52 protein-coding genes (2 of these 52 only partly in view) are annotated in these 57,671 nt (G+C 29.4%); 23 read left to right on the forward strand and 29 right to left on the reverse strand.

All coding sequences use genetic code 11. The features are described from left to right. Positions 1 to 1,134, reverse strand: partial view of a class II fumarate hydratase gene (gene fumC / locus ACNG5D_RS07520; RefSeq protein ID WP_418182883.1) — the 5' portion only. It extends 264 nt beyond the left edge of the window; the window shows 1,134 of its 1,398 coding nt (coding positions 1–1,134); its start codon is at positions 1,132 to 1,134; the stop codon falls past the left edge of the window. A gap of 177 nt (positions 1,135 to 1,311) precedes the next feature. Between fumC and ACNG5D_RS07525 the strand changes: the two genes are divergently transcribed. Both ACNG5D_RS07525 and ACNG5D_RS07530 read left to right on the forward strand, forming a co-directional pair. Further along, on the forward strand, positions 1,312 to 1,953 hold the full coding sequence (locus ACNG5D_RS07525) for a peroxiredoxin (RefSeq protein ID WP_418182884.1): 642 nt from the start codon (positions 1,312 to 1,314) through the stop codon (positions 1,951 to 1,953). 95 nt (positions 1,954 to 2,048) lie between these two features. Then, on the forward strand, positions 2,049 to 2,222 hold the full coding sequence (locus tag ACNG5D_RS07530) for a hypothetical protein (protein WP_418182885.1): 174 nt from the start codon (positions 2,049 to 2,051) through the stop codon (positions 2,220 to 2,222). 67 nt (positions 2,223 to 2,289) lie between these two features. On the opposite strand, the gene ACNG5D_RS07535 is transcribed toward ACNG5D_RS07530, so the two are convergent. The 3 genes from ACNG5D_RS07535 to prfB all read right to left on the reverse strand — a co-directional run bounded on the left by ACNG5D_RS07535 (position 2,290) and on the right by prfB (position 6,273). Then, on the reverse strand, positions 2,290 to 4,719 hold the full coding sequence (locus tag ACNG5D_RS07535) for a TonB-dependent receptor (RefSeq protein ID WP_418182886.1): 2,430 nt from the start codon (positions 4,717 to 4,719) through the stop codon (positions 2,290 to 2,292). A 90-nt stretch (positions 4,720 to 4,809) separates the two neighbouring features. After that, a complete protein-coding gene (arsC, locus tag ACNG5D_RS07540) occupies positions 4,810 to 5,151 on the reverse strand; it encodes an arsenate reductase (glutaredoxin) (protein WP_418182887.1) in 342 nt (113 codons plus the stop codon). Positions 5,152 to 5,162: 11 nt separating this feature from the next. Continuing rightward, a protein-coding gene (prfB, locus tag ACNG5D_RS07545; RefSeq protein ID WP_418182888.1) for a peptide chain release factor 2 occupies positions 5,163 to 6,273 on the reverse strand; the annotation gives its coding sequence in 2 pieces (ribosomal slippage) (positions 5,163 to 6,209 and positions 6,211 to 6,273; 1,110 coding nt in all). Positions 6,274 to 6,372: 99 nt separating this feature from the next. Here prfB and ACNG5D_RS07550 point away from each other — a divergent pair. Next, entirely contained in the window at positions 6,373 to 7,395 is a 1,023-nt protein-coding gene (locus ACNG5D_RS07550) for a threonine aldolase family protein (RefSeq protein WP_418182889.1), read from the forward strand. 140 nt (positions 7,396 to 7,535) lie between these two features. On the opposite strand, the gene ACNG5D_RS07555 is transcribed toward ACNG5D_RS07550, so the two are convergent. Both ACNG5D_RS07555 and ACNG5D_RS07560 read right to left on the reverse strand, forming a co-directional pair. Further along, positions 7,536 to 8,762: a hypothetical protein gene (locus ACNG5D_RS07555; RefSeq protein WP_418182890.1), complete on the reverse strand. Its 1,227-nt coding sequence runs from the start codon at positions 8,760 to 8,762 to the stop codon at positions 7,536 to 7,538. Positions 8,763 to 9,040: 278 nt separating this feature from the next. After that, positions 9,041 to 9,364: a YbaB/EbfC family nucleoid-associated protein gene (locus ACNG5D_RS07560; RefSeq protein WP_418182891.1), complete on the reverse strand. Its 324-nt coding sequence runs from the start codon at positions 9,362 to 9,364 to the stop codon at positions 9,041 to 9,043. Between the two features lie 71 nt (positions 9,365 to 9,435). Between ACNG5D_RS07560 and ACNG5D_RS07565 the strand changes: the two genes are divergently transcribed. The 3 genes from ACNG5D_RS07565 (at position 9,436) to ACNG5D_RS07575 (ending at position 14,134) form a co-directional block, all read left to right on the forward strand. After that, the gene (locus ACNG5D_RS07565) at positions 9,436 to 11,511 is read left to right on the forward strand and encodes a S9 family peptidase (protein WP_418183069.1); all 2,076 of its coding nucleotides are present in this window, start codon (positions 9,436 to 9,438) and stop codon (positions 11,509 to 11,511) included. A gap of 74 nt (positions 11,512 to 11,585) precedes the next feature. After that, complete coding sequence (locus ACNG5D_RS07570) at positions 11,586 to 12,626, forward strand: PLP-dependent cysteine synthase family protein (RefSeq protein ID WP_418182892.1); 1,041 nt, start codon at positions 11,586 to 11,588, stop codon at positions 12,624 to 12,626. A 248-nt stretch (positions 12,627 to 12,874) separates the two neighbouring features. Continuing rightward, positions 12,875 to 14,134: an aminotransferase class I/II-fold pyridoxal phosphate-dependent enzyme gene (locus tag ACNG5D_RS07575; protein WP_418182893.1), complete on the forward strand. Its 1,260-nt coding sequence runs from the start codon at positions 12,875 to 12,877 to the stop codon at positions 14,132 to 14,134. 62 nt (positions 14,135 to 14,196) lie between these two features. Here ACNG5D_RS07575 and ACNG5D_RS07580 read toward each other — a convergent pair whose 3' ends face one another. Next, positions 14,197 to 15,318 (reverse strand): GTP cyclohydrolase, encoded by a 1,122-nt coding sequence (locus ACNG5D_RS07580; RefSeq protein ID WP_418182894.1) that lies wholly within the window; start codon positions 15,316 to 15,318, stop codon positions 14,197 to 14,199. A 28-nt stretch (positions 15,319 to 15,346) separates the two neighbouring features. Then, positions 15,347 to 16,357 (reverse strand): transporter, encoded by a 1,011-nt coding sequence (locus ACNG5D_RS07585; RefSeq protein ID WP_418182895.1) that lies wholly within the window; start codon positions 16,355 to 16,357, stop codon positions 15,347 to 15,349. Positions 16,358 to 16,502: 145 nt separating this feature from the next. Between ACNG5D_RS07585 and ACNG5D_RS07590 the strand changes: the two genes are divergently transcribed. From ACNG5D_RS07590 to ACNG5D_RS07605, 4 genes are all read left to right on the forward strand, one after another. After that, positions 16,503 to 16,766: a DUF4834 family protein gene (locus ACNG5D_RS07590; protein ID WP_418182896.1), complete on the forward strand. Its 264-nt coding sequence runs from the start codon at positions 16,503 to 16,505 to the stop codon at positions 16,764 to 16,766. Positions 16,767 to 16,869: 103 nt separating this feature from the next. Next, a complete protein-coding gene (locus ACNG5D_RS07595) occupies positions 16,870 to 19,305 on the forward strand; it encodes a YfhO family protein (RefSeq protein ID WP_418182897.1) in 2,436 nt (811 codons plus the stop codon). Further along, positions 19,298 to 20,575, forward strand: coding sequence for a glycosyltransferase (locus ACNG5D_RS07600; RefSeq protein ID WP_418182898.1), 1,278 nt, complete (start codon positions 19,298 to 19,300; stop codon positions 20,573 to 20,575). The genes ACNG5D_RS07595 and ACNG5D_RS07600 overlap by 8 nt, the downstream gene beginning before the upstream one ends. Beyond that, positions 20,576 to 22,030 carry a lipopolysaccharide biosynthesis protein gene (locus ACNG5D_RS07605; RefSeq protein ID WP_418182899.1) on the forward strand — a complete coding sequence of 485 codons (1,455 nt, stop codon included), beginning with the start codon at positions 20,576 to 20,578 and terminating at the stop codon, positions 22,028 to 22,030. A 122-nt stretch (positions 22,031 to 22,152) separates the two neighbouring features. Here the strand turns inward: ACNG5D_RS07605 and ACNG5D_RS07610 are convergent, their stop codons facing one another. Further along, positions 22,153 to 23,292, reverse strand: a complete 1,140-nt coding sequence (locus ACNG5D_RS07610) for a hypothetical protein (RefSeq protein ID WP_418182900.1) — start codon at positions 23,290 to 23,292, stop codon at positions 22,153 to 22,155. A 187-nt stretch (positions 23,293 to 23,479) separates the two neighbouring features. Then, a complete protein-coding gene (locus ACNG5D_RS07615) occupies positions 23,480 to 24,100 on the reverse strand; it encodes a hypothetical protein (protein ID WP_418182901.1) in 621 nt (206 codons plus the stop codon). 291 nt (positions 24,101 to 24,391) lie between these two features. On the opposite strand from ACNG5D_RS07615, the gene ACNG5D_RS07620 reads away from it, so the two are divergent. Together ACNG5D_RS07620 and ACNG5D_RS07625 are read left to right on the forward strand one after the other, a co-directional pair. Continuing rightward, positions 24,392 to 25,492, forward strand: a complete 1,101-nt coding sequence (locus tag ACNG5D_RS07620; protein WP_418182902.1) for a DUF3667 domain-containing protein — start codon at positions 24,392 to 24,394, stop codon at positions 25,490 to 25,492. Between the two features lie 114 nt (positions 25,493 to 25,606). After that, a complete protein-coding gene (locus ACNG5D_RS07625; RefSeq protein ID WP_418182903.1) occupies positions 25,607 to 26,194 on the forward strand; it encodes a porin family protein in 588 nt (195 codons plus the stop codon). Positions 26,195 to 26,259: 65 nt separating this feature from the next. Here the strand turns inward: ACNG5D_RS07625 and uvrA are convergent, their stop codons facing one another. Further along, entirely contained in the window at positions 26,260 to 29,043 is a 2,784-nt protein-coding gene (gene uvrA, locus ACNG5D_RS07630) for an excinuclease ABC subunit UvrA (RefSeq protein WP_418182904.1), read from the reverse strand. A gap of 235 nt (positions 29,044 to 29,278) precedes the next feature. Between uvrA and ACNG5D_RS07635 the strand changes: the two genes are divergently transcribed. Next, on the forward strand, positions 29,279 to 29,863 hold the full coding sequence (locus ACNG5D_RS07635) for an RNA polymerase sigma factor (RefSeq protein ID WP_418182905.1): 585 nt from the start codon (positions 29,279 to 29,281) through the stop codon (positions 29,861 to 29,863). A gap of 241 nt (positions 29,864 to 30,104) precedes the next feature. Here ACNG5D_RS07635 and ACNG5D_RS07640 read toward each other — a convergent pair whose 3' ends face one another. Next, the gene (locus ACNG5D_RS07640; protein ID WP_418182906.1) at positions 30,105 to 30,764 is read right to left on the reverse strand and encodes an endonuclease III domain-containing protein; all 660 of its coding nucleotides are present in this window, start codon (positions 30,762 to 30,764) and stop codon (positions 30,105 to 30,107) included. Between the two features lie 35 nt (positions 30,765 to 30,799). Here ACNG5D_RS07640 and bcp point away from each other — a divergent pair, with 35 nt between their 5' ends. Continuing rightward, a complete protein-coding gene (gene bcp / locus ACNG5D_RS07645) occupies positions 30,800 to 31,252 on the forward strand; it encodes a thioredoxin-dependent thiol peroxidase (RefSeq protein WP_418182907.1) in 453 nt (150 codons plus the stop codon). A 67-nt stretch (positions 31,253 to 31,319) separates the two neighbouring features. Here bcp and ACNG5D_RS07650 read toward each other — a convergent pair whose 3' ends face one another. Continuing rightward, positions 31,320 to 32,795: a TonB-dependent receptor gene (locus ACNG5D_RS07650; protein WP_418182908.1), complete on the reverse strand. Its 1,476-nt coding sequence runs from the start codon at positions 32,793 to 32,795 to the stop codon at positions 31,320 to 31,322. A gap of 94 nt (positions 32,796 to 32,889) precedes the next feature. On the opposite strand from ACNG5D_RS07650, the gene ACNG5D_RS07655 reads away from it, so the two are divergent. Continuing rightward, positions 32,890 to 33,651, forward strand: coding sequence for an MBL fold metallo-hydrolase (locus tag ACNG5D_RS07655; protein ID WP_418182909.1), 762 nt, complete (start codon positions 32,890 to 32,892; stop codon positions 33,649 to 33,651). A gap of 10 nt (positions 33,652 to 33,661) precedes the next feature. Then, complete coding sequence (locus ACNG5D_RS07660) at positions 33,662 to 34,162, forward strand: hydrolase (protein WP_418182910.1); 501 nt, start codon at positions 33,662 to 33,664, stop codon at positions 34,160 to 34,162. Here the strand turns inward: ACNG5D_RS07660 and ACNG5D_RS07665 are convergent. Then, on the reverse strand, positions 34,159 to 34,542 hold the full coding sequence (locus ACNG5D_RS07665; RefSeq protein ID WP_418182911.1) for a hypothetical protein: 384 nt from the start codon (positions 34,540 to 34,542) through the stop codon (positions 34,159 to 34,161). The genes ACNG5D_RS07660 and ACNG5D_RS07665 overlap by 4 nt on opposite strands. Positions 34,543 to 34,582: 40 nt before the next feature. Next, a complete protein-coding gene (locus ACNG5D_RS07670; RefSeq protein ID WP_418182912.1) occupies positions 34,583 to 34,957 on the reverse strand; it encodes a helix-turn-helix domain-containing protein in 375 nt (124 codons plus the stop codon). Between the two features lie 289 nt (positions 34,958 to 35,246). Here ACNG5D_RS07670 and ACNG5D_RS07675 point away from each other — a divergent pair, with 289 nt between their 5' ends. From ACNG5D_RS07675 to ACNG5D_RS07705, 7 genes are all read left to right on the forward strand, one after another. Beyond that, positions 35,247 to 36,392: a M14 family zinc carboxypeptidase gene (locus tag ACNG5D_RS07675; protein ID WP_418182913.1), complete on the forward strand. Its 1,146-nt coding sequence runs from the start codon at positions 35,247 to 35,249 to the stop codon at positions 36,390 to 36,392. A 70-nt stretch (positions 36,393 to 36,462) separates the two neighbouring features. Beyond that, positions 36,463 to 36,942, forward strand: coding sequence for an Lrp/AsnC family transcriptional regulator (locus ACNG5D_RS07680; RefSeq protein WP_300338133.1), 480 nt, complete (start codon positions 36,463 to 36,465; stop codon positions 36,940 to 36,942). Between the two features lie 197 nt (positions 36,943 to 37,139). Further along, positions 37,140 to 38,573 (forward strand): MBOAT family O-acyltransferase, encoded by a 1,434-nt coding sequence (locus tag ACNG5D_RS07685; protein WP_418182914.1) that lies wholly within the window; start codon positions 37,140 to 37,142, stop codon positions 38,571 to 38,573. Between the two features lie 2 nt (positions 38,574 to 38,575). After that, positions 38,576 to 39,529, forward strand: a complete 954-nt coding sequence (locus tag ACNG5D_RS07690) for a hypothetical protein (RefSeq protein ID WP_418182915.1) — start codon at positions 38,576 to 38,578, stop codon at positions 39,527 to 39,529. A 266-nt stretch (positions 39,530 to 39,795) separates the two neighbouring features. After that, positions 39,796 to 40,893, forward strand: coding sequence for a hypothetical protein (locus tag ACNG5D_RS07695; RefSeq protein WP_418182916.1), 1,098 nt, complete (start codon positions 39,796 to 39,798; stop codon positions 40,891 to 40,893). Between the two features lie 6 nt (positions 40,894 to 40,899). After that, positions 40,900 to 42,408 (forward strand): AMP-binding protein, encoded by a 1,509-nt coding sequence (locus ACNG5D_RS07700; protein WP_418182917.1) that lies wholly within the window; start codon positions 40,900 to 40,902, stop codon positions 42,406 to 42,408. After that, complete coding sequence (locus tag ACNG5D_RS07705) at positions 42,401 to 42,649, forward strand: acyl carrier protein (RefSeq protein ID WP_418182918.1); 249 nt, start codon at positions 42,401 to 42,403, stop codon at positions 42,647 to 42,649. The genes ACNG5D_RS07700 and ACNG5D_RS07705 overlap by 8 nt, the downstream gene beginning before the upstream one ends. A gap of 21 nt (positions 42,650 to 42,670) precedes the next feature. Here ACNG5D_RS07705 and ACNG5D_RS07710 read toward each other — a convergent pair whose 3' ends face one another. The 14 genes from ACNG5D_RS07710 to ACNG5D_RS07775 form a co-directional block, all read right to left on the reverse strand. Next, complete coding sequence (locus tag ACNG5D_RS07710) at positions 42,671 to 43,453, reverse strand: formyl transferase (RefSeq protein ID WP_418182919.1); 783 nt, start codon at positions 43,451 to 43,453, stop codon at positions 42,671 to 42,673. A 72-nt stretch (positions 43,454 to 43,525) separates the two neighbouring features. Then, complete coding sequence (locus ACNG5D_RS07715; RefSeq protein ID WP_418182920.1) at positions 43,526 to 44,767, reverse strand: GNAT family N-acetyltransferase; 1,242 nt, start codon at positions 44,765 to 44,767, stop codon at positions 43,526 to 43,528. Between the two features lie 5 nt (positions 44,768 to 44,772). Further along, on the reverse strand, positions 44,773 to 45,504 hold the full coding sequence (locus tag ACNG5D_RS07720; protein WP_418182921.1) for a class I SAM-dependent methyltransferase: 732 nt from the start codon (positions 45,502 to 45,504) through the stop codon (positions 44,773 to 44,775). Between the two features lie 30 nt (positions 45,505 to 45,534). Continuing rightward, complete coding sequence (locus ACNG5D_RS07725; RefSeq protein ID WP_418182922.1) at positions 45,535 to 46,569, reverse strand: peptidoglycan bridge formation glycyltransferase FemA/FemB family protein; 1,035 nt, start codon at positions 46,567 to 46,569, stop codon at positions 45,535 to 45,537. A 45-nt stretch (positions 46,570 to 46,614) separates the two neighbouring features. After that, positions 46,615 to 47,631 (reverse strand): ATP-grasp domain-containing protein, encoded by a 1,017-nt coding sequence (locus ACNG5D_RS07730; protein ID WP_418182923.1) that lies wholly within the window; start codon positions 47,629 to 47,631, stop codon positions 46,615 to 46,617. 23 nt (positions 47,632 to 47,654) lie between these two features. Continuing rightward, on the reverse strand, positions 47,655 to 48,962 hold the full coding sequence (locus tag ACNG5D_RS07735) for a phenylacetate--CoA ligase family protein (protein WP_418182924.1): 1,308 nt from the start codon (positions 48,960 to 48,962) through the stop codon (positions 47,655 to 47,657). An 18-nt stretch (positions 48,963 to 48,980) separates the two neighbouring features. Further along, complete coding sequence (locus tag ACNG5D_RS07740) at positions 48,981 to 49,592, reverse strand: sugar transferase (RefSeq protein ID WP_418182925.1); 612 nt, start codon at positions 49,590 to 49,592, stop codon at positions 48,981 to 48,983. 163 nt (positions 49,593 to 49,755) lie between these two features. Beyond that, positions 49,756 to 50,913 carry a glycosyltransferase family 4 protein gene (locus ACNG5D_RS07745; protein WP_418182926.1) on the reverse strand — a complete coding sequence of 386 codons (1,158 nt, stop codon included), beginning with the start codon at positions 50,911 to 50,913 and terminating at the stop codon, positions 49,756 to 49,758. Beyond that, positions 50,913 to 51,908: a GNAT family N-acetyltransferase gene (locus ACNG5D_RS07750; RefSeq protein ID WP_418182927.1), complete on the reverse strand. Its 996-nt coding sequence runs from the start codon at positions 51,906 to 51,908 to the stop codon at positions 50,913 to 50,915. The genes ACNG5D_RS07745 and ACNG5D_RS07750 overlap by 1 nt, the downstream gene beginning before the upstream one ends. Before the next feature lie 15 nt (positions 51,909 to 51,923). Continuing rightward, positions 51,924 to 52,919 (reverse strand): polysaccharide deacetylase family protein, encoded by a 996-nt coding sequence (locus ACNG5D_RS07755; RefSeq protein ID WP_418182928.1) that lies wholly within the window; start codon positions 52,917 to 52,919, stop codon positions 51,924 to 51,926. Positions 52,920 to 53,020: 101 nt separating this feature from the next. Then, entirely contained in the window at positions 53,021 to 54,931 is a 1,911-nt protein-coding gene (gene asnB / locus ACNG5D_RS07760) for an asparagine synthase (glutamine-hydrolyzing) (RefSeq protein WP_418182929.1), read from the reverse strand. Beyond that, the gene (locus tag ACNG5D_RS07765) at positions 54,918 to 56,087 is read right to left on the reverse strand and encodes a glycosyltransferase family 1 protein (RefSeq protein WP_418182930.1); all 1,170 of its coding nucleotides are present in this window, start codon (positions 56,085 to 56,087) and stop codon (positions 54,918 to 54,920) included. Before ACNG5D_RS07765 ends, asnB begins: the two co-directional genes overlap by 14 nt. Before the next feature lie 2 nt (positions 56,088 to 56,089). Then, on the reverse strand, positions 56,090 to 57,160 hold the full coding sequence (locus tag ACNG5D_RS07770; RefSeq protein ID WP_418182931.1) for a glycosyltransferase: 1,071 nt from the start codon (positions 57,158 to 57,160) through the stop codon (positions 56,090 to 56,092). 35 nt (positions 57,161 to 57,195) lie between these two features. Then, positions 57,196 to 57,671 carry the 3' portion of a serine O-acetyltransferase gene (locus ACNG5D_RS07775; RefSeq protein ID WP_418182932.1) on the reverse strand. 100 nt of this gene lie beyond the right edge of the window, so the window shows 476 of its 576 coding nt (coding positions 101–576); its start codon lies beyond the right edge, outside the window; it ends in the stop codon at positions 57,196 to 57,198.

Consider the following 57,671-nt stretch of genomic DNA (forward strand, 5'->3'; position numbering starts at 1 on the left):
ACCAATTAATTGAGCCGATTGTAACACATTTGCTGCCATGATAGGTTTAAATACATTAAGCTCGTAATGGCCTTGTAAACCACCAACAGAAACAGCAACATCGTTACCTATTACTTGAGCACAAACCATTGTTAAAGCTTCGCATTGTGTAGGGTTTACTTTTCCTGGCATAATAGAACTTCCTGGCTCGTTAGCAGGAATAACAATTTCTCCAATGCCAGAACGTGGCCCAGATGCCATCATTCTAATATCGTTTGCTATTTTATTTAATGATACGGCTAATTGTTTTAAAGCACCATGAGTTTCTACTAAGGCATCATGAGCAGCTAAAGCTTCAAATTTGTTGGGTGCTGTTACAAAAGGTAACCCAGTAAATTCTGCTATATATTCGGCTACTCTTTTACTATATCCTTTTGGAGTGTTTAATCCGGTTCCTACAGCTGTTCCGCCAAGAGCTAATTCACTTAAATGTGCTAAGGTGTTTTCTAAAGCTTTTAAACCGTAATCTAGTTGCGCTACATAGCCAGATAATTCTTGGCCTAACGTTAATGGCGTTGCATCCATTAAATGTGTTCTACCAATTTTTACAACATTTTTAAAGGCTTCAGATTTTTTCTTTAAAGTGTCTCGTAATTGTTTAACCCCAGGAATAGTGGTTTCTACTATTTTCTTGTAGGCTGCAATATGCATACCCGTAGGAAATGTATCGTTAGAAGATTGAGATTTATTTACATCATCATTTGGTTGAATGGTTTTTTCGCCTTCGCCTATAACTTTTCCTGCTATTTGGTGTGCTCTGTTAGCAATAACTTCGTTTACATTCATGTTACTTTGCGTTCCAGAACCTGTTTGCCATATTACCAATGGAAATTGGTTGTCGTGTTTATTTTTTAAAATTTCATCACATACCTGAGCTATTAAATCTCTTTTTTCAATAGCTAAAACGCCTAATTCGCAATTGGTATAAGCAGCAGCTTTTTTTAAGTAGGCAAAACCATAAACAATTTCTAAAGGCATAGAACCAGAAGGCCCAATTTTAAAGTTGTTTCTTGAACGTTCGGTTTGTGCTCCCCAAAGTTTATCAGCAGGCACTTTTACCTCGCCCATAGTGTCTTTTTCTATTCTGTAACTCATTTTTAAATACTTTAATTATAAGTTGCTAAGATAATTCTTTTAAGGTGTTTTTAGATATGATTTTTGTTAGTTTTTACAAGTACTTTTTAACATTAATATAACTAATATTCTTACTTTAAAAAAGTTAAATCTATTAATTTAGTAGGATTAAATTTTTATGATATAAAACAACATATTATGGCAACAATTAGATTAGGAGATGTAGCTCCAAATTTTATAGCAAAAACTTCAGAAGGTGAAATTAATTTTCATGATTGGTTAGGAGATAGCTGGGGAATATTATTTTCTCATCCGGCCGATTACACTCCGGTTTGTACAACAGAGTTAGGTACAGTAGCAAAATATACAGACGAGTTTAATAAACGTAATGTTAAAGTTGTAGCTTTAAGTGTTGATGGCTTAGAATCACATCATGGTTGGATAAAAGATATTAATGAAACACAAAACACAACGGTTAATTTTCCTATTATAGCTGATGAAGATAGAAAAGTTTCTGAACTTTATGATATGATTCATCCTAATGCAGATAGTAAACTTACTGTACGATCGGTTTTTGTTATTGATAACGATAAGAAAGTAAAACTTATAATAACTTATCCAGCATCAACAGGTAGAAATTTTGATGAGTTATTACGTGTTATAGACTCTTTGCAGCTAACGACTTACCATAAAGTAGCCACACCAGCTAATTGGGAGCATGGTGATGATGTTGTTATTAGTCCAGCAATTTCAACCGAAGATGCAAAAGGCATTTTTACAAAAGGAGTAAATGAAATTAAGCCGTATTTACGCATGACACCACAACCAAATGTAGATTAGTGGAAAACTATGTTAATAAATTTTAGCTTGATATTGTATAAGAAATCACTTTGCTGTATCTTTGCGAAGTATATATAAAAAAGACAATTACAATTATGTTTGATTTTGACCAGTATTTAGGTTTTTTAGCGTTTTTAACTATCTTAACCATAGGTTTTTGGTTAATGATTTTTTTATTAACTTTTGTTATTCCTTATTGGATAGGAGGTTCTTTAATTGAAAGATTAAAAGAAATTAGAGACGAAAGAAAAGCTAAACGTCAAGCTTAAAAAAAATATAGAAAAAAAAGGGAAACTAAATTTAGTTTCCCTTTTTTTTGTTCAATATTTAGGTGGTTTACATTTCCATGCCGCCACCATTATCAAAATCGCCTTGACGCTCGCGTTTTTTCTGTTGGTTAAACCTGTAAGTAAAAGCTAAGTTATAAGTACGCCCTCCTCGAAACTGAATTTCTTGATATGCGGTAAATGTTTCGGCAGTAATATCATTACTAAAAAAAGCAGAATTAAAAAGGTCTCTTACATTAAAAGCAATTGACGCTTTGTCTTTAAACAAATCTTTGCTAAAGGCTAAGTTTGTTGAAAACACACCTTTTCTATCGTTTTGTGCATCTAAACTTGGACCTCTGTAATTAATATTTGTTTGCCAATCTATATTATAAGGTAATGTGTATTTATTTGTTAAGCGCGCCCTCCATGTTAGTGTGTTTGCACTTAAATCTATATCATTATAGCTCCCATCTCTTTCAAATTTGTAAATATTAAAGTCGCTATTAATTCGCCACTTTTTAGATGCGCTATAGTTTACGTTAAACTCAAAACCATAACGATTTTCTGTACCTAAATTTACTGGGCCTCTTTCTATAACTGGAAAAGACTCGCCATCAACAATAACAGTTTCATCTGTATTTCTACTTACAAAAGTCATAATATCGGTAGCGTTTGAATAGTAAACTGAAGAAGCTATAGTTAGTTTGTTTATTTTGTTTAAATACCCAACCTCAAAAGTACTAGCAAATGTTGGGTTTAAATCTGGATTTCCTTGAAAAACATTAGTAATACTAGAGCGCGAAGGGAAGGGGTTAAGCATAAATCCTCTAGGGCGTCTTATCCTTCTATTATAGCCCAAACTAAAGCTTTGGTTGTCGTTAATTTCGTAATTTAAATTAACTGTAGGGAACAAGCCATTAATTATTTTTTTATTGAAATCGCCAGTTGTAGGTTGGTCTATAGTTATTCTTGTATTTTCAAATCGCAACCCTAAAAGGTATGAGAATTTATTAATTTTACTACCAAATTGCGAGTAAATAGCGGTATTGTATTGTTTAAAATTAAATAAATTAGTTAAGTTATTGTTAATTACAAAGTTTCCTGAAGCTGGGTCTAATAAAGATACTTCAAAATCGGTTGATCGTGTTGAAAAATCGCCTCGATACCCTAATTCTATTTGGCTTTTTTCTCCAACAGGAACAATGTAATCTGTTTGTAGTAAGATATTATTTTGATCTTCTAGTGTTGTAACAATTTCAGAGTCTATATTATCTATAGTAATTAACGAATTGATGTCTTCATTAGATTTTTCATATTGAAAATCGAATGTTAAAACGTGGTCGGTTGCATTAAAGTTTTTAGTGAAATTTAAAGCATACTGCAAGGTTTTATCATCTTCTTTTTCAGGATCTAATCTTTCGCTTTCACTTGTAGTGTTGTTAATCTTATTGAACTGGACGAGTTTGTTAACCGAGTTGTTTTGTGAACTATTATTGCTATAAACTACCGATGTTGTTAACGATGCCGAATCATTTATATACCATTCAACACCTGTATTAGTGGTTATGCCTTTTTGTGTGTCTGTCCATCTTCTTTTTTCGTCTAAATTTGGTGTGTTTTCATCAAAATATGTAACATCATTAAACCATCTACCAATGGTTTCTCTATATCTATATGATGTGGTGTTAAATATATTTACATTGCCTGTTCTATAATTAATATTCCCAGATATACCAGCGGCATCAGGATGACCAGCATTTGCTGTAAAAGAACCGTTTAGTCCTTGTAGTTTACTTCTGCGTAAAATAATATTTAGTATTCCAGCTGTACCTTCGGCTTCATACCTAGCAGATGGCGAGGTAATAACTTCTACTTTCTCTATAGCGTCTGCTGGTAATTGTTTTAATGCTTCCGTAGAGTTTAAGCCAACTAACCCTGAAGGCTTTCCGTTAATTAAAATTCTTACATTGTCGTTTCCTCTTAGAGCAACATTGCCTTCAGCATCAACCGAAACAGATGGTACATTATCGAGAACATCACTAACATTGCCACCACTAACGGTAAGGTCTTTACCTACATTGTATATTTTTTTATCTAGTTTTATTTCAACCGTAGTTTTTTCTGCTACAATTTCAACAGCTTCTAAGGCTTCGGCATTAATTTCTAGTGAAAAAATTCCTAAGTTTTCTGACTTAGAAATGGCTTTGTTAGATATAGTAATGGTTTTAAATGAAATGTATTCAATTGTAATATCGAAAACACCTGTTGGTACTGGGATATTAAAGTTTCCTTTAATATCTGTTATTCCACCAGTTATTACCTTGTTTTCTTTTTTATTTAAAAATGCTATTGTAGCATATTCTAAAGGAAGATTTGTTTCTTTATCTATAACTTGCCCAGAGATTTTAACTTCTTTGTTTTCTGTTTTTTGAGCAAATGTGAAATTAGTAAATAAAAATGCGACTACTAATAACAGTAGAGAATAACTTTTAACCATAAATAAACTTTAATAAATTTGACAGCAAATTTAGCTTAAGGTTTAATGGTAATAGGTTAAAGTTATGTTAATGAAAACTTAATTAATTGGCTATATTATATCTAAAATAAGTTCTGGAGGTCTTCCTATTACGGCTTTATTTCCGTTAATAACTATGGGGCGCTCAATTAATTTGGGGTACTTAGCCATTGCAGCAATAATATCAGAATCACTTAAAGTTTTGTTTTTAAAGTTTTCTTTCCAAACAGCCTCATTTTTTCTTACCAATTCTACAGGTTTTATGTTTAACAGTTTTATAATATCTGTTAGTGTTTTAGTAGATGGATTGTTTTCAAGGTATTTAATAATTTCAAAATTTTTACCAGATTTTTCTAAAATTTCTAGTCCGCAACGCGATTTACTACATCGATTATTATGGTATATTTTTATCATAATTGGTTTGTTTATAGTTGATTGTCGTCTTCTACTTGTTGTCCCATGGCCATTAAATACGATTTTAAAAAGGCATCTATGTTTCCATCCATAACAGCATCTACATTACCGGTTTCATGTGCTGTTCTAACATCTTTAACTAATTTGTATGGGTGCATAACGTAGTTTCTAATTTGGCTACCCCATTCAATTTTCATTTTACTAGCTTCAATGTCTTCGCGTTGTGATAATTGTTTTTGAAGTTCTATTTCGTATAATTGCGATTTAAGCATTTGCATAGCTCTAGCTCTGTTATCGTGCTGCGAACGTGTTTCAGAACATGAAATTTGTATACCAGTTGGTTTATGTGTTAATTGTACTTTGGTTTCAACTTTGTTTACATTTTGCCCACCAGCTCCGCTTGATCTGGCTGTTGTTATTTCAATATCTGCAGGGTTTATTTCTATTTCAATGGTGTCATCAACAAGTGGATATACATAAACCGAAGCAAAACTAGTATGTCGTTTAGCATTACTATCAAAAGGTGAAATACGAACTAGCCTGTGTACTCCATTTTCGCCTTTTAACCAACCAAAGGCAAAATCGCCTTCAATTTCTAAAGTTACTGTTTTTATACCAGCAACATCTCCCTCTTGAAAGTTTAACTCTTTTACTTTAAAACCACTTTTTTCGGCATACATAAGGTACATACGCATAAGCATACTAGCCCAATCGCAACTTTCTGTGCCGCCAGCTCCGGCTGTTATTTGTAAAACAGCGCTTAAGCTATCACCTTCTTCAGAAAGCATGTTTCTAAATTCTATATCTTCCAATAAAGTTGCAGCTTTATTGTATCTATTTTCTACGTCTTTTAATGTCGCTTCCTCTTCTTTATAAAACTCATAAATAACTTCTAAGTCTTCAATAAAAGTTTTAAGATTGTTATAATCTTGTACCCACTTTTTTTTAACTCTAAGCGATTTCATAACAGTTTCGGCAGCTTTTGGATCGTTCCAAAAATTAGGGTCGAAGGTTTGTTCTTCTTCGTTTTGTATTTCTATAAGCTTGGTATCTATGTCAAAGATAGTGCCTTAGTTTGTCAAGGCGGGTGTTAAGATCTTTAATTTGATCTGATGTAATCATAGTATAGTTTAATTATTTTAAACAAAAATAGGATTTAATAATGCAGTTAAAAATATTTATTAATATAATTTTATAGCTTTACTCATTAATTTTTTTGAAATGATAATAGATTTGCGAAGCGATACTGTAACAAAACCATCAAAAGCAATGTTGCAATCAATGTTGCAAGCCAAGGTTGGCGATGATGTTTTTAGAGAAGATGAAACAATTAATGTTTTAGAAAGCAAAATAGCTAAAATGTTTGGTAAAGAGAATGCTTTGTTTTTTCCTAGTGGAACCATGGCTAACCAAACAGCAATAAAGCTTCATACAAATCCTGGAGATCAGATTATTTGCGATAAATATGCCCATATTTATAATTATGAATCTGGCGGAGCTTCATTTAATAGTGGCGTTTCATGTAAGTTAATAGATGGTAATAGAGGGATGTTTACAGCAAAGCAAGTAGAAGAAGCTATTAATCCTGATGCTTATTATTATAGTAAAACAACTTTAGTGGAAATTGAAAACACCACTAACAAAGGAGGAGGTGCTTGTTGGAATTTTGATGAGATTATAAAGATTAGAAAAGTTTGCGATGACAATAATTTAGGTCTTCATCTAGATGGAGCCCGTTTATGGAATGCTATTGTTAAAAATAATGAAACCACTAAACAATACGGACAGGTATTTGATACTATATCGGTATGTTTAAGTAAAGGTTTAGGGTGTCCCGTAGGCTCAGTTTTAGTTGGCGATTCTGAAATTATGAGAGAAGCTATTAGAATTAGAAAAATTTTTGGAGGTAATATGCGCCAAGCGGGGTATTTAGCAGCTGCGGGTTTATTTGCTTTAGAAAACAATTTAGATAGACTTAAAGAAGATCATAAAAAAGCTATTGAAATAGGAGAGCTCCTTACTAAGCTATCTGTTGTTAAAGTTGTAGAGCCAATAGAAACTAATATTGTAATTTTTGAGCTTCATGATGATGTAAATGAAAAACTATTTGTAAAACAGTTGGCTGATAAAAATATAAGTATTATTAGTATGGGAAATAGAAAATTACGAATGGTTACTCATTTAGATTATACAAGTTCTATGCATAATAAGCTAATAGATTTTTTGAGTATTCTATGTCTATGATGTAAGAATAAAAAATATGTGCTTAAAGAGAAAAGCATGTATAAAAAAAACATCATCTAAAACTATATAATTTTAGATGATGTTTGATACTTTTTTAATCAATAAATAACTGTAACGGTTATTTAGGATTAGTTATATTATTAATGTCTCCACCAGTATCTTTTACAGCTATAGTGTGAAGAAGGAACGTATTCACATAATTCACCACCATTACTACTTTCTCCACTAACTACATTAAATACACCTCTATAATATCCAGGTCCAATATTAACATCGCAATCTGTTTTTATTTTAGTGTAGTAACATCCATTAATATATATGTAAATATATTTACCAAATGTACCATCATGGTTAGCTCCAGAAAGGTTAATAACTTCACCAGGTTTTACACATCTATTACTGTAAATCCATTTTCCATAACAAGAATTTTCTCTTCTTTGTAAGATGTCAATCTTTTTAGAACGCCACCAATCAAATTTTAAATCTAACTTTGTTACTTTACCTTCACAGTCACTACATTCTTCTTCTTTTTCTGGTACATCTACCATGTAAAATATGGCTTGCTTTCCTTCAGGTATAAGGATTACTGCTACTTTTTCACCACAACCAGGAACAAAACCTTCCCCATTGTCATTCGCTAACTGTAGAATTTCTCTTGCTTTTTCACGGTTGTAAGTTGCATTTGTAACCCAAGTTCCAATTGGGTTAGTTATGTATGTACATAGTGCACAGTTTGTATCGTCAATCAATTCCCATATAGCCCATTGTACATGACCGAATGTATAGGTACCACCTGTTGGGCTTTCTTGACCGATAAAATTTTGATTCATTATCCAGTTTACTTTATCAAAGTTTTCTGGGTTTTCAAATTTACCTTGAGGTAAGTCTTCGTAGCTTGAATAAACATCAAAATCTAAAGGTCCTTCAACACCTAAATCTAAATCAACATCAACACACCATCCTTTTAGGCCAGTAGCAGCTAGGTCAGTATTTAAAATATCAAAATCAAAATATGCATCATCTCCTGGGTTAGCAGTTGTTTTAATACTAATTGTTTCTGGTAAGCTTAATTCTAAAGCCTCTAAATCAGGAGTACACCCGCCAGAGTTAGAATCTGAACCTCCATTGTGATGGCCATAAGTGTTGCTTGATAATGAAAACGTTAAGTCTTCAACAGGCATTTCACCTTCAAGATCATTGTTTAAAACGAATGTTTCGTCTTCTTCACCATCAGAAACCAAGATTTGGTCTTCCATAGATAATTCTTCTTCAACGATTGAAGATGCTCCCTCGTTTAGTGTCTCGTTTTGACATGAAGCAAATACAACAAGTATTGCTAGTAATAAAAGTTTGGTAATGTGTTTCATAATATAAAATAGTTTTTTACAATTTACTATTACAAATATATTTGATGAGTTTATTCATGTCAGTTTTTTTAGACTAAATACCAAACTATTAGATTTATGAAATATTAATTACATTTAGTCGGTTTTATTTACATTTCATAAGAAAAGTTTATGTTTTATTATGATATTATTAATCAGTTAGTTATATGTTTTATTGCTTTTTGCTTTTTTTTAGCAGAATAAAGACAAATACCTTCTATATTAAAAGGTATAATTAATCAAGTATTTTGCTAAATAATTTATTTAAATAAGTCCATTCCTGGTATATTTGGCATGCCTTCTTTAGCTACAGCCGATAATTCTGCCTCATTGACTTTTGATGCTTTTTCAATGGCTTTATTTATTGTAAGAATTAAATAATCTTCAAGTTGTTCTTTATCTTCAAGTAAATCATCATCAATTTCAATAGATTTAATAACTCTGTTTGCGGTTAAAGTAATTTTTAATTTGTTATCGTTACTAGATTCATCAACCAAAACCGTATCTAAACGCTTTTTAGTTTCTTCAACCTTTTTTTGGGTTTCTTTTAATTTACCCATCATATTCATCATATCTCCAAACATAATTTTAAAATTTAATATTTAAGTACAAAGCTATTTAAATTTTCTATTTTTGAAGGCTTTAATTTTTAAGAATAAATACATCATCATTGAAAAAAGTAATAAAGTTCCCTGTAGCTAAAAAAATACCTCAAAAATTAACAATTCATAATCATACTAGGATTGATAATTACTATTGGTTAAGAGATAAAGAAAGCCCAGATGTTATAGATTATTTAAATGCCGAAAATGCATACACTAAGCAAGTTATGCAACACACCGAAGGCTTACAAAAGATTTTGTTTGAAGAAATGAAAAGCAGAATAAAAGAAGACGACACTTCTGTGCCCTACAAATTAAACGGTTATTGGTATATTACTAAATATCTAGAAGGGAAAGATTACCCTGTTTATGTACGTAAAAAAGATACTTTGTTGGCTAACGAAGAGGTAATGTTTGATTGTAATGAAATGGCAAAAAATCATGCCTATTTTAACTTAGGTGGTATTTCAATTAGCCCAGATAACACCATGGCAGCATTCTCGGTAGATACGGTTAGTAGACGCCAATACGCAATTCAAATTAAGAATTTAATAACTGGTGAAGTTTATTCAGATAAAATTTTAAATACAACAGGAAGTGCGACTTGGGCTAATGATAATAAAACTTTATTTTATTCTATGAAAGATGAAGTTACTCTTCGCTCTCATAAAATATTTAAACATAAACTGTTTACAACGAGTGAAGCTGATATAGAAGTTTATCATGAAAAAGATGAAACCTTTAATACGTTTGTATATAAAACTAAATCAAAAAAGTATATTGTAATTGGCGCTTCTAGTACATTATCTTCTGAATACCGTATTTTAAATGCAAATTCTCCCGATGGTAATTTTAAGGTATTTCAAAATAGAGTTAAAGATTTAGAATATAATATAGCGCACTATAATGACAGTTTTTATATTATTTCAAATATTAACAATGCGACAAACTTTAAAGTATCAAAAGTGAATGAAAATGATACAGCTACAGAGTTTTGGAAAGATGTTATCCCGCATAGAGAATCTGTTTTAATTGAAGATATTGAAATTTTTAAAGATTATTTGGTTGTTAATGAGAGGGAGAATGGGCTTAATAAGTTGCGAATTATTAGTTGGAAAGGCGATGAAGATTATTATTTGCCATTTAGCTCTAAAACCTATACAGCCTTTATTGGCAATAACCCAGATTTTGAAAGTAATATATTAAGGTATGGTTATAATGCATTAAATACTCCAGGATCTGTAATAGACTATAATTTTAAAACTAAACAAAGTGAAATTAAAAAGGAGCAGGAAGTTCTTGGCGGTAAGTTTAAAAAAGAAAATTACGAATCTAAGCGTATTTGGGCAACTGCAAAAGATGGTGTTAAAATACCCATATCATTAGTTTATAAAAAAGGCGTTAAATTAAATGGTACCAACCCTTTATTACAATACGCTTATGGTTCTTACGGCTCAACCATAGACCCATCATTTTCTAGCATACGTTTAAGTTTGTTAGATAGAGGATTTATTTATGCCATTTCACATGTAAGAGGAGGCGAGTATTTAGGTCGTAAATGGTACGAAAGTGGTAAGTTACTAACTAAAAAAAATACATTTACAGATTTTATAGACTGTTCAAAGCACTTAATAAAAGAAAAGTACACCTCAAATAAACATTTGTACGCTTATGGTGGGTCTGCAGGTGGTTTATTAATGGGAGCAATTATTAATATAAACCCCGAGTTATATAACGGTATTTTAGCAGCTGTACCTTTTGTAGATGTAGTTACTACAATGCTTGATGAGTCTATACCATTAACAACGGGAGAATATGATGAATGGGGTAACCCCAACAATATAGAGTATTATAATTATATGGAATCGTACTCACCTTATGATAATGTTGAAGCAAAAAAATACCCAAACATGCTTGTTACTACAGGATTACACGATTCGCAAGTGCAGTATTGGGAACCAGCAAAGTGGGTAGCAAAGTTAAGAGATTTAAAAACAGACTCGAATAAATTATTATTACATGTAGATATGGATTCTGGTCATGGCGGAGCATCTGGGCGTTTTGAAAGTTTGAAAGAAGTCGCTTTAGAATATGCATTTCTACTAGATTTAGAAGGAATTTATGGATAATAAAAAAAAAAGTTTTATTTTTGTCCGGTTTAAATTGTGAATACATATTAATTTGCAATTTATAAAAAGCTTATATGAAACACAGAAATCAAGTATTTGATAATGTATTAGATTTAGTAGGCAATACTCCGCTTGTTAAACTTAATAGAATAGCTTCCAAGTTTAAAGGAAACTTCTTTGCAAAAGTAGAATCCTTTAACCCAGGGCACTCATCCAAAGATAGAATAGCATTATATATTATAGAAGAAGCCGAAAAAAAAGGCATACTTAAACCAGGAGACACCATAATAGAAACAACCTCAGGAAACACAGGTTTTAGTATTGCTATGGTTAGTATTATTAAGGGGTACGATTGTGTTTTGGCTGTAAGTTCTAAATCATCACCAGATAAAATAGATATGCTAAAAACCATGGGGGCAAAAGTTTATGTTTGTCCAGCCCATGTAAGTGCTGATGATCCTAGATCATATTACGAAGTAGCTAAGAGATTGCATAACGAAATTAAAGGTTCGGTTTACATAAATCAATACTTTAATCAACTAAATATAGATGCGCACTATAATTCTACAGGCCCAGAAATTTGGAAACAAACAGAAGGTAAAATAACACATTTATTAGCATGTAGCGGAACAGGAGGGACTATTTCTGGAACAGCAAAATTTTTAAAAGAACAAAATCCTAATATAAAAGTAATAGGAGTTGATGCTTATGGTTCGGTAATTAAAAAATATCATGAAACAAGAGAGTTTGATGAAAAAGAAATTTACCCTTATAGAATTGAAGGCTTAGGTAAAAATTTAATTCCTACCGCTACAGATTTTGATGTTATAGACGAGTTTGTTAAAGTAACCGACGAAGACAGCGCGCATACCGCAAGGTTGATAGCTAAAACAGAAGGTATGTTTGTAGGTTATACATCAGGAGCTGCTACACAAGCATTATTGCAATTAGGTGAAGAAGGCCGATTTAAAAAAGACGACTTAGTAGTTGTTATATATCCGGATCACGGTGCAAGATATATGAGTAAAGTGTATAGCGATAAATGGATGAATGATCAAGGCTTTTTTGATAGTGTAAATGAAGCTGCTGCACAAAACATTCAATACATAAAGTAGTTAATTATTAAATTATATGAGAGATGAAGTTTTACTGTTTAAGTAAAAGTTCATCTCTTTTTATTTTTTGTTAATAATTGAGCATTAAAAATTATGTTCAAACCATTAAAATATTTAATTTTGCAGTTACTAACTAAGAACTAAAGACTTCTTTAAATTTAAGTATTAATTATTTAAATTCCTGTAAAAAAAAAGTAATTGTCAAGTTATAGTTATGTCTTAATTTTAATAGCAATAAGATTTACTAAATGAAAGATTTATTCGAAAAAATTTATAAAGACAAAGGACCATTAGGTAAATGGGCGTCTCAAGCGGAAGGTTACTTTGTGTTTCCTAAATTGGAAGGAGAAATTTCTAACCGTATGAAATTTCAAGGAAAAGATGTAATTACCTGGAGTATTAATGATTATTTAGGATTAGCAAATCACCCTGAGGTACGTAAAGTTGATGCCGAGGCGGCAGCACAGTATGGATCTGCATATCCAATGGGAGCTAGAATGATGTCAGGTCATACAGATTTACATGAAAAATTACAGAATGAATTAGCCTCTTTTGTTAGTAAAGAAGCCGCTTATTTATTAAATTTTGGGTATCAAGGTATGGTTTCTACCATCGATGCTTTGGTATCAAAAGACGATATAATTGTTTATGATGTAGATGCGCACGCCTGTATTATTGATGGTGTTCGACTTCATATGGGAAAACGTTTTACATATAAACACAATGATGTTGAAAGTTTAGAAAAAAACTTAGAACGTGCTACTAAAATGGCTGAGCAAACAGGCGGAGGTATTTTAGTAATTTCTGAAGGTGTTTTCGGTATGCGAGGTGAGCAGGGACGTTTAAAGGAAATAGTTGCTTTAAAAAAGAAATTCAATTTTAGATTATTTGTTGATGATGCTCACGGCTTCGGAACTTTAGGAGCAACAGGAGCAGGAGCAGGAGAAGAGCAAGGTGTTCAAGATGATATAGATGTGTATTTTGCAACATTTGCAAAATCTATGGCTAGTACAGGAGCTTTTATTGCTGGAGATCAAGAAATAATAGATTACTTAAAATACAATTTGCGTTCCCAAATGTTTGCAAAATCTTTGCAAATGCAACTAGTGGTAGGTGCACTTAAGCGTTTAGAAATGCTTAAAACAATGCCTGAGTTAAAAAAGAATTTATGGACAATTGTTGATGCATTACAATCGGGTTTAAAGGCTCGTGGTTTTGATATTGGTACAACACAAAGTTGTGTAACACCTGTATATTTAAAAGGTAGTATTCCTGAAGCTATGGCTTTAGTAAAAGATTTACGTGAAAATTACGGAATATTTTGTTCTATAGTAGTTTATCCTGTGATACCTAAAGGATTAATTTTATTAAGAATGATTCCTACAGCTACACATACATTACAAGATGTTGAAGAAACCTTAGATGCATTTGATGCTATACGAGATCGATTAGATAATGGAACCTACAAGCGTTTATCAGCTGCTTTAATGGCTGCGATGGGCGAGTAAACATATTCCTCCTTATAAAATAAAAAAAGCTCCAATTCAAATTCTTGAATTGGAGCTTTTTTTTATGCTATACTTTTCCTGAATGTCTTTCTACGTTTATAAACTTCAGGGTTAAAGTGTTTCCATATTTTTTTTATGGCTTCGTTGTCTTCTAATTCGGGGGTTCTATAGCAATTTTTAATACCTTTTTCTTTAAATGTTTCGTAATATTCGTTAAAAATTACAGCATGCACACCTTTGTTTTGGTAGTCAGGATGAATTCCTATTAAGTAAAAAATAGCATCTTTACTATTTTTTTTAGCTTTCATGATGTGTCTAAAACCAAATGGAAATAATTTACCATTCATTTTTTGTAAAGCAGAAGCAAAACCAGGCATTACAATAGCAAAACCAACCATATTATCATCTTTATCAACGACAAATTTTATATATTCAGGATTTATAAAACTTATAAATTTCTTTTTAAAATACGCTTTTTGGATATCGTTAATTGCAACGAATGATGATAAAGAAGCATAACTTTTGTTAAATAAATCGAACATCTTATCAGCATAAGGCATAACTTGTTCTGTTTTTGTAAGCTTTAAAGGGGTGAGCTGATATCTTTTTTTTATAAGTTCTTGTGCTTTTTTAAAAAACTCTGGCTTTACATTTTCGAAAGGGAATCTGCTTTCAGCATAAGATTTTTCTATTTCATATCCAGCAGATTCATAATGTTTAGCATAATAAGGGAAGTTGTACCAGGTAACCATTGGGGCTAAAGAGTTAAATCCTTCGGTTAAAACGCCAACTTTATCTAGGTTAGAGAATCCTACGGGGCCTTCAGTATATTCTAAATGATGAGTTTTTCCTATGTTTTCTACTTCATTGAGTAAGGTTTTTGAAACTTCTAAATCGTCAATAAAATCAAACCAACCAAAACGCATTTTTTTTTGATTTTGGTTTTTAATTTCTAGCCAGTTTATTATAGCTGCAATTCTTCCTACAAGCTCTCCGTTTTTATAAGCTAAAAACAACCTAGCATCAGCATCGTTAAAAACAGGGTTTTCTTTACGGTTAAAAGTCTTCATTTCTTGACTTATAATTGGAGGAACCCAGTATTCTGAATCTTTATAAAGTGTAAATGGAAATTTTACAAAGGCCTTTAAGTCTTTGTTGTTTTTTACTTCTTTTATTTTAATCATATTTTATAATAATGATATTGATGGCTTTTTATTCATCAAAATCTATATCTTTCTTTTTGCGTTTATTTACTTTTTCGGCTGTGTTTTTGTTCTTTTTTCTGTTTTTTCCTGCTCTGTTTGCTCTTCTATTTCCTTCTTCTAGGGCAGATGTACCGTTGTCAATCTCTTTGTCTTTATGAAAATCTAAACGGTATGAAGCTCCAAAATTCACACTAAAAACAGATGGCGTGTCTTTTGTGTTAAAAGTTAAAGCGGTATCTAACTGAAAATTTTTACCCATTAAATATGCGCCTCCAAATCTAAAAAGATTATCGGCATAAAAATCACTTTGTATACCTTGTGTTTCGCCAAAAATAACCCATTTTGGACTAAAAGAATGGGTTAAAGTTAATATATATTGAAAATCTGATTGGTCTGTGCCTATTCTATCCTTTATTAGGTTCATAACAAAAACCCAGCCTCCTGCAAAATTATTTTGAGTAGCTATCATAACTTTTGGGCTAAACCCCTCAATTCCAGAATAAGTATACGGGTTAGGTTTGGTGTCGTAATTGGCACCTAAGTATACTGAAATTGCAGGTATTAAGGACTTCCATTTAAACTGTCTGTTAGCCTTCCAACTATATAGGTTTGGTTTATCTTCTTCGGCGTTTTTGTATGGGTCATAAACTAAATATTTGGCACCAATAGCTAAAAATTTAAAATTAGCTCTATCTTCTTCAGGTGAAAAATTAGTTGGGTACGATTTGGTGTCGTTTTGGTATGTACCTTCAATATTTAGTTCTAGTTCTTCAAACAGTAGTCCATATCGTGCTGCAAAATCAATTCCAAATCCAGATATTTCATATGCTGTTGTTGGAGTTCGTTTCTCTTTAATGCTGTAAGGACCTATTTCAAATTGTGCAACATTTGTTCCAACAGAAAAGGCACTTCTAGATACACCTGGTCGGTTAGAATTAATAACATCTGTGTATTGGCAAAACGCTTGTGTAGTAACCAAACTTAGTAGTAGAAATATTGTAGGTTTAAAAGGGCTCATAATCTTTGGTTTATTATTTTTTTTATTGAAAAATATTAAAGACTTTTTCAAATATAGATATTTTATACTTTTTTTATCATTCTTGAACGTTTTTTAAGCAGATAGAATTGTATTTTTGTTTTGTATCATTAATAAAAATTAAAAAATGGGTTTATTAAAAACCATACTTATAATTGCCTTAGTGTATTATGGAATTAAGGTGCTTTCAAGAATATTCGCTCCTTTTTTAGTGAAATTTGCGGCTAAAAAGGCCGAAGAGCAATTTGGCGGGCAATTTGGTCAGTTTCAAAAACAACAAAGGCACGAGGCTAAAAAAAAGGAAGGGGAAACTATTATTGATAAAATTCCTGAAACCAAATCGTCTAACAAAACTGTTGGTGAGTATGTCGATTACGAGGAGATAGAGTAGTCGTTAGTTTCTGCATCCTTAATTATTTAATGGTTTGTTTTAAGTTTGCGAAAACAACCACATTAAAATTATTTTTTTTAGAATTATTTCTTAAAACTTTTTTATGCAAATTTCAATTAAAAAATTACTCCCTCATTTATTAGTTTTGTTGGGTTTTGTTGTAATTTCTCTTGCTTATTTTAGTCCTGTTTTAAAAGGAAAAACTATATATCAAAACGATATTGTTCAGTATATAGGCATGAGTAAGCAGCAAAAAGATTTTAAGGCTCAAACAGGAACAGAAACCTATTGGACTAATAGTGCTTTTGGAGGTATGCCTACTTATCAATTAGGGGCTAGATACCCACATAACTACATTAAAAAATTAGATTTGGCTTTGCGTTTTTTGCCAAGGCCTGCAGATTATTTATTCCTTTATTTAATAAGCTTTTATATATTTTTATTAATACTAAAAGTAGACTTTAAACTAGCTGTTTTAGGAGCATTGGCTTTTGGGTTTTCAACATATTTAATAATAATTTTAGGTGTTGGCCATAATAGCAAGGCTCATGCTATTGCTTATATGCCTTTAGTTTTAAGTGGGGTTTTGCTGGTTTTTCAAAAACGATATGTTTTAGGGTTTTTACTTACTACAATAGCCATGGGATTGGAGTTAGTAGCTAATCATTTTCAAATGACATATTATCTTATGTTTTTGGTTATTATTTTAGGTGTGGCTTATTTTATTGATGCATATAAAAAGAAATTGTTTTCTCATTACTTTAAATCTATAGGTGTTTTAATTGCTGCTGTAGTTCTGTCTGTAGCGTTAAATGCTACTAATTTTTTAGCAACTCAAGAGTATGTAAAAGAAAGTAAACGAGGTAAAAGTGAGCTTACAATAAATCCTGATGGTTCAGAAAAAGAGTTGACTAATGGTTTAGATAAAGATTATATTACTCAGTTTAGTTATGGTATAGTAGAAACCTTTAACTTATTTATTCCTGGGTTTACAGGTGGCGGTAATGCGGAAAACGTTGGGAAAAACTCTGCTACTTATGAAGCATATAGAAAATTAGGAGCAACTACAACTCAAGCAGCGCAAGAAGCTAAGCGTGCCCCATTGTATTGGGGAGATCAGCCTATTGTAGAAGCGCCAGCTTATATTGGCGCGGTAATTATCTTTTTGTTTGTTTTTGCGTTGTTTTTGGTTAAAGGCCGATTAAAATGGTGGCTTGTTGGTGGGGCAATTTTTTCTTTGTTGCTTTCGTATGGAAAAAATCAACCGTTTGCTTTTATAACAGATTTTTTTATTGATTATATTCCGTTGTACAATAAATTTAGAGCAGTAAGCTCTATTCAAGTAATTTTAGAATTGTGTATTCCGGCTTTAGCAATTTTCGGATTAGTTAAGTTGTTTAATGATTTTGAAAAGAAAGAAGATAAAATAAAGGCTTTGAAATTCGCTGTCGTTATAACTGGAGGTGCAGCCTTAGTGTTCTTGTTATTTAAAACCTCGTTGTTTGATTTTGTTGGAGGTAACGATGGGTTTTATCGTCAAAATTACGGTCAAGATTTTGTTGATGCCTTAAAAGCAGATAGAAAATCACTATTTACAAAGGATTCAATTAGAACTCTAGCATTAATTTTATTGTCTGCTGGAGTAATATATATGTTTTTAAAAGATAAGCTAAAGGAAGCTTGGGTTGTTACAGCGTTTGCGGTTTTAATACTTTTTGATTTGGTTGGTGTAGATAGACGTTATGTGAATAATGACGATTTTGTTTCTGGAGTTAAAATGAGTAAACCCTTTAAAGCTACAGATGTAGATAATTTTATTTTAAAAGATAAATCGCATTACCGAGTTTTCGATTTGGTTTCTGGCCCGTCAAAACCATCGTATTTTCATAACTCATTAAATGGGTATAACGCAGCAGAATTAAGACGTTATAGAGAGGTTTTTGATTTTTATTTAGCACAAAATAATATAAACGTGCTAAATATGTTAAATACCAAATATATAGTAGCGCAAGACGAAAAAGGTAATGCGTTTCCGTACGAAAATGATGCAGCTAATGGAAATGCATGGTTTGTAAAAACTTTAAAAAAGGTTGAATCTGCAAATTCAGAAATTAAATTACTTGATAGTTTAGATACTAAGAATGAAGCTATTTATTCACCGCATTTAGCACTTAAAGAAGTTCAAGGTATTAATCAAAAATATGTTGTAGATTCATTGTCAACTATCAGGTTGTTAGAGTTTAATTCCAACTACTTAAAGTATAAGTCTAATAATAAAAATAATGGTTTTGCTGTTTTTTCGGAGATATATTACCCTAAAGGATGGAAAACTTTTATAGATGGAGAAGAAGCAAAACATGTTAGAGTAAATTACATTTTAAGAGGGATGGTAATTCCTGCCGGAGAACATGTAATAGAGTTTAGGTTTAACCCTGATGTTGTAAAAACAGGAAGTAAAATTACACTTGCAAGCTCTATATTATTCATGTTGCTGTTTTTAGGAGGGTTGTTTTTTGAGTTTAGAAAAGCAAATGAATAAAAAAAGAGTGCTTATTATATCTTATTATTGGCCACCAGCAGGTGGTCCTGGGGTGCAACGCTGGTTAAAGTTTGTAAAATATTTACCAGAGTTTAATGTAGCGCCTGTTGTTTTTGTTCCAGAAAACCCTAGTTACCCTATAGTTGATGAGAGTTTTTTGCTTGAATCATTAGGTGAGGTTGAAGTGGTTAAACAACCTATAAACGAGCCTTATAAATGGGCTTCTTGGTTTTCAAAATCATCAAAAACAATTAGCAAAGGTATAATAGCAGATAACAACAAACAGTCTTTGCTAGAGCGACTCATGTTGTTTATTCGTGGTAATTTTTTTATTCCAGATGCTAGGATAGGTTGGGTAAAGCCGTCTGTTTCTTTTTTACTTAAGTATATTAATGAAAAAAAAATTGAAACTATTATTACAACTGGACCACCCCATAGTGTGCATCTTATAGGTTTGCAACTTAAAAAAAGGCTAGATTTAAAATGGATTGCAGATTTTAGAGATCCTTGGACAACAATTGGCTACCACAAGCAATTAAAGCTTACTTCTAAAGCAAAAAACAAACATAAAGCCTTAGAAAATCAGGTTTTGAATAATTCAGATCAAATTATTGTAACTAGCTTTACTACTAAAGAAGAATTTTTAAATATAACAAGCAAGCCTATAGCAGTTATTACTAACGGGTATGATGATGAAGAGTGTGTTGATTTTAAAATGGATACTAAATTTACATTGTCGCATATAGGGTCTTTGTTGTCTAAAAGGAATCCTGAAATTTTATGGCAGGTTTTAAGCGATTTAATTACTAGCGAGGTAGGTTTTTCTGATTATTTTCAGTTGAATTTTGTGGGCTCTGTTAGTGATAATGTGTTGGAGAGTGTTAAAAATTATGGTTTAAGTGATTATATTAACAATGTTGGTTATGTTACACATAAAGAAGCTATTATGTTTCAGAAAAAATCACAAGTGTTGTTGCTAATAGAGATTGATTCCGATGAAACAAAATGCATAATTCCAGGTAAATTGTTCGAGTATATGGTTTCTAATAGACCAATTATTTCTATAGGGCCTAGTCATTCAGATGTAGAAAAAATTATAAAGGAAACTAATACAGGTAATTATTTTAGTTATAATGATTTCGACTCGTTAAAAAGAATTATCTTAGAGCATTATGCTGCTTTTCTAAATAAAACATTGCAATCGCACCCAATTGGTTTACAAAAGTACCATAGAAGAGCGCTTACTAAATCTTTAGTTAATTTAATTTAAATGGGAGTCGTTGTATCACAGTCCTTTAAAAACATTATTTCTACTTATTTAGGTTTTTTTATAGGGGCAATAAACACGCTTTTTTTATATACCGAATTTCTTACCGATCAGTATTATGGTATGGTTGGCTACATGTTGTCTTTAGCTTACGTAATTATGCCTTTAATGGCTTTTGGAGTGCATAATACTTTAGTTAAATTTTATTCTACATTTAAAACTAGAGTCTATTTAAGTAGTTTTTTAACGCTCATGTTGGTATTGCCATTTGTAATTATAGTTCCTATAATATTAATTACTTATATAGGTTTTGATGTTATTGTTGGTTTTCTTTCTAACAAAAATGAGATTATAAAACACTATTTATGGCATACTGTTATAATTGCTATAGCTTTGGCTTATTTCGAAGTGTTTTTTGCATGGGTAAAAGTACAAATGCAAACTGTTTTTGGTAATTTTATGAAGGAAGTTTTTCATAGAGTTGGTGCTATGGTTTTATTGTTTTTATTGCATTTTAGCATGATTAATTTAGAGCAGTTTATGGCTGGTCTAGTTATTGTTTATGTATTAAGAATGTTGGTTATGAAAATTTATGCGTTTAGCATAAGGTTTCCTGTTATTACATTTAAGCGTGTGCCTAACCTACATGGTGTGCTTAAATACTCGTTTCTAATTATCATTGCAGGTTCTGTAGCTACTATACTTTTAGATGTTGATAAGGTTATGTTGGGGTATTATATTGATATTAAAGAAATAGCTTATTACAATGTAGCTATATTTATAGCAACAGTTATTGCCGTACCTCAACGTGCTATGCATCAAATATTACTGCCTTTATCTGCAAAGTATTTAAACGAAAAAGATTTTATTGCTTTAGAAGATTTGTATAAGCGTAGTTCCTTAAACCTATTTGTAGTTGGTGGTTTTATTTTTTTGTTAATTGTTCTTAACATCAATCAGCTTTACCACATTATACCTAATGAATTTAGTCATGGATTATTGGTGGTTTTTATGATAAGCTTCACTAAGTTATATGATAATGCTCTTGGTAGTAATAACGCCATATTGTTTAATAGTGATTACTATCGAATAGTATTAGTTTTAGGCGTTTTTTTAGTTGTAATTATGATATTGCTAAATATAGTATTTATACCTGTTTTAGGTATAAATGGTGCTGGTGTTGCAACATTTTTAGCTGTGTTTCTTTATAACTCTATTAAATTGTTTTTTGTTTATAAAAAATTTAAAATGTTTCCTTTTACTATAGCTACTTTAAAAATAGGGGTGTTTTTAACAGCGATTGTGTTGTTGTTTTATTTCTGGGAGTTTCCGTTTCATCCCGTAATGAATATTGGTTTGAAATCTATTTTAATTACTCTAGTGTATGTATTTGTGGTGTATAAATATAATTTTTCTGAAGATATTTCTTTGCTTATTAAAAAGTATTTAAAGGTCTAAATATTAAATAGAGTAGGACTTAGTTTTTTTGTGAAATAGAAATTTATAAAAACGAAAAACCCCACGATGTTGCTTTGAGGCATACATATCGTAGGGCTTTCCAAACTAACCAACCAAAATTGTTATGATCGTCTTCTTGTAGATGTCGATCGTGTATTTTTGCTAGAATTACTTCTTTTTGTTGCTACTCTTGGTGTTCTAGTTTGTTTAGACCTTGAAACATTTGATGTTCTAGGCTTGTTAACTGTACGTTGAGCAACTTGAGTGTTTCTAGTTTTATTATTGTTTCTATTATATGTACGAGTGTTTATGCTTTTTGGTTTTTGTGTTGTTCTAGTTTTTTGCACACGTGTTATCGATTTAGTTCTTACACTCGTTTTATTGTTGTTTCTATTAATATTTTCGTAAGTCTTTCTGTTATTAGTGTTGTCTCTTCTAGCTACATCTCTTTTTACAGAAGGAATAGTCCTTCTTGTGTTGTTTATAGAGTTATTTTTTTGTCTTGAAGTATTTGTATTGGCAACATTTCTTCTATAATTAGTGTTTCTGTTTATTTTTGTAACATTTCTTTTGCTTCTATTAACTGTGGCATAGCTTCTGTTTCTAATAATTTTATTACCTCTTCTGCTAGCAATAGCGGTTCTTGGTCTGTAATTGTTATAAAAAGGTCTGTTGTAGGTATAGCGTACAGGTCTGTAATACTGTCTATAAGGTCTGTTGTAAACTACACAGTAATCTCTAGCAGGAATGCTATAATATCTATGCCATGGTCTGTAAATATAGCCTCTGTTATATATGTTTATAAACCCTGTGTAATGAGAGTATACGTTGTTTCTGTAGTATACATTTAATCCACCAATTCGGTTTATATAACCAAAGTTATTGTAGTGAATGTTTACATTTCCAGCCTGACTAATACGTCCGTAATAATCATAATAAATAGGTACGTTTTCAATTTGAATAATAGCTCCAAACTCATCATATTGCACATAAGCATTGTAATTATACCCTGTATTAAAGCTAATGTTTACATGTCTTGTATTAACATTTACACCAAAACTAGAGTGATTTCTAATAAGGTTAAAATCGAATTGTCCATCTCTAAATACAGAAAACTCAACTCCATCTACATTAAATATAAAAGAATTACTATAACCTCCATAATAAGTTGTTGCTGCGCTTACTTTAGTTGTTGTGGTGGTTGCGTTAGCGGTAAGCCCTGTTAGGATTAAACCAGCTAATAAGAATATAAACTTTTTCATAATTGTAAATTTTAAGGGTTGCTGTTTTAGTAATTACAAACAGCGTGCCAAAACAAAAAAATAATGTATTTGTATGTTTAAGTTGCTTTGTTTGTTGTAATTAAGATGTGTTATAAGCAAAAACCTTAAAACAATTAAAGTCTTAAGGTTTTTGTTTGAACCAATCTAATCTCAAATAAAAAATAATTTAATTTTTTTTGTGTCTTTTTATTTTTTTTGCTCTTTTATTGTGTTTATAATAGTAGTCGTCGTTTAGGTTAATATTGTTTAATTGGTTAACATGTCCACGAGTGTAAATAATCTCTCCATATTTATTAAACTTAACTTTTAAACCACCAACTTTATGCAGGTTAGAGTTTTTACCTCTGTTGTATTTCATAAATACAGAACCAGCTCTAGTAATTCTTCCATGTCTATCATAATTTAAAAACACATTTCCAATTCGTCTTATTTTACCATTTCGATCTCTAGAAATTGAAACACTTGTATTTGCGTATCGATTTGAGGTGTATTGTATGTTTGAGTTTGGACCTCTGTGGTTAATATTTATACTACTTCGTCTTGAATTTTTTTTATAAAATGCATCGTTGTAATAATAGTTATTAGCATTGGTGTTAAAATCGAAGCTACCATCCGAGAAAATGAAAAACTCAATACCACGCTCGTTAAACACTATAGGTTGTTCTAAGTAATAGTGTTTTGTGGTTTTGTTAATCGTTATTTTTCGTTTTTTCTTATTTAGTTCTGTTGCTGATGCAGTCGTTAATCCTATTAACAAACTTGCACATACTAGTAATACTTTCTTCATAATTACATAGGATTTTAATTAAACATTCCGAAATTTTTTCAAATTATTTATAAATGTGTTTGTCAGTTTTCGGGTTTACTGATGTTTAGTTTTTTTCAATTTATATGCCAAAAAATAGCAATTTAGTAAGCGTTAACTAAATATTAACAATGCGTTTTGTTGTAACTTGTTGTTTTTTAAGTTTTTGTGTTTGTTTTTTTAGATGAAGAATTGCTTTCTAGTTTTTTAAACAATATCGAATATTGGTAGTCTTTTTAAAATTATTACTTTTATAAAAACTAAACTTTTTAAATGAAGCATAAAAAAGAAACTTGTAAAAATTGCGAAAAGACGTTTAAGGATAGTTTTAAGTTTTGTCCGTATTGCGGACAGCAGGTAAAAGACGAACTTACAGTTAAAGTTTTGTTTTATAATACAATAAGTAACTATTTTTCGTTTGATGCGCGTTTTTTTAAAAGTTTTTTTCCTTTAATGCTTAGACCAGGTTATTTAGCAAGTAAATTTATTGAGGGTAAGCGGTTATTGTATTTGCACCCAGCGCAGATGTACTTGTTTGTAGCGGTAATATTTTTCTTTTTGTTTTCTTTTATTCAGCGCAATCAAGTTCAATCTTTAGATGAAAAATTAGCCGAAACTTTAAAAAAAGAAAGTGTTGTTGATAAGATAGAAGATGGTTATGTAAGAGACTCAATAAAAGCAATTGAATTAGTAGAGCAAAAAGCTAAAGATTCTATAGCTAGGATTGAAATTAAAAAAGCTTTAGAAAAAAATAAGTTTATACATGGTTTTTCTGATGCTAAAATAGATTCGTTAGTTAATGCAGAAGATTTTAGAAAAAATGATATAGCAAGTTTTGATTTTAATACAAAAGCCTTAGATTCTTTAATAGCTTTAAATGCACCAAATGCTAAGCTTTATACGGCTATGGGAATGGATGATAATGCGGGTTGGTTAACAAAAAAAATGTACAAACAAGCTTTAAGGTTTTATAAATCAAGAAAGGGTGGGAGTATTTTACAAACGTTTTATGATACAATTCCGGTTGCGATGTTTTTTTTATTGCCAATATTTGCACTTATATTAAAAATTCTATATAGGAAACATGGTTTGTATGCGCACCACTTGGTGTTTAGTTTTTATTATTTTTCTTTTTTATTTACTGTTTTTAGTTTAATTATAGGTGTTAATTTTATTATTGATATTCCAGATTGGATTGATTGGTTAATAGTGTTCTCGACGTTTATGTATTTGTATTTGGCGTTATTACGTTTTTACAATCAAGGCATAATTAAAACGTTTATTAAAGCTAACATAGCATCGTTTTTGTTTTTAATGTTTGTGGCGCCTTTAACAGTTGTTATTTTAGGTATGTTTGCGTTTTTGTTTTATTAGAGGCTCTTTTTTATCCTATTTTTTTATAATGCTTTTTGGTTTGTATTTGTAACTATTTGGTTTTTAGTTGTTTGTTTTGTAAATTAACTACTTAATCAACTAAATTTTAACATTATGAAAAAAATTAATTTATCCATTACTCTCGGTTTTATTTTTATTTTATTTTCCTCTTGTGGTGGTTTAAGAGGAGGTTATTATGGCGGATGCGAAAGTTATAGTTATTCGTATAGCGAATCTGCAATTGCGACAAATGTAGCGTCTAAGTCATCAAGCTCTAAAAGTTCGACTAATTCTGCAACAATGTTGGCTGAATTTAAAAACAATACAACTAAATCTGGTTTTTTTATTGGTTATTATTTTACCGATATTGAATTAGGTGATAAATTTGAATTACAGCCAGAAATTGATTTTGTTTCAATAAAAGATTTAAATCAATTGCAGGTTCCGGTATTAGTGAAATATGAAGTTATTGATAATATTAATGTTTTAGCAGGGCCAAATGTGGGCTATCTTTTAGATGCTCCAGAAGGCATAAAATCGATAAATTTTGGTGTTGATGTTGGTGCAGCTTATACACTTACCGATAATTTTAATATAAATGCAAGATATGGATTTGGCTTGTCAAATTTACTAGATAATCCAGCTGGAGATGCTACTTCAAAATTAAGTGGTTTTCAAATAGGAATAGGCTATCAGTTTTAAACTGCTTTATATAAAATGAAAAAACGAAAGTCTAAGCTTTTGTTTTTTCATTTTTATCTTATCAACTATAATTTTTCTTTTAAATATCTTCCTGTTTCAGATGTTTTTACTTTTGTAATTTCTTCTGGAGTACCGCTAGCTACAAGATTTCCTCCGTTTTCTCCACCTGTAGGGCCAAGGTCTATAATGTAATCGGCACATTTTATTAAGTCTATATTGTGCTCAACTACAATAATAGAGTGTCCTTTTGAGATTAATGCATTAAACGATTTTAAAAGTTTTTGTATGTCGTGAAAATGCAAGCCAGTTGTAGGTTCGTCAAAAATAAAAAGAGCTTTTTCTTTGTTGTTTCCTTTGCCTAGAAACGATGCTAGTTTTATACGTTGAGCTTCGCCACCCGAAAGGGTAGAAGAGCTTTGTCCTAATGTAACATACCCTAAACCAACATCTTGTAGTGGTTGTAGTTTGTTTTTAATTTTTGTTTGCTCGGTAGCTTCAAAAAAAGCAATAGCATCATCAATAGTTAAATTAAGAATATCGTCTATGTTTTTATTAGCAAATGTAACTTCTAGCACTTCTTTTTTAAAGCGTTTGCCTTTACAGGTTTCGCATTCTAAATGCACATCGGCCATAAATTGCATTTCAATTGTTACTTGACCTTCACCTTTGCAAGTTTCACATCGACCGCCATCTACGTTAAAAGAAAAATGCTTCGCTTGGTAGTTACGTATGGCGCTTAGTTTTTGTTTAGAGAATAAGGCGCGAATATCATCGTAAGCCTTTATATATGTAACAGGGTTTGATCTTGATGATCGGCCTATTGGGTTTTGGTCTACAAATTCTATGTGGCTTATATTATTAAAATTGCCTTCAAGAGCTGTAAATTGCCCTGGTTTGTCGCCAAAATCGGTTAGTTTTTTTTGTAGAGCAGGGAAAAGTATTTTTTTTACAAGCGTACTTTTTCCGCTTCCAGATACTCCTGTAATTACAGTTAGCACGCCTAAAGGAAAGCTAACATCGATATTTTTTAAGTTGTTTTCTCTAGCTCCTTTAATATCTACATGGTATTTTGTGGTTCTTCTTGTTTTTGGAACTTCAATTTTTAAATCATCATTTAGGTATTTGGCTGTTAAGGATTCTGAGTTTAAAATATTAGAATAAGTGCCTTTGGCAACTACATGCCCGCCAAATGTGCCTGCTTCTGGGCCAATATCGATAATACTATCGGCGGCTTTCATGATATCTTCGTCGTGTTCAACTACAATAACTGTGTTTCCTAAATCGCGTAGAGATTTTAAAACCGATATTAGTTTTTCTGTGTCTTTTGGGTGTAAGCCAATACTAGGCTCGTCTAAAATATACATAGAGCCAACTAAACTACTTCCTAAAGATGTTGCTAGGTTTATACGTTGACTTTCTCCACCAGATAAGGTGTTCGATTTTCTGTTTAGTGTTAAGTAATCTAAACCTACGTTTGCAAGAAAAGATAGTCTGTTGTTTATTTCTTTTAGTAATCTATTAGCAACTTTATTGTCGTAGTCGTTTAGTTTTAATTGATTAAAGAATTTTGCTAGTTTGTTTAGAGGCATTTCAACTAAATCGGTTATAGTTAAGCCGTTTATTTTTACATAATTAGCTTCTTTGCGTAAGCGTTTGCCTTGACAAGCTTTGCATTTTGTTTTTCCTCGGTACCGAGATAGCATAACTCGGTTCTGGATTTTGTAAGCTTTAGATTCTAGCTCTGCAAAAAAAGAATTTAAGCCTTCAAAGTATTTATTTCCTGTCCAAACAAGTTGTTTTTGTTCGTTAGTCAATTCAAAATATGGTTTATGAATAGGAAAATTAAACTTATGAGAGTTGTTAACTAGTTGATCTTTATACCAGCTCATGCTTTCTCCGCGCCAAGGAAAAATAGCATTTTCGTAAACCGAAAGCCCAGTATTAGGAATAACTAAATCTTCGTCTATACCAATAATATCTCCATAACCTTCGCATTTAGGGCAAGCTCCGTAAGGATTGTTAAAACTAAATAAATGAATATTTGGCTCAAGAAAATTAATGTTATCTAACTCAAATTTATTGCTAAACGGGTGTTGTTTATTATTTTTTAATGTTTCAATTATACAAGTGCCTTTGCCTTCAAAAAAGGCTGTTTGTGTAGCATCGGCTAATCGGTTATAAAAATCTTCTTCGTTTTTTGTAATTACTCTATCCACAACCAGTAAAAGTAAATCGCTTTTAGAAATTGTTTTAGCTTCATCAATTCTTAAAACAGTATTATTAACTTTTATTCTGGCGTAACCTTGTTGTTGTAAGGCTTTAAGCTTGTCTTCAATAGATCGCCCTTCTTCTATGTGTATAGGAGAAAGCAATAATAGTTTTTCGCCTTCTTCAAATGTTTTTATATAGTTTAAAACATCTGTTACGGTATCTTTTTTCACCTCTAATCCAGAAATAGGCGAGTATGTTTTTCCTATTCTTGCAAACAATAATTTTAAATAGTCGTAAATTTCAGTAGTTGTACCTACTGTTGAGCGCGGATTGGTAGAGTTTACTTTTTGTTCAATCGCAATAGCAGGAGCAATGCCTTTAATGTACTCTACTTTTGGTTTGTTTAATCGTCCTAAAAACTGTCTGGCGTAACTCGATAAACTTTCTACATAACGTCGTTGTCCTTCTGCGTAAAGAGTATCGAAAGCTAAACTGGACTTGCCAGAGCCCGATAATCCTGTTATAACGACTAATTTATTTCTAGGGATAACAACATCTATATTTTTTAAGTTATGCAATTTCGCACCCTTAATAATAATGTTTTCTTTGGGGTTTGCTTCTAAAATAGGGGTGTTCATAGGTGTTTTAAAGAGATATTTCCACAAAGATAGCATAAGTGAGCGAGCATAAAAAATTACCTTTTATCGAATAATTTGTTAAAAAAAGATGTGTTTTTTTGTTTTTTAGGAATGATTGTTGTTATATTTGAACTTATAATAACTTCAAACACACGCATCTATAGCATAAAATTACTTTTAAACTTAATAACCCCAAGCAACGAAGTGTATACTTCGTGCATTAAAAGTAAACATTATGCAACGAGAACTAATAACAGATGCAATTCTAGTTAGTAATTACATTAAGGGAGACGAAAGTGCTCTAGAAATTTTAATTAAAAGACACAAACAAAGGGTTTATAGCTTTATATATTCGAAAGTATATGATAAGGATGTTGCCGAAGATATTTTTCAAGACACATTCATTAAAGTTATAAGAACTTTAAAACGAGGTGCTTATAATGAAGAGGGGAAGTTTTTACCTTGGGTAATGCGTATTTCTCATAATTTAGTGATTGATTATTTTAGAAAGAATAATCGTATGCCAAAATTTGATAATACTGGAGAGTTTAGTATTTTTTCGGTATTAAGTGATACCAGTTTAAATGCAGAGAAAAACATTATTAAAGAACAGGTTGAAAATGATGTAAGACGATTGGTTGATGAACTTCCAGACGACCAAAAAGAAGTGTTGCTAATGCGTATTTATAACGATATGAGTTTTAAGGAAATTTCCGATAGAACAGGGGTTAGTATTAATACGGCGTTAGGAAGAATGCGTTACGCATTAATTAATTTGCGTAAAATTATAGATAAACATAATATTGTTTTAACAAATTAATACAATAAAGTAAATATTGTTACGTTTTCTATTTTGAAATAACCCTATAAATAGAAAAAATGGCAAAAATTTACTCTGAAAATTCTATAAAAAATATAGAAAATCTTGAGCCGAGAGAAGAAACGGTTAATTTTCTTCTAAATTACTCTAAGGCATTAAGTGTTATAAAGTGTAATAAAATGAAGTTTGAAACGCTTCTTAATTAAGTTTTCTAAAAAAAAAAGTCTTGATGTTTTTAATATCAAGACTTTTTTGTTTTGTAATACTCATCAATAACAGATTTTCTACCTATAGTTTTAGTAATAACGTCTTTTTCTAAATTCCAACCACGAGCTGGCGAATATTCTCTACCATACCAAATAATTTGTAAATGCAAATCATTCCATAATTCTCTAGGAAATAATCTTTTAGCATCTTTTTCGGTTTGGGTTACATTTTTTCCGTTTGTTAAATTCCAGCGATACATTAGTCTATGAATATGGGTGTCGACCGGGAAAGCAGGAACTCCAAATGCTTGAGACATAACAACACTAGCTGTTTTATGGCCTACAGCTGGTAATGCTTCTAGAGCTTCAAAACTTTCTGGAACCTTTCCGTTGTGTTTTTCAATTAAAATTTTTGATAACCCGTATATGCCTTTACTTTTCATTGGCGATAGGCCGCATGGTTTTATAATTTCTTTTATGTCTTCAATAGACATTTTAATCATATCAAACGGATTGTCTGCGCGTTCAAATAATAAAGGTGTTATTTTGTTAACCCTTACATCTGTACATTGTGCAGATAGTAAAACAGCAATTAAAAGTGTGTATGGGTTTTTATGGTCTAAAGGTATTGGTATTTCTGGATATAGTTTGTAGAGTGTATTAATAACAAAGTTTACCTTCTCTTGTTTAGTCATAAATTGTATTTTTGTTAAAAATCAAAGTTAATACTATGAATACATTAAAGCAAGGTGATGCCGTTCCTAATTTTACGGCTAAAGATGAGCAAGGAAATACAGTTTCATTAAGTGATTATAAAGGAAAAAAGCTAGTTGTGTTTTTTTATCCAAAAGCAAGTACGCCAGGGTGTACGGTAGAAGCTTGTAATTTAAGAGACAATTATAAAGAGCTTCAGGCTCAAGGTTATGAGTTGTTAGGTGTTAGTGCAGATTCTGCAAAGCGCCAAACAAATTTTAAGAATAAATACGATTTTCCTTTTCCGCTTTTAGCAGATGAAGATAAAACGGTTATAAATGCTTTTGGGGTTTGGGGGCCAAAAAAGTTTATGGGAAGAGAATACGATGGTATTCATAGAATGACTTTTTTAATTAATGAAGAAGGTGTTGTAGATCGTGTTATTGAAAAAGTAAAAACTAAAGATCATGCAGCTCAAATATTAGGCTAATACTAGCATATTTAGATAATTTATTGTAAAAAAAAAGGCTATTTAGTTAAATAGCCTTTTTTGTATTTTATTTTTTCTTGGTTGTTCTTCGTCTACTAAGTGTTAAAGGTCTTCTGGTATATCCAAAAAGTCTATAGTCTTTAATTAGCTCTGCAGTTCCTTCGGGAACCATATCTTCCCAGCCTTTTTCGCCTTCACATATCATTCGTAATATTTCTCTTGAAAATATATTCATAATACTTTCGTCGTAATCTTCAATGTCAATTACTTTTCCGTTGTATTTAAAGAATTTGTATAGTTCTTTCATACGCGGATATACTTTTAAATTTTCACTATTAATTAGCTCGCCTGTTTCAGGATCTTTCATGGGGTATAGGTAAACTTTTAAATCTTTAAAGAATAGTTTACCGAAAGCTTCAAGTATACCTCCGCTCATATGGCGGTAATATTTTTCATCAAAAATATCTACTAGGTTACTAACCCCCATGGCTAAGCCCATACGTGCTTTAGTATAGTTAGAAAAATACTCAACAACCTTAAAGTACTCCTGGAAATTAGAAATCATAACAGATTGTCCTAGAGCGCATAGTAAATCTGCTCTATCAATAAAATCTTGCTCATCAATCTCACCTTCTGCCCTTAGGTTGGATAGTGTTATTTCAAAAACCACAACGGTTTTATCTTCATCAACCTTATTTTCTTTAATAAACATTTCGTATGATTTCTCATACATTTCCATGTTAACTTTGGTTACAGGTCTAAAACTTCCGCGTAGCGCAAGAATGTTTTTCTTGTAGAATACTCTTGCTGGTAGTACGTTTGTGCCATCCGGCCCAAACATTACAGCATCGGTCATACCATTTTTAACCAATTGCAAGCTCATTAATCTGTTATCGATGTTTTCAAAAACAGGGCCTGAAAAATTTATGGTATCAATTTCTATTTGGTCTTTATCTAAATGGTCGTACAAATACCTTAGTAGTTTTTTAGGTTCGTTGTATTTGTAAAAAGCCCCGTAAATTAAATTGGTTCCTAGTACACCAAGGGTTTCTTGCTGTAATCTAGCATCGGTTTCTTTAAATCGAACGTGTAAAATTATCTCGTTGTATTCGGCTCCTGCTTCTACTTGATATTTAATTCCTACCCAACCATGGCCTTTAAATTGTTTAGCAAAGTCTATAGTTGCTACAGTATTGGCGTAGGTGAAAAATATTTTATTCGGATTTTTCTCGCGAGTTAATCTATTTTCCATTAAATCCATCTCGTGAGCAAGCATTTTTCTTAAACGTGCTTCGGTTACATAACGTCCGTCATCTTCAGCTCCATATATAGCATCACTAAAGTCTTTGTCGTAAGCAGACATAGCTTTTGCTATGGTTCCAGAGGCGCCACCGGCTCTAAAAAAATGACGGCAAGTTTCTTGACCTGCTCCAATTTCAGCAAAGGTTCCGTATATGTTTTCGTTTAAATTAATACGAAGTGCTTTTGATTTTAACGACGGAATATCGTCAAACTCTCTATCTCCTGTAATGGTGATTTCCATATGTTTTTATAGGTTACGTCTTGTGTTTACAAAGGTACCAAATAACTAGAGTAAACAAAAAAATAAACTTATTTTTGTGTAAAACTTAAGATTTTTGAAAATTACATTTCTTGGTACTGGCACATCTCAAGGTATTCCTATTATTGGGAGTAATCATCCGGTTTGCTTAAGTAAAAACCCAAAAGATAAACGCTTACGTGTTTCGGTTTTGGTAGAGTGGAGCGACTTTACTTATGTGGTAGATTGTGGTCCAGATTTTAGATATCAAATGCTAAGAGCTAATGTAGAAAGAATAGATGGTATCTTGTTTACTCATGAGCATTCCGATCATGTTTTGGGGTTGGACGATATAAGACCTTTTTATTTCAGGCAAGGAGGTGTGTCTATTTATGCTCATAAACGGGTTGTGAAATCTATTAAAAAGCGATTTGATTATGTTTTTAAAAAGAAAAATAGGTATCCAGGGGCGCCAGAAGTTGTAATAAATAAGGTGAAAAATAAACCTTTTAAATTAGGCGATATAGAAGTTGTGCCGGTTAACGGCAGGCATAATAAGTTGCAGGTTTTTGGGTTTAAGTTTGGCGATTTTGCTTATCTAACAGATATGAAAACTGTGAAGGATGAAGAGATTAAAAAAATAAAAAACATTAAGGTTTTAGTGGTAAACGCTTTGCGTATACAGCCGCATCAATCGCATTTTAATCTAGAGGAAGCTTTAGAGTTTATAAAAAAAGTTAATCCAGGAAAAGCATATTTAACACACATAAGTCATTTATTAGGTTTTCACGATGATGTGGAAGCTATGTTGCCAGAAAATGTATTTTTGGCTTATGATGAATTAAAAATAATAGTATAAAAAGAAAAAAATGAAGCAAAGAATTTTTATGTATTTATTTGTGTTTACAGCATTGTTAGTATTGTTTCAATATGTAAACTCTAAACGAATTTTTGAAGATATTGATAAAAAATTAGCGACTAGTGAATCTCAACTTGAAAAGTATAAGGATTCTGTTGCGGTTTTACATAATGAAATTCTAGAGGTTTCTCATTTTAATTTAGATAGAAACGAAGATGCTATTAGTTATTTTGAAAATGACGGGTATGAAGTAGCAGAATTAATCCCTTTTATAAAAGACGAGCTTTACAAGTTAAATGAAGTAAAAGGAGAGCATCCTATAGTGCCTTATGCGGCAAGCCAAGGAAGAAAAATGCTTATAAATACAGTAAAAATGCTAAACCATAAATGGATTATAGCAGATTTTTCGGACGGCGAATATTGGGGGGAGATTTTTTTAACTTATGAAATAACAGATAAAAAAGAGTTGAAATTTAATTTAGTAGAATATTTCTTGTATCCTTTTAATTAGTTAATTCTATAAGCAACACCTTTTTCTTTTCTTTTCTTTTCTCCTTCGTTAAAGGAAGCTTTGGCGTATTCGAAAGTGTACGAGCTATCTGTTGTGGTCAGTATTTTCATGTGTATTGGATCCTTCTCAGAAATTGACACAGGATTAACTTTGTAAAGTATAAATTCGCAATCGTTTATCCATTTTACCTCAGAGCTGTCAATTTTGTTATCGTAAAAATTAATGCTGTAACGCTCGGTTCTTTTAAAGTCGCCGCTTTTAGCAATGCCGTTTACCATATAATTAAACCTAAATGTACCCGTTCTGTAATCTTTACAATTTCTAGTGGTTTCGTAACAGCTGCACAAACTCAATAAAGCTAGAATAAAAATATATCGCATAACACAAAAAAATAAATTACAAAGCTAATAAACTAAGTTGTTAATTGTTGTAGTTTTTAAAACTTCCGTCAGAATAAAAAATAACAATGCGCTCGATGGTTTTGTCGTTCCTCATTTCTGTGATTATCTCTTTTTTAATTACATCATTAGTTTGTATTGGTTCTTTTTTGGGTTTTTCAACTTTCTCTTCAGAAGGGAAATTACCTTTACCATTAAAAAGCCAATATAAATCTACCTCGGGATAGGCGGAAAGAATTTTTAAAATAAAGTCTAAGCTTGGCTTATTTCTTCCTGATAAAATATGAGAAATACTAGAACGTTGTACTCCAATTTTTTCGGCAAAGGAAGAAGCAGATTCACCATAATGTGTTATTACGCTTTGTAGTCTTTTAATAAAATCAGCTGTGTTTATCAATGTAAAAAAAACAATTATGGCTTTATGTTACAAATGTAACAATATAAATTGAAACATGGCATTATATTGTTTAAAATTTAGTATTCATATGAATTTAAACTTCATATAGAGATAATTAACATGTTGAATATCAATAATTTTTATTAATTAAATATAAACGTGTTGTTTTTGGTAAACATTTTAGTGTTTAAGTATGTTTTTGTGTATACAAATGTATACTAAATAGAATTAAATATTGTTTACAAATGTAAATTTGTAAATGTTTACTTTTGTAACCTAAAAAAAAATCATGCAATTAAACCACATTAAAGATCTGTTTATAAAACATAAAGAATCTAGCTTATCGCATCGCTATATAACGAACAAAAGTATAGAGCCGTTATTAAAAAAAATATCTAAATTAGTAACTGTTGAAGTTGTTGGCGAGTCGGTTTTAAAATCCCCGATTTATGGTTTAAGAATTGGCAAAGGAAAAAAAAGAGTTTTAATGTGGTCTCAGATGCACGGAAACGAATCTACTACAACAAAGGCTTTGTTTGATCTTTTAAAAGCTCTTTTAAGCAAAACCTCTGGGCTTGATTATATTTTAGAGGCTTGCACTTTATATATAATACCAATTCTTAATCCAGATGGAGCTTTGGCTTATACACGAATAAATGCTAATAAGGTAGATTTAAATAGAGATGCGCAAAATTTAACCCAACCAGAAAGTTTGGTATTGCGTAACTGTTACAAAGATTTTAAACCTCACTTTTGTTATAATTTACACGGGCAGCGTACTATTTTTAGTGCAGGCACTTCAAATAAATCAGCTACGGTGTCTTTTTTAGCTCCAGCTCAAGACCAAGCATGTTCTATTACGGTTACAAGAAAGAAAGCTATGGAGGTTATAGGGATTATGAATAAAGCATTACAACATATTATACCAAATCAAGTTGGAGTTTATGATGATGCATTTAACTTAAATTGTATTGGAGACACATTTCAAAGTGAAAATGTACCTACAATATTATTTGAAGCAGGGCATTTTGCTAACGATTATGCTCGTGAGGTAACTCGCGAGTTCATTTTTACATCTTATATTACATCTCTAGATTATATAGCTAGAACAACAGTTACGGGTAATAATTATAAAGCATATTTTGATATACCTGAAAACGATAAATGCTTTTTTGATGTTATTATTAGAAACGCTAAGGTGGATGGCAAAATTGTCGATATTGGTATTCAATACCAAGAACGTTTAACTAACAATAAGGTAGAGTTTATTCCTAAAGTAGAAAAGATAGAAAAACTGATTGGCTTTTATGGTCATAAAGAGGTTAATGCTAATGAAAAAGAAATTTTTACAGCAGAAGAAAATATGTTAACTATAGGTTACGAAAACGTTTTCGTAATATTGAATAATGAAAAAATATTGCTATTATCGAAATAAAACCTATTAATTGTGCTTTATTTTTAATAAAAATGTATTAATTTTGCCTCATATATAAGAATAGTTAATTATGGGAAAAATTAAATTAGACGAAATCGATCATCAAATTCTTGATATGTTAATAGATAACACAAGAATTCCATTTACAGATATCGCAAAAAAATTATTAATATCTGCAGGTACTGTTCATGTACGTGTTAAAAAAATGGAAGAAGCCGGAATAATTAAAGGATCTTCATTGATGTTAGATTATAAAAAATTAGGATACTCTTTTATTGCATACGTAGGTGTTTATCTTAATAATACCTCGCAAACAAAATTTGTTTTAGAGCGCATTAATGAGATTCCTTATGTTACTGTGGCCCATATAACTACAGGTAAGTTTAATATTTTCTGTAAGATTAGAGCAAGAAGTACAGAGCATGCTAAAGAAGTTATCTTTTTATTAGACGATATAGAAGGTGTTTACAGAACAGAAACTATGATTTCTCTTGAAGAAAGTATTAACGATAAAAAACGTTTAATGCATTCTATATTTAATGATATGTAATGTGTTGCATTTATTATAGTATTAAATAAAAGCCCTTTTTTTGAGGGCTTTTTAATTTTGTATAAACGTTTATAACATGTGTTTTAATTATTGTAGATTACGGTGTTATTTTGGTTATTTAAAGATTTTTTTTGATGATTAAATTGTCATAAAAGATATTTGTTTTTTTTAGTTTAATAATTTAGTAAAGCCCTAATATGTATTTCAATTCAGTAGAGTTTTTTATATTTTTACCTATAGTTTTTATTTTATACTGGTTTGTTACTAACAAAAAGTTAAATTTTCAAAATGCGTTAATAGTTTTAGCGAGTTACGTTTTCTATGGTTGGTGGGATTGGAGGTTTTTATCTTTAATAGTATTTAGTTCATTAGTTGATTTTAGTATTGGGCTTTTATTAAAAAAGGAAGAAAAACTATCTAAAAGAAAACTTTATTTATGGACTAGTATATGTGTTAATGTCGGCTTTTTAGCTTTTTTTAAGTACTGTAATTTTTTTATAGAAAGCTTTGTTGATTCATTCTCATTTTTTGGAAAAGAACTGCAAGTAAATACGCTTAACATAGTTTTACCAGTTGGAATTAGTTTTTATACTTTTCAAACTTTAAGTTACACTATTGATGTGTATAACAAGAAATTAGATCCTACAAACAATATAATTTCTTTTTTGGCTTTTGTTAGCTTTTTTCCGCAATTAGTTGCTGGACCTATAGAACGGGCTACAAATTTGCTTCCGCAATTTTATAAAAAGAGAAACTTTAATTATGAAAATGCAGTAGATGGGTTACGTCAATCGCTTTGGGGATTATTTAAAAAAATTGTAATTGCCGATAATTGCGCTAAATACGCAAATATTATCTTCAATAATTCTGATGATTATTCAGGGAGCACGTTGTTTTTAGGCGCCTTTTTATTTGCATTTCAGATATATGGTGACTTTTCAGGGTATTCCGATATAGCAATAGGTATTTCTAGATTGTTTGGGTTTAATTTAAAGCAAAATTTTGCTTTCCCATATTTTTCTAGAGATATAGCAGAATTTTGGAGAAGATGGCATATATCATTATCTACTTGGTTTAGAGATTATGTTTATATACCGTTAGGTGGAAGTAGAGGAGGTACATGGATGAAAATTAAAAATACATTTATTATATTTTTAGTAAGCGGCTTTTGGCATGGGGCAAATTGGACATTTGTGATTTGGGGGTTTTTAAATGCGCTATATTTTTTGCCATTAATGCTAACTAATAAAAATAGAGTAAATACAAACATTGTAGCTCAAGGAAAGCATTTTCCAAGTTTAAAAGAAGTTATACAAATGTTCACTACGTTTTTTATAACTATAATTGCCTGGGTGTTTTTTAGGGCAAATTCTGTTGAACATGCATTTTCATTTATAAAAGGAATTTTTTCGATTGAGCTTTTTACAATGCCGGAAGTTTTACCAAGCACAGTATTAGTACTTATATTAATGTTTTTAATTGTAGAGTGGTTTGGAAGAAATGGTCAGTATGCTATTGATAGGATTGATAGTTTTAACAAGCCAATTAGATGGTCTATCTATTGTTTGTTAATTGTACTAATGTTTAGATTTACAGGAGAAGAACAAGCGTTTATATATTTTCAATTTTAAGTATGAAGAAGTTTTTTAAAAATATTTTAGTTTTCTTTTTTATAATTGTAATTCTTGGAGAGTTAATTATTCGTTTTACGCATACGGTTTCCGACTTGCCTCAACGTACTATTGATGAATTTGGAATTCAAAAATATTATCCAAATCAATCTGGATATTGGAAAGGAGGAGACCATAAATGGAAGATTAATAAATTTGGATGGCCTGGCGACTTGCCTAATAGCTACGAAAATGTAATTAGCATTATTGGAGATTCTTTTATTGAAAACTTCATGAACCCTAACGAATGTCACCAGTCTAATTTGTTGAAACAAAAGATGAGTGATTATAACTTCATTGAAGCTAGTAGGTCTGGGGTTTCTTTTATTGAAGCCATGGAAATATCTAAACAATTAGACTCTTTAAAACCAATATTTCAATTAATTTATGTTGCTGGTCATGATTTTACTGAAAGTGTATCTTCTATTAAGCCTTTAAAAGATATTACACAACTTGATATTGAAACAAATAGGGTAGTATATGGGCAAATGAAATCTCCGGGATTTAAAAAAATATTATATAATTGGAAACTTTTATATTATTTCTACAATAATTTTTCTTTTAATGTTTTTAAAAAAAATAAACCACCTAAAAAAAACAAAAAAACAAAAAAAGTAAAAAGTAAAAAAGATAACGATTTTAAGTATTTTCATGAAATTAGTAAACTACTCAATTACGTTAAATTGAATTACGATATTTCTAATAAAATATTGGTTTTTCAGCCAAAATCTAAACCAGAAATAATCAAATTATGCAAGGACAAAGGTTTTAAGACAATTTTATTAAATTCAGATAACGATAAGAGTTGGTCTTTTGATTATGATCATCATTGGACATGTTATGGGCATGATAAAGTATCACTTCAAGTATCAAGGGTGTTAACAAAATATATAAATGAATCTACTAAAAAACATTAATTAAATATAGTTGTGTTTGGGGTTTGTGTTTTAGGTTTAATGGTTAATATAATTTCTGCATTTAATACATTTTTTATTAGTTTCATAGCATTGTGGCTTCAATTATATTAATATTCAAGTATTACATTATTTAGTTTTAAAATTAAAAATAGATACTATCTGTAATCTACGTAATAGTTGTATTATTGTTTTATAGTTGTAAGTTTTGGCAAGTATTTTATTAGTGTTTTAAACACTTGCTGTAATATAAAAATGAATATTTATAAATGAATAATCTTGAGATAATCATTTTAACAAAACAGAGCCTTAGAGAGGCCATAAACCACAATAAGTTTTGGGATAATTTATACGAAGCTCCGTTTTCTATAAATAAGGCTAAATGGATGCTTAAAAATGCTAGAGCAGAAGAAAATGATACTTTTGCAATACTAGGTTATGAGAAGTATAAAATTATTGCTTTTGTTTATCTAGTTCCGGACTTAATTAAAATAGGAGATAATAAAACTAAAAAAATATTTTGGAGTCAAAGGTGGTGGGTTTCAAATAAATTTAAAGAAACAGTTCTTTCTACTTATGTTAAAAACCAATCACTTGTAGAGTGTAATAATCAAGTAGTGGTAAAATTTTTAGGAGAAAAAACAAAAGCTTTCTATAATAAACAACCTTTTCAAAAATTCTCTAAACGAAATAGATATATTATTATCTTTAGTATTGATTATGATTTATTAGTATTAAAGAAAAAAAAATTAAGAAAATTAGCTCCAATTTTAAAGGTGCTAGATAAGTTTTCTAGAGTATTTATAGCTTTAATTAATACACTTAAAAGTGAAAAAAATAGTAAAGGAGTCTCATATACAGAAGTTTCGATAATAAACAATCAAGTTTGGCAGTTTATAGAAAAACAATCTATTAATGATTTTGTTCTTAAAAGTAAAGCTTACATTAATTGGCAAATTGATAACAATCAATACCAAAGTATAACAGAAAGCGAAAAAAATTCAAAACAAAATTGTTTGCTAGGAACAATAGCAAAAAAAATATATAATATTAACGATGTTATAAAAAAGGAAAATACAATTATAGGTTTTATATCTTGCTTTATATCAGGAAATAGAATGATAGTTAGATATTTTGTGACGACAGATATGTATTACGATGATTGTTTGAATGTGTTAATTAAGAAAATGATATCTAACAAGTGTACTATTCTTCAAACAGAAGATAGTGTTTTAGGAGAACGAATTAGTAAGAGTTTTTTTAAAATTTATGCAGACAAAAAAGAACTCGTCTCCCTTATTCATAACGCTATTAATCAAAACACTAAACTTAGTTTATTGAAAGATCAAGACGGTAATTTTTTCTAATAAAAAATGAATATAGTAAACAGCTTAGAAAGTGCATTTAAATTAAATGAAAAGAGAAATGCATTTTGTATAAATGATACATTTTATACTTATAATGAAGTTTTAAGTAGAGTTCTTAAAATTAGAAAAATTATAGTTAAAAAAATTAGTGAAGAGGAAACTCATATTGGTTTAGTTGCTAATAATGACATTGAAACTTATACAACAATATTTGCTTTATGGATGGAGGGTAAAGCTTATATTCCAATAAATCCAACAGCGCCAGTTGCTAGAAATAAAGAAATTTTAAATTTAATTAGTGTAAAATTTGTGTTTGATTCTTCAATAAAGACAAACTTGCCCTCATTTAATGTACTAAATGTTAATGATGATACAGATTTATCTACCGTAAAGTTGAGCGCATTAAACATAATTAAATCTAAAACGGCGTATGTTTTATTTACTAGTGGCAGTACAGGGAAACCAAAAGGAATACCCATTAGTTTTAAAAATTTAAACACACTATTTACAGAGCTTGCTCTAGATAATGAATATAAATTAAATGCTTCAGATAGGTGTCTACAAATGTATGATTTAACATTTGATGCATCTCTTACCGCATTATTGCCTGCTCTATTAGTTGGAGCTTGCGTTTATACTGTTCCAGCTAACACTATTAAGTATTTATCGGTATTTAAGTTGTTAGACAAATACAAATTAACAGTATTAAAGATGGTACCATCAATAGTATATTATTTAAGACCTTATTTTTCTGAAATAAATGCTCCATGGGTTAGATACTCTATATTTGGAGGTGAAAAATTGTTTGTAGATGTAGTTGAAGAATGGTCTAAGTGCATTCCTAACGGAACTATTTTAAATCATTATGGACCAACAGAATTTACTGTTTGTAGTCATTATTATAAATTTGATAAGAATTTTGATAAATCACATAATGGTGTAGTTTCTATAGGTAAACCATTTAAAAATATTGATTGTTTGCTTTTAGATAAAGACGGTAATGTAATTGAAAATAATGTAGAAGGAGAATTGTGTTTATCTGGAGGTCAACAAACTTCTGGCTATTGGAAAAACAATGAACTAAATAAATCTTCTTTTTTTAAACATACAAATAAGTTAGGAGAGCTAAAACAATTTTATAAAACAGGAGATTTATGCTTTAGAGATGATGATGGATTTTATATGTATGTTGGCAGAAAAGATTTTCAAGTTAAAATTGGAGGTTATCGAATAGAATTAGGAGAAATCGAGTACCATATTAGAAAACACCAAAGTACAAACTTAAAAAACAGTTTGGTGTTGAATATTAAAAACGATAATAATAATGATGAACTTGTACTTGTAATAGAAAGTACTAAATTTAATACAACAAATTTGATAAAATATCTAAACTCAAAACTTGCAGATTATATGGTTCCTAAAAGGGTGTTTTTTATAAATAACCTTCCACATAATAAAAATGGAAAGGTAGATAGAAATCAATTAAGAAATTTAATAATAAATAATAATGAATAAAGAAGATATATTACATACTCTAAAAAAATCATTTATTAGAGTACTAGAACACGATAAATTTGAGTTAAACGAAAACACAACAGCTAAAGATGTTGAAGGGTGGGAGTCTATTACTCATTTATTAATTATGAATGATATAGAAAAGGCTTTCAATATTAAGTTTAAATTAATGGATTTAATGGCAATGGAAAATATAGGGGATTTGATAAATGTTGTTAATAAAGAACTAAAAACAGGATAATTATTTTTATAAAAGCAATACTTATTTAATGCCTTTAATCCACCTATGGAACAAGTAAAACCATAAAGTAGGGTGGTAGTAAAGCTTATTGCTAATTTGGTTTTTAGAATTAGAAACTGTTTTTAAGTTATTAGACTGAATATCTGAAATTGATTTTTTTAATAGAGGCAAAGCTTTTGCTAACTGAAGATATGTATAGGTCATAAAGTTATCTTTTGGAGTAATACTATCTATAATAGAAGCTTGATAGAGGATATTACCTGTATCAATGCCTTCATCAACCAAATGTACAGTAACTCCACAGTTTTGTTTGTCATTATTTATTAGTGCCCAATACGCACCATGTAAACCTCTATATTTAGGAGTAATACCAGAGTGAATGTTTATAAAATTAGCGTTTACAGTTTCTAATGTTTTTTTTGATAAAATTCGAGTAGTTACAATAATTACTATATCAGGATTTATTTTTTTTAGAAGTTTTTGTCCTTCAAGAGAGTTTATTGAAGATATTTCAACTGTTTTTTGTAAATCAAAACTTGCTTCTTTAATATTATATTTATTTAAAATTTCTTGAAATCGTTTTTTTGAAGTTTTATTAATATAAGATACTGCTAAAATCCTAAATAACAATTGACCTATAACATGTATAATTCCTAGTCTTTTTACTCTTCGTTTTAATAGTTTGTATGTGCTTTCGCCTTTGTCTATAATTATGTTTTGAATGTTAAATTCAGTTTTTAGACTTTGATATACCATTTTTGGGTAGTACCAGTCTCCAACTATCATAATTATTTTTTTATCCATTATTATTAAATTATAGTTTTTACCTCTAGTTTGAATTAAAAAATATGTAATTTATTTTTAAACGATTAATACCTAGTTTGTAAATGTTAACTGTTGTATAAGCGAGTTGCTTGATAAAATATAAGTATTGTTTATGTTTTTAACCTCAAACAATTGTATTTGGTTATAAGGCTTAACTATTAGGTATAAAAAATTATTTACATGCCTCTTTAAAAAGTTATATTTAGTATTGTCCATAATATCAATTCTATTTAGCAAATAACTTTCAGGTAATTTAGCAAGTTTTATTATTTCAAAATTTTCTTTTGGAGCGGATTTGTTTTTTAATTTATAACTAATTTTGTGGAATTTTGAGTTGTAATCTTTATTTCTTAAATATGCTTTTATTTTAAAGAAATTATAATAGCCAAAGGCTTTTATTTTTGATACTATCGATGCTTTATCATATAAGATATGGTATTCAAAATCATACTCAAGCGTGCTCATTCTTTTTTTATAATCAAAGTAACCTTTAGAAAAGTCAAGTGTTTTTATCTTGTTGTCAAAACACCAACTAATAAGCTTTAAATTGTTAACATAACCAATATTAAATTTAGAGTAGTTTGTATCATAAACAGTAATGGCATCAATAACCGAATCTTGTGTATGGTAGTTGTATGTCACAGCTATTGGAGTGTTATTATTATAAATGATAAATAGAGAAGCTTTTTTTTCTAATATTAGGGGATAGGCAACATCTTTATAGAAGTTCCATTCTTTAGGTTGCATATTGTTATAAGATATTTCTTTTTCTGAGTATCTTTTTTGCAACAGCGCCATAAAGTTCTCAAAAATAAAATCATATTCTTGTTTTTCTATATGCCCAAAAAACATTTTGGTTGAGATATTAAAACATGTTTCTAGACGCTTATTAAATTTACGCATCTTCATTCTTGTATTCTTACTAAATGTGTTTAATAAGTAATCGTCAATACTTTTAAATTTGTCTAATTGAATTAAAAAGCCAGTATATTGTTTGCTTTTAAGAACCCCAATATTTTTTTGTGTATTATTTGTGTTTTGCTTTTTTGTTAAATGAGGTAAAACATCATAAATTAATAAGGTTGTATTTTTGTAATCATTTTCATGTATTAAGTTGTATATATTACCTTTTGTTAAGTTTTTGCCAATATTTGTATATATACGAAAATTATTTTTGTAGAAGTTTACCCCATCAATAAACTTAAATGTTTGGATGGTTTTATTTGAAATAAAATGCTTTCTCCAAATATTCTGAAATGTTTTAGTTAAAAAGGGAGTATTGTTTTCTTCCATTTCATTTAATATGTTTTTTTACATGCAATATGAATATGCTCTTGCTTATCAGATTTATTTAGTTGACTTTTTACTTCTAGTATAGAAAACCCATTGTTAGCTAGAATTTTTATGATATCTTCTTGTTTAAACCAAATATTTTGTGGCTGATTTTTATTTAAAAATTTCCAATTAATTTTACCGTTTAAATTTAGCCATGGCAATTTATATTTATTTACTTTTTCTCCTCTAAACACTCTTATTGTATTTACAAAAAAGCTCAAAATCGGATTATAAAATTTAGAATTCCAGTTAAGAAACGAAAATATATATACGCTGTCTTCAGTCCCAATTCTATATGCTTCTTGTAAAGCTTTTGGTAGTTTTTTTGGGTCTATAAAACACAAGACTTGCTGCAAATATATTAGATAGTCAAAATAACTGTTTTTATATACATTATTTAGCTGCGTTGCATCAGCAATTTTAAAGTTAATTTTAGAATTTAATGCGTTTTTTTTTTGATTACAAAATTTAATCATGTTTTCAACATAATCAAAAGCGTCTAAGTTATAAAAACCTCGTTTTTCAATTTCAAAAATAATTCTTCCACCACCAGTTCCAGCTTCAATTACTTTTTTTGTTTTATCTAAGACATACTTATTTATAAAGTAGCGCTCTAAATCTGTTATACTCTTTTTTTCTGCCCAAACTTTAAATAATTTATCAGAATACAATGTTTTATTTAAGTTTTCTTTCATCTTTTTAACCGTAAAATTAAAACTAATAAATTAGTGAAAAGATTCGTTAAGCCTGTATAATGGAAAAAAATTAGATGACAAATTCTTTATCTCATTTTTCTGGCAAACTTCATCATATGCCTTTTTATTTACTATGAGTTTCCATATAAAGAATAAATAAGAATCTTTTGAAAAGGTAGATTTAAATTTGAAAAGAGAGTCTTCATTACTGCCACCTAAACCTCCGCCCAGATTAAAAAAAGTGTATTTTTCTCTGTTAGCTATAACTCTCATTTCGTCTATAAGTAGTTTTGTAGGCATTAAGTGTAAAAAATCATTTTTTGTTCCAGATAAGTGATACTGAACAATAGATTTCTTAATTAAAAACATTGCGCCAGAAATGATTTCTTTTGTTTCATTATCTATAGCTAATAGTATTATTGTTTTAAAACTTTTACTTTTAACTAAATTATAAAAATAGTTGTTATCGAAAAAATATGTTTTTTTTGCTTTAACCCTTAACATATTTTCGTTATATATTTTTATAAACTCATTAATGTCTTGATTCGTTGTAGCAGTTTTAATACTGCAGTTTTTCCTAGCTTTATTAATTTGGTTTTTTAGTCTGCTTTGGTAATTTTGTCTTTGTACTTCTTTATTCAAGTTTAAATTAATATTTACAACTTTGCCCAAAAGGCAAGTTTCCCCAATGTTTTCTAGTATTTTTTTTTGATTTTTTATGTAGGGATTTAATCTTGAGAATACAGATATTATATTATTTTTTTTAAAATAATTAAAAAGCGTTTTTGTAAATACAGTATTGTTGAAATTTTCAGTAATTCCTTTAGACAAAGGACCAGAATAACCATACACAGATATGGCGTCTTTGTACGGAGTATTTTTTATTGCTCTTAATAAAAGTGGTATACCAATTACGACGTTATTTTCTGTGTATTTTATAAGTATAGGCGTATCTTCTTTTGATTTTGAAATTATGTGATAATCAAAAGTGTGATATGTGTCATAATACTGAAACTCAGATATAAATGAGTCCCATTTATCTTTTTCTGCTATTAATTCTATCATTTTGGGGCTATAAATACAAAATTAATAATTTAATATTAATTTTGTTTAATTTATTCTTATTAGTCTGTCACATTTAGAGAATATTATGTTCTCTTTGTAATTATTGTAATGTTTTAAATCTTTATTTTTTTTGCCTTTTAACCATTCTATATAAATTGCAGCTAGATTTACACCTGCTTCGTGAGAAAAGGGGTATCCGCCTCCAAATCTTGGATTAATTTCTAACAAGTATAACTTATTATTTACTACAAAAACATCGCTATCAATATTTCCAATATGTCTTAGGTTTTCACTAATTAATTGCCCTAATTTTTCAAAGCTATGATCGATTACTGATTTTGCTTTATCTGTCTCGCCAGATCGCATTGCTAATTTTTCTTTAGCAAATGTACCGTAATAATTACCTTCAAAATCATTAACAATATCCATACCATATTCTATACCATTTAGCTTTTCCTGTATTAAAATATCGTCTACTACACTTTCTTCGTTTGCTTTAGTTAGTATGGTCTTTTGTAATTTTATTTTTTGTAATTTATAGGATAGTTTAAGCTCTTCAATTGATTCAGGAAAATCAATACCTATAGAACCGCTTCCCCAGCGTGGTTTTAAAACTAATGGAAATTTTAAATTACCATTTTCTATGTCTTGAATTGCTTCATCTAATTTTATATAAGTTTTAGGTGTACTTAACCCTAAATCTTTAATAAAATTATAAGTCTTCCACTTATCAAAACCTATAGCTATAACATTTGTATTAGAAACAATTACTTTAGCTCCATGCTGTTCAAGTATAATTTTATTTTTCGATAAAATTGGTAATTCTAAGTCGTTTAAAGAAATTATTGCGTTAACAGAATATTTTTTTACTATATCTATAAGTTTGTTTATATAATTTTCGTCATAAATACTAGGAACTTTTATAGCAATGTCAGCATCAACCATAGCTGGAGCAGACATTTTTTCATCGGCAGCTATTACACTACCATTGCCGTTTAAGGCCTTTTTAAAATAGTTAATTAGGTAATTTCGCCTTCCTGCACATGTAAAAAGAATATTCATATTTTTAAACTAAAATTTAGGTTTTATTTTTTTAAAAGATTAACAATTACTCTTCTTTTTCCGGAACTTAATAATGGAATCTCATTAACATAATCTACTGTGATGTTAGCATCTTCTCCCAAATATGCTTTAAAAAAAGAAATCAATTGTTTCTCTCTAATAAATTTTGAGTTAATATTTATTTTAAATGTATAGTTTTTATTATTTGTTTGAATAACTTGGAATTGTTCTATTTCTGGGAATTTAGTTGCACCTGCATATACTGTATGCGGATTTACAACTAAACCTTTTGTATCATATAAAAGGTCAGTTTTTCTACCCATAATGAACTCAAATTTTGGAATATTATCATTTTCGTTATCACAAAATTTACCGATATCACCAGTATCATATCTAATTAAAGGAGTGGCTAAATTATATAAATCGGTTACAACAATTCTTCCAATTTCACCATTAGCAACTGGTCTATCTGTATTTAAATCTAAGATTTCTATAAAATAGCTTGCCCAGTTTATAGTATAAGCATTTTCATTTAACATTTGTTGAGATAAAATACCGTTTTCTTCATTAGAATACCTAGAGACTACTTTTGCGTTAAAATAATATTCCATTTTTTTTCTTAAATTATCATAAAGACTTTCAGAAGTTGTTATAATAGAATTAAAATTACAGTCAAGTGGTGAAGAATTAATTTTATCTAAATACTTACATATTTTATCAAATGCAGATGGATACCCAATAAAACCCTTCGGTTTTTTATTTTTCTTTAATCTATTCAACAGAATTTTTAAATTTTCATCATTTAAATCTTTTTCAACATCAACTTCTACAATATTGATTAGTTTCTTTAGTAATAGCGATTTTCTATATTTGTCTAACCATAATCGAACAAATATTAATTGATCGCCAATATTGTAGCCAACAGATTTTGCAAAATATAAAACGTCAGCTTTATTTCTTAAAGCCTTCCTTTTTGTTTGATAAACTTTAAAAGGAGTACCTGTTGAACCACTAGAACTTGCTTCTAATAAATTAGAAGTATTAGCTTGTAATATATTAATATCATCAAAGTTATTTTTAATAATTAATTTATTAACAACTGGAAAATCTTGAAGAGAATTGAAATTTTTATAATTACTATAAAAATTTGTTGAAGTAACAGCAGTTCTTAATAATTTATCTAAAATTGGTTTCTTTTTTTTTTGTAATAAACTAAAAGAGTTTAATTCAAAACAATCTTTTATATCATCTAAGTCTTTTTGTAAGTTCCCTCCTTTAAGTCTATCTAAAAACCAAAAGGCTTTATTTCGTAGTGAATTTAGTAAATTCATGTTTTTTTAGATATTAAGTTAATCTTTATTTTCTCTTAATTCTTTTAAATCAAGCATATTGGGGTCAAAAACAGTATTATTATACACAAATATTTTTCGTATAGTTTTAAAAAAAATTTTAATATCATTTAAAAAAGATATGTTTTCAACATATTCAACATCTAAAGCTAATTTGTTATCCCAACTTAATAGATTTCTGCCAGATATTTGAGCCAATCCTGTAACACCTGGCCTTACTGTATGTCTTATTTTTTCTTTTTCGCTATAATAGGGTAGGTAGCGCACTCTTAATGGCCTAGGCCCAATTAGACTCATGTCTCCTTTTATTATATTAATTAGTTGTGGTATTTCGTCAAGAGAGGTTTTTCTAATAAATGTACCAAATTTTGTAACTCTTTCTTCATCAGGTAATAGTTTGCCTTTTTCATCTTTTTTATCTGTCATCGACTTAAATTTAATAATTTTAAAAATTATTTCGTTTTTGCCAGGCCTTTTTTGATAAAAAAAAGGCTTACCGTTGTTTATATAGAGTAATACAAAATATACTAATAACCCAACAGGAAATAGAAAAATTATTCCAATTGTAGAAATAATTAAATCAAATAATCTCTTAAAAAAACACTTATACATTTATAAAAAATATTTTAAATAAAAATTAAAAATAATATTATCTATCTTAAGTTAATTACTTTTTATAAATAATACGCTCTTGTTTATGTTTTTATCGATGAGAGGAAAAACAGGTAATAATATTAAGGTTTTTAAAGACAAAGTATACAATAAGGAATTACTATTATAATTTATTATATTCATTTAAAACAGCTTTCCATATTATTTTTTGTTCATATTTATCTATAATATTTAATCTGGATTTTTGTCCCATATTTATTATTTTATTTGGTATGGTTAAAACATGTTTTAAGGCATTGTAGAGTGCTTCAGAATCTTTTTTAGGAATAATAAAACCAGTAACGTTATTTTCTATAATTTCATTACATCCGTTAATATTGGTAACAATACAAGCTGTTTTCATAGAGCCTGCTTGCATTACTACATTAGGAAAGCCTTCTCTATAACTAGGAAAAGCTAATACATTTGCTATGGCCAAGTATGGTCTTACATCATTTACCCAGCCTGTACTAATTATATTTTTGTTTTTCGAAATAATATTGATTGTTTTGGGAAGTAGAGGGTCTAGTTCTTTTTCGTGACCTCCTACTAAAATTAATTTTATGTTTTTATAATTAGTGTTTAATTTATTAAACGCTTCTATTAATTCATTAACACCTTTGTCTTTAACTAGTCTGCCAATAAATATAAATACAAAATCGTTTTGTTTTATTTGTAATTGATCTTTTAGTTTTTCTTTGAACGATTCGTCGTAAACTTCGGGAGAGAAATAATTAGTATCTATTCCATTTGAACTTCCATTAGCTAAAACTTTTACTTTATTTTTTTTGGAAAATTTTTTTTCTAATATTATTTCTTCTAAACCAAATGAGTTTGGATATACTTTTGTTGCTAAGCTATATGTTAATTTCTCTACAAATTCTAATACTATTTTTTTAACTCCTGTAGACTCTACAAGCGGTAAGCCAGCAACTGTATGTAGCCTATTTGGCACATTAGCTAGTTTGGCTGCTAGCATACTTAAAGTGCCAGCTTTTGGTGTATGCGAATGAACAATATAAGGTTTTTCTTGTTTAAAAATTTTATATAGTTTGTATGTAGAGATTATGTCTTTTAATGGCGTGATTTTTCTAGTCATATCTACTTCAATAGCGCGTACGCCTTGGTTTTTACTCCACTTTTTTAGCTTGTCTTCATACCCGCTAGAAGATATACCAACAACATCGTAGTAATTGGAAATATATTTAACCTGCCCTTTTAATAAGGTGTTTAGTGAACCAGGAACCGTAGTAACTCTAATAATTTTTTTTCTATTAGTCATTATTTGTTAGTATTAAATATATACTTTAGTTTAGAGAATAAAACGTTTATTTTTATTTCCCGTAGATATTGCTTTAAATTAAAGTAATTATATATTAAAAGTGCTAATAAACTAGCCTTTATAGAACTAGAATCATATAAAATATGATTTTGAAAAAGGTATTTATCTGTTTGCCACCTACCTTTGTATTCTGTATCTCCTTTAGAAAAATCAATAATTTTTTTATTATTATTAAAACACCATTTCGTTATTTCTAGGATGGTAGTATGGCCTATGTTATATTTTAAATAATTAATATCAAAAGTTGTAATTGCGTAAAAAAGTATGCTGTCAGACAAAAAATTAAAAGTCATTCCAATAGGGATATTATTATTGTTTACAGTAATAATAACGGCTCTTTTCTCCTTAAGCATGGGTAACATTAATTCTTCATAGTAGCGCCATGTACTTATAACTTGATTATTTTCTTTTAAGCTGTTAAATCGATTAGTTATTAATGTTTTTAAGTGTTTAGATAAAAACTCATATTGTTCACTTGTAATATTATTATCATACACAGAGTAACTAATGTTAAATTCTTTTTCAAGTATTTTTTTCTTTTTCTTTATATTATATCTACTCTTAGATTTAAATTTGGTTAAAAAGAAATCATCAAAAGATTCGTAATTTGAAAGATCGGTTAATACACCTTCGTATTGATTACTCTTTTTTAGTTTTAGTTTAGAATACTGGTTTAATTGATTAATTTTAAAGTATGTTGGAACATCATATATTAAAAAAACTTTGTTTTTGAAATCTGAAATTGAATTTATGTTTTTTAAAGTGTAAGAAATACCATTGGTGAGATTTAATCCAATGTTTTTATAAACAGGTAAAAATTTTTGTTTAATAAATGTTATGTCTGATATGAAATTGAACTTTATAGGTGTAATATTTTTATTAAAATGTTTATTCCAAATTTTAATAAAAGTATCAGAGAGAAAAGGGTTATTCATAATAGCAAAAAATTATTAATATGACTTTATTTCGTTACTACAATCATTCATAGTTACAGATTGGTAATCGTATTTTTTATTTAAATATTTAAAATGCTCTAAAATATGTTTTAAAAAAAGTAGGTTTTCATTTAGGTTCTGCCCGAAGTTGTGCGGATGCCACCATAAATGGTATACTTGATTATTTTTAGCTGCATAGGTCATGCTATTTTTTATTCTTTTTAACCTTAAACCGTCTAAAAATTTAAGTGTATTACTATATGGTCTTAAAAACCTACTAGAGGTAATATTATGTGGATATTCTAATTTTGAATTATTTAATGAGAAAGAATTATGACCAGAAAGGTTAATATAACTATCTATTAATCTTAATAATCTTAAAGTATAATTTTTATCTTGTTCTGTTGTAGAGGTTGTTGCTTTATCAAACCAAAGAGATGCGTTACCTCTATACGAACTTATTCCAAGTTCTGCTAATACTTCTAGATATTGTTTATTAAATTGATTTCTTGGGAAAACAAAACTATTTAATTTTATGCCTTTAGATTTAGCAATTTTTATAGCAGCTTCAATATCTGCCTTAAATTCTTCAATAGATTGCCCGTCTTCTGAACAGTAATAGTGAGAAAAAGTATGCGATGCTATTTCGTGTATTGGTTTAGATTGAATTAAGTTAATTATATCTTCAGCAAAATATAAATCGTTATTTATATTTTCTTTCACTAAAGCACTTAACTTAGAAGTGTATGGCGAATACTCTTTATTTTTATAATTAGGCTTTTTGTTTGGAAGATATTTTAATAAATCTTGTTTGTTTGATGCAAATAAAAAACCAACAATAGCAAAAGTGGCTTTTACATTGTATAATTCAAATAAGTTTAAAAGTTCTGGAATGGCTTTTTTTACACCTAAAATGTGATTTTTATAATTAGTTACATTTTTTACATCTAAAACTCCCCATAGGAGTTCGAAATCTAATGACATTACAAATTTACCTGTTACGTTTTTCATGAACAAGAATTGGTTGATTAATAGCTTGGTAAATGTAATATTTTACTAAAAACCATACAGTTATAATCGAACAATTATACAAATTAATCGACGTAAAGGGTTTATAAATTATTGTAGGTATTGTAGTACCATTTCTGAAAGCAATAAAATGTCCATACTTTAAACGTATTATCTTCTTTGCTACTAATATGGTTTCTAACTAAACTAATAATATTATCTACATGAAATATGTTTTGATCGATAAGTTCTTTTTCGTTAATATAACTTTCCAATTCTATTTTTAAACTAGATTTAAGCCAATCTCCAACCGGAGCTCCAAAGCCACTTTTTCCTTTATCTAAAAAATCTTTAGGGAATTGATCTTTAAAAGCATCTTTAAGTATAAATTTTTTATCCCATCCCTTCATGAGGTATTCTTCGGGAAGTTGGCTTGTAAAGTTCCATATTTTTTTATTTAAAAAGGGAGCTCTACATTCAAGAGAGTTAAGCATACTTGTTCTATCAACCTTAACTAACATATCGCCTTCAAGACTGGTTGCCTTATCAATAAATCTAAAATCTGTTAAACTCTTTGGATGAGAAATATTTGTATCTTTTTTATATACTGAAAACAAATTGTCATTTATATATTTTGGTAAAAGATAGTTACTTAGTGTATTTTTTTGATAACCAAGTGATAATATATCCCAGTAAAATTCACTACCGTTATAATCTATAGAATTTAAAAGGCGCTTCATTTTAAATCGTTTACCTCTATTATCACTAGATGTTTTTAATAGAGGAGAAGTAACTTTTTTTACTATTCCATGTAGCCCTTTAGGAACCAAATTTGTATATTTAGTATTTAACTTGCCTATATAATATTTATTATATCCGCCAAAAACCTCGTCGCCACCATCTCCAGTTAATGCTACTTTTACATGCTTTTTTGTTCTATTAGAAACTAAGTAAGTTGGTAGTGAAGAAGAGTCGGAGAAAGGTTCATCAAAGTTTAAAAGAATTTTATTTACATCCTCAGTTAAGTCTTTTTCGCTTATAATAAACTCATGGTGTTTACTGTTTATAAGCTTCGCTACAACTCTTGATTTATCACTTTCATCATAAGATTTTTTTTCAAACCCTATAGAAAATGTGTCTATTGGTGTTGAAGTATGCTGTGAAAGGCATAATGAAACTATTGATGAGTCTACACCACCTGATAAAAATGTACCAATAGGTACATCTGAAACAGAGCGGCTTTTAACACTTTCATACATTAACTCTTTTGTAACCTTCTTTGCTTCGTTAAAAGAAATATCTAATTTATTAGTATTGCTTTTAGCTTCTTCTTCAATAGGGTTAATTGAAAACGTTTTTTTATTTAAATTAAATTCAATAAAATGATTAGGCTTAAGTTTATGAATACCATCATAAATAGTATAAGGAGCTGGTATATAAGTAAGTCTGAAATATAGGTTTATTCCAGTTTTGTTAATAGCTGGTTTTGTGTCTAGTATGTTTACTAGAGACTTTAGTTCTGAGGCCCAAACAAATTTATCGTTGTTTTTGTAATAGTATAATGGTTTTTCTCCAAAATAATCTCGAGCTATAAATAGTTTGTTTATGTTTTTATCATAAATACTAAAACCATACATACCATCTAGCTCTTTAAAGGACTCAACACCAAATTTTTCATATAATTTTAAAATAACTTCGGTATCACTAGTGGTATTAAATTTTACTCCTAATTTTTGTAATTTAGATTTTAATTCACGGTAATTGTATATTTCACCATTAAAAACAATTATAATTTTTTTGTCATCTGAATAAATAGGCTGCTTTCCTGAACTTAGGTCGATAATGGAAAGTCTTCTCATACCCATTGCAATAGAATAGGGGGTATTTGATTCACAAAAGATACCATCTTCATCTGGACCACGATGATAAATTAAATTATTCATCGTATTTATATTAGTTTTTAAAGTGTTTTCACTTTCTTTTTCAAATTTTATATAACCGTTAATTCCGCACATTTGTGTTTGTTTTTATGTAAAACTCTTGCAATTTACTTGCGTTTTCGTAAATATCATACCCGCCTTTTTTTATTTGACTTGATGTATTTAATCTTTCGTAATTTAGTTTATTTAGTACCGTTTTAGCCCATTTTGACTCTGAATCATTATTAATATCTAAAAAAGTAATTAAACCAGTTATGTCTACTTCTGTAGTAACTGTATTTGAAGTAACAATAGGTAGTCCTGATGATTGAGCTTCAACTAATGTAACCGGTAATCCTTCATATAACGAAGGAAATAAAAATAAATCAAAACCTTGGAGTAATTTAGGAATGTTTTTTTGTAAACCTAAAAACAAAACTTGATTTTTAATTTCAAGTTTTTTTACTTCTTTTTTTATGGGAGACATTAAATTTCCATTACCCGCTAAGGCTAATACACAATTCTTATCTTTTTTTAATATTTCATTAAAAATTTTAATAAGGAAAAAATGATTTTTTTGCTCATTAAATCTTCCAACATGCCCAATAACTTTCTTTCCAGAAACACCTAGTTCTTTTTTTACTTGTAAAGAAAGATTTGGATTGTAAGTGAATAATGAGGAGTTTATAGCATTATTAATAATAGTTATTTTCGAAGCGTTGTTTTTGCCATACAGCCATTCTCCTGCTTTTAAGCCACAGGCAAAAAAATGTGTGGCATGTTTTTTAACTTTATATTTTATTAAAGATTGAATGGCATCTTTTATAGTTGCCTTAATGTCGGTATTTTTTTTAAATATTTTTTTTAGCACATAAGGTTCAACAGCTAAATGACTATGCGCTATTCTAGTTTGAATACCTTTAGCTTTAGCTATTTTTAAAATTGTACTACTTAAAGCATTTAAATGAGAGTGAACTACATTATATTCGGGATGTTCGTCAAAAAACTGTTCTAATTTTTTCTTATATAAGAAATGTGTATGTGGCCTTATTGGCGACATTCTATAAATTTTTCCGCCTAAAGATTCTATTTCATCATCAAAAAAACCTCTTTCGCTTCTGTGCAATAAAAAATCAAATTGAATTTTTGATTTATCGACATGCCTATAATAATTCATTATCATAGTTTCTGCTCCACCAAGGTTCATTATGGTTAAAACTTGTAATACCCTAATAGGTTTTTCTTTGTTCATGATTAGTTAAATAATGATTCGTACTGTTTAACAATCTTATCTTGGCTGAATTTAGATATAACAGAGTTTCTAATTTTTTCTGGACTTAAACTTAAAAAGACTCTTTTGTTTAAAAAACTTAGAAATTCATCTTCACTTTCAGCTAAATATCCATTCTCGTTATGAGAAATAATTTCTTTTGTACCGCCAGGAACATTAAAAGCTAATACAGGTGTGCCAACTATACAGCTTTCTAATACAGTATTAGGGAACCCTTCTACATAAGACCCTTGTAAAAACAAATCGTTTAACGACATGTATTTTGAGACTTCTTTAGTAAATGGTATATAAGTTATTTTATCAGTCATTTTTTTATCGCTAATTACTTTAAAGATTTCATCTTTATAAGGCCCATCTCCAATTATTGTATATTGAAAAGGGAAATCTAATTTAGAAAGTAAATTAATAACTCTAATATGTCCTTTTTCTTTACTTAACCTACCAACTGTTATAAATTTTAAATGCGAATTCTTATTATTATTTATTGGCTTTAATGGTGCTAAATTAGTTATAGGATTGTTTATTATAAAAGCTTTGTGTTTAGGCACATTGTATATGTTTATAAAGTCTTGCGCCATATCTTTAGATTGACAAACAATTTTATCAATCATTTTATAACTTTTATGAGATAAATATGAATGGATGCTAAAGCTTTTTTTGTTAGAGGATTCTTTATAAACATCTTCCATAGAGGAAATTACACTAGCTTCTCTAATAATAAATTTTGTTTTAATGAAGAAAGGTGACATAAGCCCCATTACTGTATTTAAATGCCCTATAGAGCTTAAAACAAATTGAGGCTTATTTTTTATTAAATACAAAAATATTTTAGGAATTGCGTTTAGAACCCGTCCTTTTTCTAAAAACTTTACTTCTATACCATTAATTGAATATGCGGCATCTTTTTTATACCCCGTTATTAATAGTTTACTTTCAAATTTATTTTGGTCAATGTTTTGAGCTATATATGAAATAACCCGTTCTGCACCTCCAGCTGTTAATGTTGGTAAAATAAAAAGAACTTTCTTTTTCATAAAACTATTAATGTTATTTCATCTTAATTTTAAAATTAAATATGCTTTATAATCCTTTTAATATCTATTTTTTTTATTTTTTCTGCGGGGTTTCCAGCTAGCAGCATTCCGTCTTCTTTAAATGATTTATTTACAACTGCATTGGCACTTATAGCTGTGTTATTACCTATAGTAATGTTGCCATATATTTTTGCTCCAGGCCCAATGTATACATTATCTCCAATTTGTGGTGCTTCGGGTTTGCCGCCAGAAGCACCAATATTTGTGCATGCATGTATCCTACAATTTTTTCCAATTTTTGCATTACTATTTATTACTATAGTTCCATAATGAACAATAGAAAGTCCTGGACCAAAAACATTTTCTGGTATTGAAAAACCTAGCTTTAATGATTGTTTTCTAAACTTAACTTTATGATACTTGTAAAGTAGTTTTCCAATAACGCTATGGGATTTACAATTTTTTAAATATTCAACTTTGCGTAATCTTTTTTGAAATTCCCAAATATAGT

Source organism: Algibacter ulvanivorans, assembly GCF_048381495.1.
GTDB lineage: Bacteria > Bacteroidota > Bacteroidia > Flavobacteriales > Flavobacteriaceae > Algibacter_B > Algibacter_B ulvanivorans.

Excerpts from the sequence above, each read along its gene's own strand:
- ACNG5D_RS07525 (WP_418182884.1), top strand. The coding sequence starts at position 1,312 with ATGGCAACAATTAGATTAGGAGATGTAGCTCCAAATTTTATAGCAAAA.
- ACNG5D_RS07530 (WP_418182885.1), top strand. The coding sequence starts at position 2,049 with ATGTTTGATTTTGACCAGTATTTAGGTTTTTTAGCGTTTTTAACTATC.
- ACNG5D_RS07535 (WP_418182886.1), bottom strand. The coding sequence starts at position 4,719 with ATGGTTAAAAGTTATTCTCTACTGTTATTAGTAGTCGCATTTTTATTT.
- arsC (WP_418182887.1), bottom strand. The coding sequence starts at position 5,151 with ATGATAAAAATATACCATAATAATCGATGTAGTAAATCGCGTTGCGGA.
- ACNG5D_RS07550 (WP_418182889.1), top strand. The coding sequence starts at position 6,373 with ATGATAATAGATTTGCGAAGCGATACTGTAACAAAACCATCAAAAGCA.
- ACNG5D_RS07555 (WP_418182890.1), bottom strand. The coding sequence starts at position 8,762 with ATGAAACACATTACCAAACTTTTATTACTAGCAATACTTGTTGTATTT.
- ACNG5D_RS07560 (WP_418182891.1), bottom strand. The coding sequence starts at position 9,364 with ATGTTTGGAGATATGATGAATATGATGGGTAAATTAAAAGAAACCCAA.
- ACNG5D_RS07570 (WP_418182892.1), top strand. The coding sequence starts at position 11,586 with ATGAAACACAGAAATCAAGTATTTGATAATGTATTAGATTTAGTAGGC.
- ACNG5D_RS07575 (WP_418182893.1), top strand. The coding sequence starts at position 12,875 with ATGAAAGATTTATTCGAAAAAATTTATAAAGACAAAGGACCATTAGGT.
- ACNG5D_RS07580 (WP_418182894.1), bottom strand. The coding sequence starts at position 15,318 with ATGATTAAAATAAAAGAAGTAAAAAACAACAAAGACTTAAAGGCCTTT.
- ACNG5D_RS07585 (WP_418182895.1), bottom strand. The coding sequence starts at position 16,357 with ATGAGCCCTTTTAAACCTACAATATTTCTACTACTAAGTTTGGTTACT.
- ACNG5D_RS07590 (WP_418182896.1), top strand. The coding sequence starts at position 16,503 with ATGGGTTTATTAAAAACCATACTTATAATTGCCTTAGTGTATTATGGA.
- ACNG5D_RS07595 (WP_418182897.1), top strand. The coding sequence starts at position 16,870 with ATGCAAATTTCAATTAAAAAATTACTCCCTCATTTATTAGTTTTGTTG.
- ACNG5D_RS07600 (WP_418182898.1), top strand. The coding sequence starts at position 19,298 with ATGAATAAAAAAAGAGTGCTTATTATATCTTATTATTGGCCACCAGCA.
- ACNG5D_RS07605 (WP_418182899.1), top strand. The coding sequence starts at position 20,576 with ATGGGAGTCGTTGTATCACAGTCCTTTAAAAACATTATTTCTACTTAT.
- ACNG5D_RS07610 (WP_418182900.1), bottom strand. The coding sequence starts at position 23,292 with ATGAAAAAGTTTATATTCTTATTAGCTGGTTTAATCCTAACAGGGCTT.
- ACNG5D_RS07615 (WP_418182901.1), bottom strand. The coding sequence starts at position 24,100 with ATGAAGAAAGTATTACTAGTATGTGCAAGTTTGTTAATAGGATTAACG.
- ACNG5D_RS07620 (WP_418182902.1), top strand. The coding sequence starts at position 24,392 with ATGAAGCATAAAAAAGAAACTTGTAAAAATTGCGAAAAGACGTTTAAG.
- ACNG5D_RS07625 (WP_418182903.1), top strand. The coding sequence starts at position 25,607 with ATGAAAAAAATTAATTTATCCATTACTCTCGGTTTTATTTTTATTTTA.
- uvrA (WP_418182904.1), bottom strand. The coding sequence starts at position 29,043 with ATGAACACCCCTATTTTAGAAGCAAACCCCAAAGAAAACATTATTATT.
- ACNG5D_RS07635 (WP_418182905.1), top strand. The coding sequence starts at position 29,279 with ATGCAACGAGAACTAATAACAGATGCAATTCTAGTTAGTAATTACATT.
- ACNG5D_RS07640 (WP_418182906.1), bottom strand. The coding sequence starts at position 30,764 with ATGACTAAACAAGAGAAGGTAAACTTTGTTATTAATACACTCTACAAA.
- bcp (WP_418182907.1), top strand. The coding sequence starts at position 30,800 with ATGAATACATTAAAGCAAGGTGATGCCGTTCCTAATTTTACGGCTAAA.
- ACNG5D_RS07650 (WP_418182908.1), bottom strand. The coding sequence starts at position 32,795 with ATGGAAATCACCATTACAGGAGATAGAGAGTTTGACGATATTCCGTCG.
- ACNG5D_RS07660 (WP_418182910.1), top strand. The coding sequence starts at position 33,662 with ATGAAGCAAAGAATTTTTATGTATTTATTTGTGTTTACAGCATTGTTA.
- ACNG5D_RS07665 (WP_418182911.1), bottom strand. The coding sequence starts at position 34,542 with ATGCGATATATTTTTATTCTAGCTTTATTGAGTTTGTGCAGCTGTTAC.
- ACNG5D_RS07675 (WP_418182913.1), top strand. The coding sequence starts at position 35,247 with ATGCAATTAAACCACATTAAAGATCTGTTTATAAAACATAAAGAATCT.
- ACNG5D_RS07680 (WP_300338133.1), top strand. The coding sequence starts at position 36,463 with ATGGGAAAAATTAAATTAGACGAAATCGATCATCAAATTCTTGATATG.
- ACNG5D_RS07685 (WP_418182914.1), top strand. The coding sequence starts at position 37,140 with ATGTATTTCAATTCAGTAGAGTTTTTTATATTTTTACCTATAGTTTTT.
- ACNG5D_RS07690 (WP_418182915.1), top strand. The coding sequence starts at position 38,576 with ATGAAGAAGTTTTTTAAAAATATTTTAGTTTTCTTTTTTATAATTGTA.
- ACNG5D_RS07695 (WP_418182916.1), top strand. The coding sequence starts at position 39,796 with ATGAATAATCTTGAGATAATCATTTTAACAAAACAGAGCCTTAGAGAG.
- ACNG5D_RS07700 (WP_418182917.1), top strand. The coding sequence starts at position 40,900 with ATGAATATAGTAAACAGCTTAGAAAGTGCATTTAAATTAAATGAAAAG.
- ACNG5D_RS07705 (WP_418182918.1), top strand. The coding sequence starts at position 42,401 with ATGAATAAAGAAGATATATTACATACTCTAAAAAAATCATTTATTAGA.
- ACNG5D_RS07710 (WP_418182919.1), bottom strand. The coding sequence starts at position 43,453 with ATGGATAAAAAAATAATTATGATAGTTGGAGACTGGTACTACCCAAAA.
- ACNG5D_RS07715 (WP_418182920.1), bottom strand. The coding sequence starts at position 44,767 with ATGGAAGAAAACAATACTCCCTTTTTAACTAAAACATTTCAGAATATT.
- ACNG5D_RS07720 (WP_418182921.1), bottom strand. The coding sequence starts at position 45,504 with ATGAAAGAAAACTTAAATAAAACATTGTATTCTGATAAATTATTTAAA.
- ACNG5D_RS07725 (WP_418182922.1), bottom strand. The coding sequence starts at position 46,569 with ATGATAGAATTAATAGCAGAAAAAGATAAATGGGACTCATTTATATCT.
- ACNG5D_RS07730 (WP_418182923.1), bottom strand. The coding sequence starts at position 47,631 with ATGAATATTCTTTTTACATGTGCAGGAAGGCGAAATTACCTAATTAAC.
- ACNG5D_RS07735 (WP_418182924.1), bottom strand. The coding sequence starts at position 48,962 with ATGAATTTACTAAATTCACTACGAAATAAAGCCTTTTGGTTTTTAGAT.
- ACNG5D_RS07740 (WP_418182925.1), bottom strand. The coding sequence starts at position 49,592 with ATGTATAAGTGTTTTTTTAAGAGATTATTTGATTTAATTATTTCTACA.
- ACNG5D_RS07745 (WP_418182926.1), bottom strand. The coding sequence starts at position 50,913 with ATGACTAATAGAAAAAAAATTATTAGAGTTACTACGGTTCCTGGTTCA.
- ACNG5D_RS07750 (WP_418182927.1), bottom strand. The coding sequence starts at position 51,908 with ATGAATAACCCTTTTCTCTCTGATACTTTTATTAAAATTTGGAATAAA.
- ACNG5D_RS07755 (WP_418182928.1), bottom strand. The coding sequence starts at position 52,919 with ATGAAAAACGTAACAGGTAAATTTGTAATGTCATTAGATTTCGAACTC.
- asnB (WP_418182929.1), bottom strand. The coding sequence starts at position 54,931 with ATGTGCGGAATTAACGGTTATATAAAATTTGAAAAAGAAAGTGAAAAC.
- ACNG5D_RS07765 (WP_418182930.1), bottom strand. The coding sequence starts at position 56,087 with ATGAACAAAGAAAAACCTATTAGGGTATTACAAGTTTTAACCATAATG.
- ACNG5D_RS07770 (WP_418182931.1), bottom strand. The coding sequence starts at position 57,160 with ATGAAAAAGAAAGTTCTTTTTATTTTACCAACATTAACAGCTGGAGGT.